A 57,671-nucleotide genomic window follows, 5' to 3' on the forward strand; every position below is an offset into this window, starting at 1 on the left:
ATTGCATCTGCGTGGTTGTTGTAAACCGATGCAATGTAATCCAAGTCGAAGTGATCACGAATCAAACCTTTAGAAGGAGATGCCTTCTTACATTCGGTGATGAAGGCCGTCTTTTCGCCACTCAGAGCATCATAGAAGCTGCGGTCCGATGGCTGCAAATCAGACTGAAATGTGCTTAGCGGTTGAGACACCTTACGGTCTGCTACCCACTGATATTTGTCGCGGACAATTTTCGCCAGTACTTCTGCCATTTCTGCTTCTTTCTTAGAAACGTGTTCAGACAGGTTGTCAGCTTGCTGAGTGTTGAAGTCAGTCATCTTCTTCAATTCCTTAAGCGTGTGCGGCAAGTTGTTGTACCAATTGGTACGCCTTGCCTGAATTCATTGCCTCAATCGCTTGTTGCGTGTTGGCTTTTAAATCTTCGTGGCCGAATAGACGCATTAGCAGAGCAACGTTTACTGCCACTGCACCCAACTGTGCGTCTGTACCTTTACCCGTCAGAATATTGGTAATGATCGCTTTGTTTTCTTCAGGATCGCCACCTTTGATTGCTTCTAGTGGGTGCGCTTCTAGACCGAAGTCTGCAGGCGTTAATTTGTATTCTGTGATCTTACCGTCTTTGATTTCGGCAACGGTTGTTTCACCGTGAATTGCTACTTCGTCCAAACCACTGCCGTGTACTACAGCGGCGCGCTTCATACCCATTTGTAGCATGGTTTCTGCGATAGGACGAACCAGTTCTTCATTGTAAACGCCCATCAATTCGATGTTAGGACGAGCAGGGTTAATCAGTGGGCCAAGAATGTTAAAGATGGTGCGTGTTTTCATGGTTTGACGCACTGGCATCGCATGGCGCACACCACCGTGGTATTGAGGTGCAAATAGGAAAGCAACACCGATATCGTCTACCGCTTTGCGCGTATCTTCTGCGCTCATAGCTAGGTTGATACCAAATGAATCAAGAAGGTCAGAAGAACCCGATTTGCTTGAAACGCTGCGGTTACCGTGTTTCGCTACTTTTAGACCACATGCTGCAGCAACAAACGCCGCAGTGGTTGAAATGTTGATGGTGTTGTGACCGTCGCCGCCAGTACCTACGATATCCGCGAAATCATAATCTGGACGAGGGAATGGGTTTGCGTTTGCCAGCAGTGCTTTTGCAGCGCCTGCAATTTCATCCGGTGTCTCGCCTTTGATTTTTAGTGCAGTCAGTGCTGATGCCATCAAAATTGGGTCTAGTTCCCCACGGATAATGATGTCGAATAGCTGTTGGCTCTCTTCCTGAGTAAGCGATTCTTGCTCGTACAGTTTGGTAATAATAGGGTTGATGATTGCTTCCATATTTCCTCTCCTAAATTTCTTATGTGCCAAGTGCTTTTTACGCAGTGAGTGGGTTCGCTGAAGTTTGTTCTTCTAGTGCCCATTCAATGGCATTGGCCAACAGTGTTGCTCCGTAGGTCGTCATAATAGATTCCGGGTGGAACTGGAACCCGCAAACTTTATCTTCTTCATGTACAACAGACATGACCAAGTCATCCACTTCTGCTGTGATGGTTAGGCTCTCAGGAACCTTGGTCGCAACCAGCGAGTGGTAACGTGCAATTGCAAGTGGTGATGGTAGGTTTTGGTAAATCGCATGGTTTTGGTGCTCCATCATAGAGACCTTACCGTGAATGATTTCGCCCGCGCCAGCAACAGTACCGCCGTACGCTTCAACAATTGCTTGATGACCAAGACAAATGCCGATCATCGGTACTTTGCCTTTCATACGTTGGATAAGCTCTGGCATTGAGCCTGCCTCTGACGGTGCACCAGGACCTGGTGACAGCAGAACCACCGGGTTTTCAAGCTCGTTTATCGCTTGTTCAATGGTTTCTGCTGGAATGTTGTTTCGGTAAATCTTGACTGAGTGACCTAGCGAGCGGAATTGATCCACAAGGTTGTAGGTGAACGAGTCAAAGTTGTCGATAAAAATGATATTAGCCATCTCTGAACCCTATTCCTTATTGTGACTTATGCGCTGCTTGGATAGCAGAGATTACCGCTTGTGCTTTGCCGCGCGTTTCGTCTGCTTCCGCTTGTGGATCAGAGTCGAACACCACGCCAGCACCAGCTTGAACTTGAGCAATGCCGTTCTCAACGTACGCTGAGCGGATCACGATACAGGTGTCGAGTGTGCCTTCACCAGTGAGGTAGCCAACAGCGCCGCCGTAGCTACCGCGTCGTGCGCCTTCTACATCGCGAATCAACTGCATGGCACGAATCTTAGGTGCGCCGGTGAGCGTACCCATGTTCATACATGCTTGATATGCGTGCAGCGCGTCTAGGTCTTCACGCAGTTGACCAACCACACGAGACACCAAGTGCATTACGTGGCTGTAGCGGTCGACTTTTAGAAGGTCTGCTACGTGGCGAGTACCAGCTTGAGCAATACGAGCGACGTCGTTACGTGCCAAGTCAACCAACATCATGTGTTCTGCGTTTTCTTTCATGTCGGTGCGCAGTTCAAGTTCGATGCGGCTGTCTAGGTCGAAATCAATCTCGCCGTTAGGGCGCTTACCGCGGCGACGAGTGCCTGCGATTGGGTAGATTTCAATTTGGTTGGTATCGGTTTCATACTTAAGCGCGCTTTCTGGTGATGCGCCAAACAGAGTGAACAGCTCATCTTGCATGTAGAACATGTAAGGGCTTGGGTTACTTTGTTTCAGTTCTTTATAAGCAGCCAGTGGAGAAGGACAAGGTAGAGTGAATCTACGAGACGGTACAACTTGGAATACATCGCCTTTCACTACGAACTCTTTTAAGTCGCGAACGGTTTGGCAGAAGTCTGCATCAGACACGCTAGGTTCTACCGTTACATCTGTTATTTGCTCTGCACTCGGCAACAGTTTTGGCGCTGCACATTGGGCGCTAATTTCTGCAATACGAGTCTCTAACGCTGTTTTCTCTGAACCATCAACAAACAACGTCGCTTGAAGCTGGCAAGATTCCGTTTGATGGTCGACAACAAGTAGTGTTTCCGCGACGTAGAAAACGTAATCTGGACACTGATTTGTTGCTTCGGCATTACCAAGCGGCTCAAAGTTTGCGACTAAGTCGTAGGCAAACAGACCACCAAGGAAAATTGCGTGTTTGTCTTGCTGTGAAATATCAAAACTATGCTGAACCAAACGCAGCGCATCGAAAGAAGAGGCTTCACGTAGGCGAGAGTCTTCATCTAACGTGTCGCATGGCTGGTTAAACTGCAAAGTTAGCGTTTCGCCATCGAACTTGCTCTCAACATCACCACGGATGTTCTGGTTTAGGTGAGACAGTAGGTTTTTACCGTTATTGGTCAAGGCGTGCATGCTAACGGTATGGCCGAAGCAAACAATGCGAACCGCTGAATCTACGATCAGCAGGGATTTTAAATTTTGCTTTGAATCGATCTCAGCAGATTCCAGCAATAGGCTGTCAGTTTTGTTCTCACATAGTGTGTGGAACAAGCGAGTCGGGTCTTGAGTATAAGGGACGGAAGCCGTTAGCACTTCAAGCTGTCCAAGTTTCTTAATTTCAATGGCCTTGTTCACAAGACCTCCTTGTAGCTGTTTAAATCTTCCTGCCGTACATAGTCGCATAAAGCAAACGTTCTCCCAATCTAGAGTTGGCTATATTCGATTAATGTTTAGGCAGTTGAATGTGAAATGAGCAACAAAACAAAAAAGCCCGCTTAAGTAGCGGGCTTTACAACGTTTGGTTCTATAAACTAGAAGTATACGTTTGCCCACCAAGAACTAGTCCAAGTGCGCCACCAAGCAAGATCTGATGAGTTTGCCTTATTAAGACAAACCGCAACTTTCGCTTTTTGGTTTTGGTTAAATTCTTGTAACATGGTGAACCTTAAATTACGTACTTTGTATTTGTGTACTAGTTAACTAGTGCGAGAGTAAAAAGTCAACCCCAAAACGGCATTAAAACGATAAAAATATGAGAATTGATTTACATAGTCACACCACTGCATCGGACGGTCGGTTAGAGCCTAAAGATTTAGTGGAAAGGGCGCTGAGTTTTGATATCGAGGTTTTGGCGATCACTGATCACGATACGGTTGACGGTTTGGCGTTAGCTAAGCAATACGTTCAAGATAATAATTTGCCGATAAAAATCATCAATGGCATTGAGATATCGACCGTCTGGCAAAACAAAGACATTCATATTGTCGGCCTGAATATCGATCCGGAAAATGAACAATTATCTGCCCTCATAGAACAGCAGAAGCAGCATCGCATAACACGATCTGAGTTAATTGCAGAGCGACTACAAAAAGCAACTCGAGTAGGTGTGCTTGAAGAGGTAAGGCAAATCGCCGGTGATGCTCCAGTGACAAGAGCGCATTTCGCGAAATGGTTGGTAGATAATGGTTACGCAAAAACCATGCAAATGGTGTTTAAAAAATACCTAACGCGTAATAACCCAGGTTATGTACCACCGAATTGGTGTTCGATGAAGGATGCGGTTGATGCTATCCATGCGGCTGGTGGAATGGCGGTATTAGCGCATCCTGGTAGATATAAGTTGACAGCGAAGTGGATTAAGCGTCTTCTAGCAGCGTTTGTCGAAGCGGGTGGTGATGCGATGGAAGTTGCACAGCCACAGCAAGCGCAACAAGAAAGGCGCAACTTGGCTGATTATGCTATACAATACAAACTATTAGCCTCTCAAGGCAGTGATTTTCACTACCCATCACCGTGGATGGAGCTAGGAAGGAACCTATGGTTGCCTGCTGGCGTCGAACCAGTTTGGAAAGATTGGGGAATAGATCCTTCGTTGAATAATACTCAGTAATACGAAGTCGAGAACCCATAAAAATATAGAGCCGAGAGGCTCGATAATGAGGAATTACAATGAGCCAGTTTTTTTACGTTCACCCAGAAAACCCACAGGCTCGCTTGATTAATCAAGCAGTAGCAATCATTCGTAACGGCGGCGTTGTGGTTTACCCTACTGATTCAGGGTACGCACTTGGCTGTCAGTTGGAGAACAAACAGGCACTGGAACGAATCTGTCAGATTCGTCGTCTGGATGATAAGCATAACTTTACTTTACTGTGTCGTGATTTGTCGGAGCTTTCTCTCTATGCGCGAGTGGATAACTCTGCATTCCGACTGCTGAAAAATAACACACCAGGTCCTTACACCTTCATCTTCAAAGGTACTAAAGAAGTACCGCGTCGTTTGATGAATGCAAAACGTAAGACCATCGGTATCCGTGTTCCAGACAATCAAATTGCCTTGGACTTGTTGGAAGCATTAGGTGAGCCGATGATGTCTACATCGTTGATTCTACCTGGCAGTGACGTAACAGAATCTGATCCAGAGGATATTCGCGATAAACTAGAACATGCGGTTGATGTGATTCTTAATGGCGGTTACTTAGGTGAACAACCTACGACTGTAATTGACTTTAGCGAAGGTGAACCTGTTGTGGTTCGTTTGGGATCTGGTGACCCTGCACCATTCGAATAGTAGACGCACACCACCGTCAAACAAAATAGGAGGCATCGCGCCTCCTATTTTAGTTGTCATATCGAATATCTCATTGAACTTAACTGATTGAGGTTAAGCGAAATCGAAAATGTCGATACCATTTTGTTCTGCATAGTTGATGTATGCAGAGCTCACACCGTTTAGTGTCACTTCAACATTGTATTCATCACTTGAGAATACTGCCCAGCCACATTCATTGTAAGATAAAGTCAGATCATCCGCTGAATCCAAGAACGTATCTCGAATGCCATCGTTATCAGTGTCTCGGCCCATATCAAAGACAAGTTTGTCATGGAAAATATTAAAATCGACAATGTCGGCTTTAACATCAATATCGTTGGAAGACACTGGCTGATCAGGTACACCAATAGCCAGGCGGTTTGTAAGCACGAAGGTGTCGTCTCCACAGCCACCGCTCAGTACTGATTCACCATCACCAACAACGAGCGTGTCGTTACCCCAGCCACCACTCAAGTAGTTGTTGCCTGAATAATCAAAAATTGTGTCGTCGCCACAGCCACCAAAGAGTTTGTCGTTTCCTAATCCGCCGGATAGGAAATCGTTTCCAAAACCGCCAGAAACAAAGTCGTTACCTCGGCCACCAAGCAAGGTATCATCTCCCCAGCCACCGAAGACAATATCATTACCTCCGTATCCTACAAACTTATCATCACCACAGAAGCCGAAGAAAATATCGGTTGTTTCAGAGCCTTTTGTGCCTGTCATATCGTCATCTTGAGATGTCCCAAAAATCCAATTTAGGTCGAGATTTAGCATAGACATTGTTCTATTCCTTTTTGTCTGATTTATGCCAATCGCCGAGAGTGCAGAGCGAACCGAGTGAGTCAGAGTACACGATAGCATTAGTGTTATTTTTGATGTGAACTAATGACTTAAAGACAATTTTTGTCTTGTTACCCACGACCTTGCTTTGCTATGAGCGCTCATTGTCTGCGGTGATTGGTATTACTTAGCAGCAAACAGGGACGGCTTATTCTTCGTTGCTTTCTAGCAATACGAACAGTAAACACACCCCAAGTGGTTATTGTTGTAACCCTGACAATTTTATCAGGTACCGCGTGGTTAAAGTGGTTCAGGAAGACCGATATTAGTGGGATTCTCGTTGAGCAATGCCTGCTTTAAGTAGTAAAAAAGTTGCAGAATAGGACAAATATTTCGGTCATTTTTGAAGTGAATTTTGGTGTGGAGAATGGCGCCGATTTAGCTTACATTAACTAAGAAAGTTACGTATAATGTCCGACCGAAAAATCCCACTGAAATGGGTAAATAGCAAAATACAGACCAATCCTGGTCTAGACGTCTGTGAAGACGACACATAGGTAGATAAATGAGCGAAAAGTTACAAAAAGTATTAGCACGTGCTGGTCACGGTTCTCGTCGTGAGATTGAATCGTTAATTAAATCTGGTCGCGTTAGCGTGAACGGTGTAGTCGCTAAGCTTGGTGAAAGACTTGAAGACGAGAGCAGCGTAGTTCGTATCGATGGTCACATTGTCTCTGCAAAGATTCAAGAAGAAGTGATTTGTCGTGTACTTGCGTACTACAAACCTGAGGGTGAACTGTGTACTCGTCACGATCCAGAAGGTCGTCGTACTGTTTTTGATCGTCTGCCAAAAATTCGTGGCTCTCGTTGGATTTCAGTTGGTCGTCTGGATGCGAACACTTCTGGTCTTCTACTTTTCACAACGGATGGTGAACTGGCGAACCGCTTAATGCACCCAAGCCGCCAAGTTGAACGTGAATACCTAGTACGTGTGTTCGGTGAAGTAACTGAACAGAAAGTTCGTAATCTAGTAAAAGGTGTTGAACTGGAAGACGGTTTAGCTCGCTTTGAAGATGTTGTTTACGCGGGTGGTGAAGGCATGAACCACACGTTTTACGTTGTTATCAACGAAGGTCGTAACCGCGAAGTTCGTCGACTATGGGAATCGCAAGAGTGTACCGTTAGTCGTCTGAAACGTGTTCGTTACGGCGACATCTTCTTAGACAAGAAACTGCCTCGTGGCGGTTGGATGGAGCTTGACCTGAAAGAAGTAAACTACTTGCGGGAGCTTGTAGAGCTTCGTCCAGAGAAAGAAACCATGCTTGATCTGAACAAAGACAACACGTCACGCAAACGTGAGCGTGCACGCAGCCAAAAAATTCGTCGCGCAGTTAAGCGCCATGAAGAGCGTGTTAACACGCCAAAAGGTCGCAGCAACAACCCTTCTCGTCGTAAGCCGAAGAAGACTGCTGGTGACCAAGGCGCACGCAACAAGCATCGTTAATCGATAGCAAAACATCAGAAAGGCTTGCCAATTCGGCAAGCCTTTTTCTTATCTGTTACATAACAAAAGGATCTAAAGCCTATATAGAGCAGGGTGCTTTGTATAAACAAATATCTCAGCTAGACGAAAACAACAGATAAAAAAATACCAGCACTAGGCTGGTATCTTTGTTCATGATGAAGAAACGTTAATCGCGTTTCCAAAGCATATGGCAGAACTTATGTTCAGGGTCTCGGCTGATTAGCATACGAGCAAATACGTCATCAAGAACGTCATTTTCCTCATTTACTAGGCCGATACGAACCTCTGCATATACTTCTTTGTCGATCTCGAAGCCAACATGTTCAACCCAGTCATCACCGGTTTCAACAAGTTCTGCGGCACCACGATCTTCAAATTGCGCAGTAAACAGAATCACGTCAGCAGGCTCTAGGTTATCTGGAGCCATCTCAAGGAAAATGTCGTACGCTGCGTCGATGACGTCGTCGTAAGAAATCAAATCAGACATGCTTATGCTCGGCTCATGTATTTACGTTCAGCTGTGTTAATGATAACTCGGTCACCAGTTGCAATGTACTCAGGAACCTGGATGACAAGACCTGAAGCGAAGCGTGCTGGTTTAGTACGAGCAGATGCAGAAGCACCTTTGATTGAAGGGTCAGTTTCTTCAATCACTAGCTCAACAGAAGATGGTAGTTCAATACCCACTGCAGCACCGTTAACAAGGATAATGTGGATACCTTGTGTATCTTCGTTGATGAACAGCATGTCGTCTTCAACTTCATTGTGCTTGAATGTGTATTGTGAGTAGTCTTCGTTATCCATGAAGATGTGCTCATCGCCGTCAGCGTATGAGTACACAACTGCACGTTTGTTCATTTCTACCGTTTCAACAACGTCATCAGACTTGTAACGCTCATCTACACGTGCGCCCGTGTTTAGATCTGTACAACGCATTTTGTAGATTTTAGCGCCGCCACGACCGCCAGGAGTCGTTACTTCGATGTCTTTAACTAGAAGAGTTTTACCATTAGACTCGATTGCGAAGCCTTTTTTGATTTCACTTGCCTTTGGCATTGTATATTCCTATTCATACTTATTAAGCAAAACTCGGTGATTATAGCGCTAAGTTAGCCGCCTAGCATTAAAATTCATTGCAGAAATTTGTTGTTACTCCCATGACTAAACACCTGAATGGACTTGATTCAGTGAGTCGGCTAAGAGAACATATAGTCCAACTTCTTGAACCATCTGAGAACACGTTTTAAGTCATGTCTCTGCCTGTTATCGATCCTAAACAACCATTTCAACCAGAGTTTGCGCCTTTAATTAGGGAAGTCACCGCTTGTCTCAAAGGTGGACTGGGGCAAAACTTACACAGCGTTTATGTATACGGTAGTGTTGCTCGTAAAACAGCGATCGCAGGAAGGTCGAACTTAGACCTGGTTGTCGTTACTCAATCATCCTTTGAGCACAATCGCGCGACTTTGCTCAACACAATTAAGTGGCGTGCGCAGCAGAGTTACTCTCAAGTTAATGGTGTATCGGTCCGTACAGCCTTAGTGAGCGAAGTGGCTAATTTAGATAGTATTTTTACTTGGGGCTTTATGCTTAAGCATTGCTGTGTCTGTGTTTACGGTGATGATCTAGCAGAATGCTTCGGTGATTACGTCCCAAGTTGGGAAATTGCTAAGCACTGGAATATGGATGTGGAAGATTGGATTACGGTGTATCGCAAAAAAATCGTACAAGCGAAGACGATAGAAGAGCAGGTGGCCGCCCAGCGCGTGATTGCAAAAAAGTTACTAAGAGCGTCATACTCTTTGGTGATGTATCGAGATAAACGTTGGTTTGATGACCCTATACAATGTGGCAAGGTATTCTTAACTTATCATCCTGAAAAGCAGCTTGAGATCGAGCGGCTAGAAATTTTACTTTCTGGCCGGGGTATTCCCAAGCGTTCTGTTATCGGGCTAATTGATGCGTTTGGTGATTGGTTAGTCAAACAGTACCAGAAAACAGAGTTTCGTATCGGCTAAAACAACCCCATTTGTGGCGCTGAAAGCCTGTCAAAGTCCGTCCCAATGAAAGGGAGAATCGCATCCGCAACGGGTTTGAGTTGTTTATCAATGTAATGTTGATAATCAATCGGGCTATTGAGGTACTCATAAGGTTCAGGGCCGTTCACGGTAATAATGTATTCAATTCGCCCTTTGTTTTGATACTGTAATGGGCGGCCAAGCTTGGCATTTATCTCATCGGCTAAACGAGCTGCACGCACTTGTGGCGGGACGTTCTTCTGATACTCATGCAGTTTTCTTCGCAGTCGCTTTTGATACACCAACTGTTCATCAAATTCACCGTTGTTAGTTTTCTCAACCATCTCTCGGACATAGTCGCTTGGATCTTCACCATGGAAAATCATGCTATAGAGTGTATTTTGAAATTTCTGTGCTAACGAGGTCCAGTCAGTACGGGCACTTTCTAACCCTTTAAATACAATCCGTTCTTGCTCTCCTTCACCGATTAAACCCGCGTAGCGCTTTTTCGAGCCAGTTTCTGCGCCACGAATCGTTGGCATAAGGAATCTGCGATAATGGGTTTCATACTCGATTTCCAACATAGATGTTAGGTTGTACTCAGAACGCAGGTGTTCTTGCCACCAAGAGTTGATGTAATCAACTAATTGATTTCCAACAGCGTCAGCTTCTACTTGACTGTATGGTCGATTCAACGACACGAATGTGGAATCCGTATCGCCGTAAATCACTTGATATCCTTGCTCCTCAATCAGCACCTTAGTTTGCTTCATGATTTCATGTCCGCGCATGGTAATACTAGAAGCTAACCGAGTATCAAAGAAACGACATCCCGATGAGCCCAGTACGCCATAAAAGGAGTTCATGATGATTTTGATTGCCTGAGAAAAAGCTTTTTCATTGTTCTTCTTTGCCACATCACGTGCTGCCCAAAGCTTTTCAATCATTTCTGGTAAAAAGTGTTTCGTACGATGGAACTGCCCACCGCGAAAGCCAGGTACAGCCTGATTTTCTTCTTTTCCAATATCGAGCAATAACCCCTCAACTAAACCCATAGGATCAATCAAGAAAGAGCGAATAATCGATGGATATAGACTCTTAAAATCCAATACTAAAACAGAATCATATAGGTTAGGGATGGAGTCCATCACGTAACCGCCGGGGCTGGCAATCCAATTTTCAGGGTGTAGGTTCGGAGCAACGTAGCCTGCTCGGTGTATCTGAGGCATGTATAGGTTTGTGAATGCTGCAACCGAACCGCCGACACGATCCAGTTCGACACCAGTGAGACGAGAGCGCTCTATTGCAAAGTCGAGCAGGTGAGTGTGATTGAAAATCTTATTCACTAACACGCAGTCTTGTAAATTATATTTAGCCAGCGATGGTTTGTCGGAGCGGTACATACGATTGATCTCATCCATGCGGTCATGAACGTTGTGGATTTCTTTCCCTTCCCCTAAGAGTTCTTGAGATACAGACTCTAATGACCAAGACCGAAAGTGATAAGTCGCCGTTTTTAACGTATCGATACCGTCCATTACAACTCGCCCTGGAATGGAAATAAACCCTTGTTGGCTTTGAGATGAACTTCTGAAAAAGCTGGCTTGGTCTGCTCTACCAAGCATTAGCTTCATGTTGTGCCATTCTGCTCGTTTGTGTAGCAGACGAAAGTCAAAATCAATGACGTTCCAACCGACAATGACATCGGGGTCGAATTGTTTAAACCAAACGATGAGTGCTTCTAGAAGCGCTTTTTCATCCTTAACCCATTGTATCGGTGTCTCCGAAGGTTCTGGTTCTCCGATCATTATAACGCGGGAATCCATGACGCTGTCTAATCCGATTGAGTAAAGAATGCCTTTCTCAGAGCATTCTAGATCTAACGAGACAACGTTTAACTTCGGCTCATATTGCCCCGCACGGCATTTTGCGCTCTGGACGTGTTGGTAGCCATTGGTGCGAGTCACATTGCCTGTAAACTCGATACTGCCTTTGATAAAACGTTCCATTAGGTAGCGATCGGCGAGGCGAATATCACTTTCATACGTAGTGATATCTTTTTGAGCGAATGTGTCTTTGAGTGCGAGAGCGTCTCTGGTTACATTGGTATAGCAGGCAGCAAGAGGCGTATGTTCAAACGTTTTGAGATCCAAAAGGCGGATGTCGACGAATATGTTTTTTTCTCGTGCGAGTGTCTTTGCTTGCTCTGAGTGTTTCTGAGCGATGAAAAATACTGGCTTCTCACCATTAATAAGTAACTGAGTAGGGCCTGCTTCTGTCGAAAGCCACAGCTCGATTTGAGTTTGACCTTTGATGTCTCGTGCATGTCGAGTTAGCAGGAAGCCTTGTTGAATATTCAAATGTGAGAAACCTTAGAAAACTTGAAGAACGTTAGTTTAACACTAAGAACTGTAAAAATAACCAGTAAAGAAAGCGTCTCAAATTTTTGCTGGAATTAGTGATTACAAGTTAGTCTTTGGTGCAAGAGGGACAGTGTCATTTTAAGTTATAGCGTGTTTCTCTGGGCAATATGAAACCTAGTTACTTGATTTATTGTACTTAATGTTGTTAATTGTCTTTTCTTAGATTTCGGTTCTGCTCATCACGCTCTAAAATAATAGAGTGGTTTATGAATAAGTTCTTGCTAAAGTTTGCGTTTCAGCACATATTCATAGAAAGCAATTTTTTGTCGATTACGTTAGTATATAGGCAGTCATACTGATATCCACATTTAACAAATAATGGTTATGTGGGTGCAGAACCAATACAAAGTGTGGAGATACAAGTTTGATAAATGTTTTCCTTGTAGATGATCACGAGCTGGTTCGCACAGGGATACGACGTATTATTGAAGACGTCCGTGGAATGAACGTAGCAGGAGAAGCTGACAGCGGTGAAGATGCAGTAAAATGGTGTCGCAGTAATCATGCTGACGTCGTTTTAATGGACATGAACATGCCAGGAATTGGCGGCTTGGAAGCCACTAAAAAAATTCTTCGCGTGAATCCTGATGTGAAAATCATCGTACTTACCGTTCATACAGAAAACCCGTTTCCAACCAAGGTGATGCAGGCAGGTGCGTCTGGTTATTTAACCAAAGGTGCTGGCCCTGACGAAATGGTGAATGCGATTCGTGTAGTTAATAGTGGGCAGCGTTACATCTCGCCAGAGATTGCGCAGCAGATGGCATTGAGTCAATTTTCTCCAGCCTCTGAGAACCCTTTTAAAGACTTATCCGAACGTGAATTGCAGATCATGCTTATGATCACCAAAGGCCAAAAGGTAACGGATATTTCTGAGCAACTTAATTTAAGTCCAAAGACAGTCAACAGCTATCGCTACCGACTCTTTAGTAAATTGGACATTAATGGTGACGTTGAGTTAACTCACTTAGCGATTCGCCACGGAATGCTGGACACCGAGACCCTTTAGCGTGAATCCTCCTTTCGATTCGGCTTCCTTTCTCAAGACAGTAACTCATCAGCCCGGCGTTTACAGAATGTACAACGCCGAAGCTGTTGTAATCTACGTAGGTAAAGCCAAAGACCTTAAAAAGCGCCTTTCAAGCTACTTTCGGAAAAAAGTAGACAGTGAGAAAACTCGCGCGCTTGTCAGTAATATCGCCAAAATAGACGTCACGGTGACTCACACTGAGACAGAAGCGCTGATCTTAGAGCATAACTACATCAAGCAGTATTTGCCGAAATACAATGTGTTGCTGCGAGATGATAAGTCTTACCCTTATATCTTTATTAGCGGTCATAAGCACCCACGGCTTTCTATCCACCGTGGCGCCAAGAAGCGCAAAGGTGAATATTTTGGCCCCTACCCAGATTCTGGTGCAGTAAGAGAAACATTGCATTTGCTGCAAAAGATATTTCCTGTGCGCCAGTGTGAAGACACTGTCTATTCCAACCGAACGCGCCCATGTTTGATGTACCAAATTGGTCGTTGTGCAGGACCATGCGTTAATACCATCATTTCTGATGAAGAATATGCAGAGTTGGTTGGCTTTGTGCGCATGTTTTTGCAAGGCAAAGATCAGCAAGTACTCAAACAGTTGATTGAGAAAATGGAAGTTGCCAGTCAGCAATTGCGCTTTGAAGATGCCGCCAAATTTCGCGATCAAATCCAAGCGATTAGGCGTGTTCAAGAGCAGCAGTACGTCTCAGAAGACAGCATGGATGATATGGATGTACTCGGGTTTGCTCAGGAGAATGGTATCGCGTGTATCCATATCCTGATGATACGCCAAGGCAAAGTGCTTGGTAGCCGTAGCCATTTTCCGAAAATCCCACAAAATACAAGCCAGCAGGAAGTGTTCGATAGTTTTCTGACTCAATACTATTTGAGCCATAACGAAGCACGTACAATTCCTTCTCGTATTATTTTGAATCAAGAGTTGGCAGAAGATATTGCGCCAATACAGAAAGCGTTAAGTGAAGTGGCAGGCCGTAAGGTTCATTTTCATACGTCGCCAACTGGCTCTCGAGCAAGGTATCTCAAGCTTTCGAACACGAATGCACTAACGGCGATTACCACCAAAATCAATCACAAGATGACGATTAATCAGCGTTTTCATGCGCTTCGCGAAACATTGAAGTTGGAGTCTATAGCTCGAATGGAATGTTTTGATATCTCCCATACGATGGGGGAAAGCACGATTGCGTCATGTGTTGTGTTCAACAACGAAGGCCCCGTAAAGCAAGAGTATCGTCGCTACAACATTACTGGGATTACCGGTGGTGATGATTACGCAGCAATGGGACAAGCGTTGGAGCGCCGTTATTCGAAGCAATTGGACGTAGAGAAAATTCCCGATATCATCTTTATCGATGGCGGTAAAGGTCAGTTAAATCGTGCGCATGACATCATTTCGCAGTACTGGGGGGATTGGCCAAAGCGTCCTATCATGATTGGTATTGCAAAAGGCGTTACTCGCAAACCAGGTTTAGAAACGCTGATTACAGTCGATGGGGACGAGTTTCATTTACCAAGCGATGCTCCTGCGCTGCATCTTATTCAACATATTCGTGATGAAAGCCATAACCATGCTATAGCGGGGCACCGTGCTAAGCGAGGTAAAACCAGACGTACGAGTGCACTCGAAGGGATTGAGGGAATCGGCCCTAAACGACGTCAGGCGTTACTCAAGTACATGGGTGGGTTACAAGAACTTAAACGTGCAAGTGTCGAAGAAATCGCCAAAGTACCGGGAATAAGTCACTCTTTAGCAGAAATTATTTTCCAAGCATTGAAACAATAAGGAAAATCGCGCAACATTAAGCCGCAATGTGTAAGAGAATAATAAAATGCGTTTGAATATCCCGAACATTCTGTCTCTTCTTAGACTGTTCCTAATCCCTGTTTTTGTGGTTGTCTTTTATCTACCTTATTCATGGGCACCGTTTGCAGCAGCAATGGTGTTTTGGGTAGCGGGTTTTACTGACTGGCTTGACGGCATGTTGGCCCGTAAACTTGGTCAAACTTCTCGTTTTGGCGCGTTTATTGATCCTGTCGCTGATAAAGTGCTAGTGGCAACGGCATTGATTCTAATCACGGAACATTATCATTCAATTTGGGTGACCATTCCTGCGGTAACGATGATTGCGCGAGAAATCATTATCTCAGCATTGCGAGAATGGATGGCTGAAATCGGTAAGCGAGCAAGTGTTGCGGTATCTTGGGTTGGCAAAGTAAAAACTGTTTCGCAAATGTTCGCCTTATGGGTGTTGATATGGCGTTACGATGAATGGATGGTTTGGCTAGGCTTTGCGGCCTTGTATGTGGCAACTTTCTTGACATATTGGTCAATGATTCAATATTTGGCTGCTGCGAAAGACGATCTGTTGAATGAAGAGCACCATTAAATTCTGATGTTAGAAAGCAGGCTTAATAGCCTGCTTTTTTGTATCTAAGGCAATCTACAGCATTTTTTGGCTTCTCTCGCTTTTCAATGCTTGCTAACGGCCATGTTTGCAATTTTTATCTGGGGCTTTTGCTTCGATAGGGTTCTATTTGTGATCTAAGTCTTGTTTTTGTCCTTAGAGAGTCTTAGAGAGGCGAGTCTTCTGATTATTAATGCTTCAATGCACGCAACGCACGGCCAGCAGTGTAAGGCGTAGCCAAAGTTTTATGATAAACAAGTGTATTTAAGCGATTTTTAGTATTAAAACTAAGCAATCCATCGTCTTTCGCACAAATTCTAGTCAAACGATTTAAAAAAATAAAAATAGTGTTGACTCGATCGCTCGAATCCGTAGAATGCATCCCGTACCCAAGAGAGCACGGCTCGAAAGGGTGGTGAAAAAGCTTAGCTTTATTCACAAATGAGGCGCCTTGGCAGAGTGGCTATGCAGCGGATTGCAAATCCGTGGACCTCGGTTCGACTCCGGGAGGCGCCTCCATTATTCTTTTGATAGCAAATGGCTTTCGAGAAAAATGCGACACTAGCTCAGTTGGTAGAGCGCAACCTTGCCAAGGTTGAGGTCACGAGTTCGAACCTCGTGTGTCGCTCCAAATTTTATTGATATGGCATTGGCGATATCAGATGGTGTTTTACTTTTCTGTAAAGGCATCACAAAGAATATTTGTGTGCCCTGGTGGTGGAATTGGTAGACACAAGGGATTTAAAATCCCTCGACGTTCGCGTTGTGCCGGTTCAAGTCCGGCCCGGGGCACCATCTCATATTAAATGCGACACTAGCTCAGTTGGTAGAGCGCAACCTTGCCAAGGTTGAGGTCACGAGTTCGAACCTCGTGTGTCGCTCCAGATTTAAGGCCTAACATGAAAATGTTAGGCCTTTTTCGTATTTTTTTGAAAATCTCAAACTTCTTTTCTGTCACAGACTTCGTTAAGTAGCGAACCCTTTGTCTCATTGACTCAAGTGATTGTTAATTCTGCCATTGCAAAACATCTTAGCTATTCCTACTAGTCTATGTTTAAACCATCACTTGTGGTGAATAACCACTCTTACTCCAGGCAAAGCTGTGACGAGAATGCTATCTTTTTAAATGTTCCGGATATAGAAAGGAATGTTTTACGATTAAGCAGCACAACCTTAAACCTCTGTTTAGATGAGGTGATGATATCTCAAGAATATTTGTTTAAATAACAGCTGTTTGAGAGAAGCAGAAAAGCATAGCTCATGAATATGAACATGTGAGTTGCAATGGGGTATGTTTTGTTGTGATTTACATCACTGTTACTAATATGAAAAATCGTTGCCAGAAGATTTTATTTTGTGATAAATTCGCGCGCAATCTCGGAGCGTAATTAACAACGTTTGATCTCTGGGGGATACGCGTAGTGACCATTCAAGCTGATTGTGACACTGCGTAGGGTAGGTATCGGCAAAGCCTTTTGTCGATAGACGGGATACTAATGCTGTAAACGCGGCATATTAATGGGAAACCCAACATTGAAACCTTTGAATAAACACACACTAATCAGCTTCATACTGCCGAAATGTCCTGTTTTACAAAACGGGTGCATTACAGAACCTTGATTAATCCCTTTTACATGTAAAGTCGCGAGTATCGTGGCGGATGATCTGTATTTGTCATTTATGCACTGACAAATGCGGAGGGGTATTCACACCTCCTGTAATTTCATTCTAATGATTATTAATACAGGATATAGAATTATTATAATTCAAGGGATTATGTAGTATGAGCACTGCCTTTGAAGTCGATAGCAATATCGCAAACATTTTTTCGTCTCAGGTTCCTATCGTTGAGGGAACGTATGACTTAACGCCAGATCAAGTATTGATTGATCAGGCTGAGCATGAATCTGAAGTACGTTCTTATCCACGTCGTTTGCCGATCGCAATTAAACAAGCCTTTGGGTGCTTGGTTGAAGATACGCGTGGACAGATCTTTCTAGACTGCCTTGCGGGGGCAGGCACTCTAGCTTTGGGGTATAACCATCCTGAAATAAACCAAGCTCTGAAAGAGCAATTAGATTCAGGACTGCCATATCAGACGCTAGATATTGCAACATCAGCAAAAACGACGTTTATTCAATCTGTTAAGTCTTTTCTTCCTCAAGAGTTAAGCGAGAACAGCGTTATCCAATTTTGTGGCCCGTCTGGAGCTGATGCGGTTGAAGCTGCTATCAAGCTCGCGAAACAGACTACCGGTCGCAACACTATGTTTGCCTTCCGTGGCGCATACCATGGTATGACTAATGGTACGATGGGGATGATGGGTAACTTAGGCACGAAAGCTCGTCGAACTGGTTTGATGTCGGATGTGCACTTTATGCCTTTCCCATACAACCTGCGTTGTCCTTTTGGGCTTGGCGGTGACGAAGGTGCGAAAGCAAGCATTCGCTATATCGATCGTCTTTTAAACGATGATGAGTCAGGCATTATGAAGCCTGCAGCGATTATCGTGGAGCCAGTGCAAGGTGAGGGTGGTGTTGTTCCTGCGCCAGCATTCTGGCTACGAGAGTTACGTCGTATTTGTGATGAACACGGTATCTTACTGATCTTCGATGAGATCCAGTGTGGTGTTGGTAAAACTGGCTACAATTTCGCGTTCGAAGAGTCGGGCATTGTTCCAGATATTCTGTGTTTATCAAAAGCAATTGGTGGTGGCTTACCAATGTCGCTATTGGTTATCAACAAGCAACATGATACATGGAAGCCGGGCGAGCACACAGGTACATTTCGTGGTAACCAGCTAGCTATGGTCTCTGGTGCGAAAGCATTAGAAATTATCCAGCGTGATAATCTTGTTGAGCATGCCAATATTGCGGGTCAGTACTTGCGCTACGGCCTTGAAAGTATTCAAAAGCGTGTGAACTGTATCGCAGAGGTTCGTGGCAAAGGTTTGATGCTAGGCGTGGAGATTAAAAATCCAGACGGTGAGCTCAATAAATTTGGTGAACCTCAAGCGGATAGTGAACTCACACTTTCTATTCAACGTGCAGCACTTGAGCGTGGCTTGATCGTTGAGAAAGGTGGACGCGAAGGTGCAGTAATTCGTTTCCTTCCTCCTCTTATCATCTCGTTTGAACAAATCGACTTTGCTTTACGTGTATTTGAAGACGCGATTTTAGCCGCAGGCGGTAGTCACATCGAAACTCAGCCACAAGATGAATGGAAGAAGCATTTCATCCACACTGGAGAGATGGGCAGCAATGAATTTGCTTCGGTGATGAATCACACTACTACGGTAATGAAGTCAGTGTTTGAACAAGTGACTGCACCGTATTCAGGTATGGATCCAAAAGCATTGGAAGCAGCGATTCACGACGTTGATCTTGATAATGGAAATGCGCCTCTTAAAACCGTTATCGACGATGCTGCTGAGCTGGTCGCGAAAAACGCAATTTTTACTCAACATCCAGATTGTATTGCTCACCTACATACTCCACCGTTGATGCCAGCGATTGCGGCAGAGGCAATGATTGCGGCTTTGAACCAGTCGATGGACTCATGGGATCAAGCTTCATCAGCGACTTATGTTGAACAGAAAGTTGTGAACTGGCTATGCGATAAATATGAGTTAGGTGAAAAAGCGGACGGTATCTTCACGAGCGGCGGTACGCAAAGTAACCAAATGGGTTTGATGCTTGCGCGAGATTGGATTGCTGACAAACTCAGTGCACACTCAATTCAAAAGCTTGGCCTTCCTGAATACGCAGACAAGCTACGTATTGTATGTTCGAAAAAATCCCACTTCACGGTTCAAAAATCAGCCTCTTGGATGGGATTGGGTGAAAAAGCGGTCATGACCGTCGATGCTAATGCCGATGGAACGATGGATGTCACTAAATTAGACGAAGTTCTCAATCAGGCCAAAGCAGAAGGTTTGATCCCATTTGCCATTGTTGGTACAGCGGGTACAACGGACCACGGTGCTATTGATGACTTAGACTTTATCGCCGATATCGCAGCGAAACATGACATGTGGATGCACGTCGACGGTGCATACGGTGGAGCTCTGATTCTAAGTAGCCAAAAAGCGCGTCTGAAAGGTTGTGAGCGTGCACATTCCATCAGCGTAGACTTCCATAAGCTGTTTTACCAAACCATCAGTTGTGGTGCGCTATTGGTAAATGACAAGTCTAACTTTAAATTCCTGCTTCACCATGCAGACTATTTGAACCGCGAACACGACGAACTACCGAACTTGGTGGATAAGTCTATTGCGACAACTAAGCGTTTTGATGCGCTCAAAGTGTTTATGACGATGCAAAGCGTAGGGCCAAAAGCCCTAGGCGATATGTATGATCATTTGCTTGAACAGACGCTTGAAGTGGCGGACATGATTCGAGATAACAAACACTTTGAGTTGTTGGCTGAACCATCACTATCTACGGTTCTGTTCCGCGCGACACATGAATCAGCGGATCTTGATGAACTGAACAAAACGTTGCGCTTAGAAGCGTTAACACGCGGTATCGCGGTATTGGGTGAAACCATTGTCGACGATAAAACTGCATTGAAATTTACGATTTTGAACCCGTGTCTGACGACGGCGGACTTTGAATCTTTGCTCTCAAAAATCAATACGCTAGCGGCAGAGCTAGTTTAATAAAGGTAACGGAAAACTATGGCAATTCTACAGATTGGTGCAGGCGGCGTTGGCTGGGTAGTTGCACATAAAGCAGCACAAAACAACGACGTTCTGGGTGATATCACAATCGCATCACGTACCGTAGGTAAGTGTGAGAAAATCATCGAATCGATTCAGAAGAAAAACAATCTGAAAGATTCAACTAAGAAATTAGAAGCGCGAGCGGTAAACGCGGACGACGTAGATTCTTTAGTTGCTTTAATTAAAGAAGTACAACCTGACTTAGTGATCAACGCAGGTCCTCCTTGGGTGAACATGTCTATTATGGAAGCATGTTACCAAGCTAAAGTGTCATACCTTGATACATCTGTTGCGGTTGATTTGTGCTCTGAAGGCCAACAAGTACCTCAAGCTTACGATTGGCAGTGGGGTTACCGTGAGAAGTTTGAAGAAGCGGGCATTACAGGTATTCTTGGTGCTGGCTTCGATCCGGGCGTAGTATCGGTGTTTGCCGCATACGCAGTGAAGCATCTGTTCGATGAAATCGATACTATCGACGTAATGGATGTAAACGCAGGCGACCACGGTAAGAAGTTCGCAACTAACTTTGATCCAGAAACGAACATGCTTGAGATTCAAGGCGATTCGTTCTACTGGGAAAACGGCGAGTGGAAACAAGTACCTTGTCACTCACGTATGCTTGAGTTTGAATTCCCGAATTGTGGTTCACACAAAGTGTACTCAATGGCGCACGACGAAGTTCGATCTATGCAAGAGTTCATCCCGGCGAAACGCATCGAATTCTGGATGGGCTTTGGTGACCGTTACCTAAACTACTTCAATGTGATGCGCGACATCGGTCTACTCAGCCCAGATCCACTAACGCTTCACGACGGTACGGTTGTTCAACCTTTGCACGTGCTAAAAGCACTACTACCAGATCCAACATCTCTCGCACCAGGCTACACTGGCCTAACGTGTATCGGTACTTGGGTTCAAGGTAAGAAAGATGGCAAAGAGCGCAGTGTATTTATTTACAACAACGCTGATCACGAAGTCGCATACGAAGATGTTGAACACCAAGCTATCTCATACACCACTGGCGTACCTGCGATCACTGCTGCTTTGCAGTTCTTCCGTGGCAAATGGGCAGACAAAGGCGTGTTCAACATGGAGCAGCTAGATCCTGACCCATTCCTAGAAACCATGCCATCTATTGGTCTAGATTGGCATGTTCAAGAACTGGAGCCAGGACAACCTGTTATCCATAAATTGAAGTAAGAATTTAGCGACTCTTATTTGTACGTTTAAGCCGATGCACTTGCGTCGGCTTTGTTCGATTTTATAGTGCCTTTGCTAAGGCGAAGGGACGTAAGGTATCAAAATGCAACAAAACGAACTAAAAACGCCATACTTCATGATCAATGAAGACAAGCTGATTGAGAACCTAGAGAAAGCAAAACAGCTAAAAGACATCTCTGGTGTGAAGCTTGTATTAGCACTGAAGTGCTTCTCAACATGGGGTGTATTCGACATCATCAAGCCTTACCTAGACGGAACAACAAGTTCTGGCCCGTTTGAAGTGAAGCTTGGCTACGAAACGTTTGGTGGTGAGACACACGCATACAGCGTGGGTTACAGCGAAGATGACGTTCGCGATGTGGCGGACATCTCTGACAAGATGATCTTTAACTCTCAGTCACAGCTAGCGGCTTATCGTCATATTGTCGAAGGTAAAGCATCGATTGGCTTGCGCCTGAACCCTGGTGTGAGCTATGCAGGGCAAGACTTAGCAAACCCAGCGCGTCAATTCTCTCGTCTTGGTGTTCAGGCTGATCACATCAAACCGGAAATTTTTGATGGTATTGATGGCGTAATGTTCCACATGAACTGTGAGAACAAAGACGTGGATGCGTTTATCGGTTTACTCGATGCTATTTCAGCTCAGTTTGGCGAGTACCTAGATAAGCTGGACTGGGTAAGCATGGGTGGCGGCGTGTTCTTCACATGGCCGGGTTATGACATCGAAAAGCTTGGCCTAGCGCTGAAAGCGTTTGCTGAAAAACACGGCGTGCAAATGTACCTAGAACCGGGCGAAGCGATCATTACCAAGACGACTGACCTAGTGGTCACTGTGGTTGATATCGTTGAGAACGTAAAGAAGACGGCGATTGTCGATTCAGCCACAGAAGCTCACCGCTTAGATACGTTGATCTACAATGAGCCAGCGTCAATTCTTGAAGCATCTGAAAATGGTGAACACGAGTATGTGATCGGCTCGTGCTCTTGTTTGGCTGGAGACCAGTTCTGCGTGGCGAACTTCGAACAGCCTCTAGAGATAGGACAGCGTCTGCATATTCTAGATAGTGCCGGTTACACCATGGTGAAACTGAACTGGTTTAACGGTCTACGTATGCCGTCGGTCTACTGTGAACGCTCGAATGGTGACATTCAAAAACTGAATGAATTTGACTACTCTGATTTCAAACGTTCACTGTCTCAGTGGTCAGTGAAATAAAACGTATTGAGTATTAGAACGACAAAGAGCAGCTGAATTGCTGCTCTTTTTATTGGGGAAGCGTTAAAGGTATGCAGTTAGCTTTCTACAATTACACGAGTGTCTTCACTCAGAGATTCTAACTCATTGGCTATGTCTTCAATTTCTAGCTCGCTAGGTAGTTTTATCGCCATTTTAGCGCTGAATAAGCTAGAGCTTACCCCTCCGCCTCCTGCAATGAATACACGCTGACAATCCATATCTAAAATTGAGATACCTTGATTATCGAGAACGTGAGTAATTTCATTCACAATACCCGCTCTATCGTTGGCATCTAAACGAAGTTGGAAGATAGTGTCTTCACGATATGAGTGAGGCTCAGAGTCGACGAACCTAACAACAAGAGTCTGACAAGAAGAGAACGCTTGTTTAACGATGTCGGCATTTTCTCTTGGAAGCTCTACTTTGATGACACCTGCAACTTGGTCTTCGATAAAGTTTACTTTGCTGATCAGCCATTTCCCGCCGTTTTCGTGTGTGATTGCAGCGAGCTCTTTAATCGTGGCGGGTGACGCTTGTCCGACAAAATTAACAATAAATACGGTGTTCATAATGTCCCCTCCTGGAATCAAGGTTTGGACGCAGTACGAATAAACGTGCTACTTAAGTTATTGGAATAAATCCTTTTATTTAGTGTAGGTGCTAAGGGCGGGTAATGTTTGATGAAAGTCAATTTTTAACACTAATTCGTGATGCAAATAATTAAAACAATGTTCAGAGCACAAAAAAGCAGCCATCGTAAGGCTGCTTTTTACCGAGTATCAACTTAGGATTAGAAGGTTACTTTTAACTCGACACCATAAAATTGACTGTCGTAGTTTGCGCCTGCGTCCATGGCGAATTTTGCAACATCTTGGTTTCCAAACCAAGGTGATGAATTGAATTGTAGTTCTGCACTACCGCCCCATGCATCAGTTACCCAATAATGAATATGTCCAACAGGGTTTAAGAAGAAGAGCGAAACATCACCTGCGGTTTCAGAGCCCATAACTTCGCCGCCGTTTGCAATAATGTCTTGCTCAGCCGTTAACATCATTTCACCAACAACAGCACCAAAGAATGGTGTGATAAAAATATCCTGCCAAGATGGTACTTCTGCGAACGCCTCCACGCCATACTCCCAAAAGAACGTCGACATAGTTGCGGAGTACAAAAACGACTGAAATTCATTATAGCCAGCGTGACGTGCTGCCGTGTAGTAAACGCCGCCAAAATATGGGTGCATGATGTAGTTGAGGACATGTTCATCGCGATCCCAAACGGGGCCGTCAGAGACATTATCTTTCCACTTTTGCCCCAACTTACTCATGTCTCGGTCTTCTTCGTCCCATTTGGTGATACTTTCTGGAAGAAAAGTCATCATGCCTACGGTCGCGATACTGAGACCTAGAATGGTGTAGGTTTGACCCATCAGATAATCCCAGTCTTTATCTTGAGGGATGATGAGATGTTTAGGCTGAAGCCCTGCGTCAAGGTTTAGCGAATCATCATTATTCTGTTCATACATAACACCGCGATTTTGAGCCTCGAAGGTGTACAGAGTCGTCGTTTCGCAGTAACCTGACAAACAATCAGGTGTGTAAGAAAACTCTGTATGACGGCTTAGGTCATAGTGACTTGCGTGCGCAAGCGCTGACGAAGCCAAGCAAAGGCCTGTTAGAGTCGTCTTGAACATGGATGATTTTGACACAAAGGTCTCCGAGTTAATGGTGTATGTTCGGGCTCGTAATTATCCCTCAAAACATCAATCATTTAAACACTTGACCCTTATTTAGTCCCAACAAACCTCGGCGAGATTTGTCCAAATAAAAAGAAAAATAAGCGCTATAACGAAAATAGGATTGTGCTTACGTTCAGGAGTCAGTTGTGAAAATAGCAATGCTTAGTACTGGTGAGGAAGTCCTCCACGGTGATATTGTTGATACTAATGCGGCATGGTTGTCTAGCCTGTTTTATCAACATGGATTTGGCTTAACAAAGCGCTCAACGGTTGGTGATAGCCTATCGAGTTTGGTTGAAGAGTTTTTAATGCTCAGCTTTAACAACGATGTGGTTATTGTTAATGGTGGTTTAGGCCCTACAACGGATGACATGAGTGCCGCCGCCGCCGCGAGAGCCGCCGATTGTAAACTGGTGCTATTCAAAGAGTGGTTGCAGCATCTAGAAAGTTTGTATGCTCGACGTGGCATCCCTATGCCGGACAGTAATTTAAAGCAAGCGATGCTGCCAGAAACAGCAGAGATATTGGACAACCCGATAGGCACTGCTTGCGGTTTCAAAATGCTGATTAATGATGCCATTTTTTATTTCACACCGGGGGTACCAAGTGAATTTAAGCTCATGGCAGAGACGCAAATTCTTCCCGATCTGAGAAGAGTGTTTCCAGATGTGCAAGGTTCATGTTGTAGCCGAATCTACACGTTTGGTCTGTCTGAATCCGGTATTTCAGATAAGCTAGATCAGCTAAAACTTCCTCAAGGCTATGAGCTAGGGTATCGCTCTTACTTGCCTTTTATTGAAGTGAAACTTTTTGGTCCTTCAGATCAGCTTGAACAGCGTTTGAAACTCGTACAGATAATTAATAAACACCTTGAGAGTAATACCGTTAGTATTGATTTACCTATGGTTGAAAATGTCGGCCAGTTGTTGGTCGATAAAGGACTAACAGTGTCGACCTCCGAAAAAAGTAGCGGAGGATACTTAACGTACTGGCTAAACGGTGATGAAAACGCTGAAAAGCAACTAGGGCATGGTTGGATACTACCGAGCCTGACTCAAGCGATGGCCAACAGCGGAGATCCATTAGCAGAGACGTTTGCTCTGGCTGGCGCTACGCGAGAGAAGTGTGGGACGGATTTATCACTCGTTACTGGCCATATTGAAGAGGGTGTTTTTTCCGTCGCTTTATCGACACCGTCAGGCGAGTGGGGAGCATTATATAAACTCTCGAAAAAGTATCAGCGCAATGATCAAGTTAAAGTGATCAGCACGGCAGCACTAGACTTGTTGCGTCGCTACCTAGAACGTAAACCGATGTTTGCGCATTATGCATTTTTAGAGAAAGTTAAAGAGATGCACCTCCCGAGCAGTGCTTTATAACCAAAGCTCTATACAGTAGTCTGAGAGACAAAACACAGAGACAAAAAAGCCAAGGTGATTACCTTGGCTTTTGCATTTTATACCGTCGAGTCAACGTTATGCGCGCTGCTTTTCTTTCATCGCGTAGTTAACGCCGCTAAGTGACAAATCTGATTTTGCTTTACAGATACAAGGTAATATTTCATCACTTTGTGTGTAAGCCATGGCAAAACCAACATACTCCACTTCACCAGACTCCAATTTGCAGCGACAGGCGCCGCAGTGCCCATCACGGCAGTTGTATTCTGGTAATAGGCCAGCTTGCTCCATTGTTTCCAAAATCGTATTGGAAGGGTTGGATTCAATGCTGATCAGTTTGTTGATTTTGAGTGTTGCCATTACAGCTCGAATCCTTCGAAGTCATCTGCGCGAACTTCATTGTCAATTTGACCCACAAGGTAAGAAGAGATTTCTGCTTCTTGAGGCGCAACTTGAACGTTATCTGAAGACAACCAAGCGTTAATCCATGGAATTGGGTTAGTTGTTGCTTCTGGATACGCTGCTGGTAGACCTACCGCTTGCATACGAATATTTGTGATGTATTCAACGTATTGGCTTAGGATATCTTTGTTTAGACCGATCATAGAGCCATCTTTGAATAGATACTCTGCCCACTCTTTTTCTTGCTCAGCCGCTTCTTTGAATAGGTCAAAACAGTCCTGTTTTGCCTCTTCTGCGATTTGCATGAAAGTGAAGTCATCTTGACCGTTACGTAGCAGGTTGATCATGTGCTGCGTGCCGTTTAAGTGAAGTGCTTCGTCACGAGCGATCAGCTTGATGATTTTCGCGTTACCTTCCATTAGTTCGCGTTCTGCGAAAGCGAAAGAGCATGCGAAACTTACGTAAAAACGAATAGCTTCTAATGCGTTAACAGACATCAGACAGATGTACAGCTTCTTCTTAAGATCGTACAGACTAACCTTAACCGTTTCACCGTTAAGGACATGCTCACCTTCACCGTAGCGATGGTAATCATTCGTCGCTTGAATCAAATCGTCGTAGTAGTGCGCGATGTCTTTTGCACGCTTCAGAATGTGCTCGTTCTCAACGATATCATCAAACACCACCGCAGGGTCGTTCACGATGTTACGAATAATGTGTGTGTAAGAACGAGAGTGAATCGTTTCAGAGAAAGACCAAGTCTCAATCCAAGTCTCTAGTTCTGGCAGAGACACAAGCGGCAGCAGTGCCACGTTAGGGCTGCGGCCTTGGATAGAGTCAAGAAGCGTTTGGTACTTCAAGTTAGAGATGAAGATGTGCTTCTCGTGATCTGGCAGTTTGTTGTAATCGATACGGTCGCTAGATACGTCTACTTCTTCTGGACGCCAGAAGAAAGAAAGTTGTTTCTCGATAAGTTTTTCGAAAATCTCAAACTTTTGTTGGTCGTAACGTGCAACGTTTACTGATTGACCTAGGAACATTGGTTCCTTCAATTGGTCATTCTTTTTTTGGTTAAAAGTACTGTAAGCCATAATGCCTCAATTCCTTTTAAACCTCCCCGTAAGGGGGAGGTTATCGATAGTCTGTCTTTACGGGTTCGCTAGGTACGGGAAGATTAAATCTTACAACCGCCGCCAGCACAATCGTCATCTTGTGGTTGAACAGCGTCTTTCTGTTCATCTTTCGCGCCATCACGAGTGTTGTGGTAGTAAAGCGTTTTCACACCAAACTTATACGCTGTTAGCAGGTCTTGAAGTAGTTTCTTCATTGGAACCTTGCCAGTCTCGTAACGTGACGGGTCGTAGTTAGTATTAGCAGAGATAGCTTGGTCAACAAACTTCTGCATAATACCCACAAGGTGTAGATAACCGTCGTTCGAACCGATATTCCAAAGCAGTTCATAGCTGTCTTTAAGTTCTGTGAACTCTGGTACAACTTGCTTCAGGATACCGTCTTTCGAAGCTTTTACTGAAACGTAACCACGTGGTGGCTCAATACCGTTAGTTGCGTTTGAAATCTGAGAAGAAGTCTCAGAAGGCATTAGCGCAGTCAGTGTTGAGTTACGTAGGCCGTGCTCCATAATTTCTTTACGTAGGCTGTCCCAGTCGTAGTGCAGCGCTTCGTCACAAATTAGGTCGATATCTTTCTTATACGTATCAATCGGCAGTAAGCCTTTCGCGTAGTTCGTCTCGTCGAATGAAGGACACTTACCTTGTTCTTTCGCCAGTGCTACAGATGCTTTCAATAGGTAGTACTGCATTGCTTCGAACGTACGGTGAGTTAGGCCGTTCGCGCTACCGTCAGAGTATTTCACGCCATTCTTCGCTAAGTAGTAAGCAAAGTTAATCACACCAACACCTAGCGTACGACGGTTCATAGTCGATTTGTATGCCGCTGGTAGAGGGTAATCTTGGTAATCAAGCAGTGCATCTAACGCACGAACAACAAGATCGGATAGCTCTTCGAAATCATCTAGAGACTTGATAGCACCTAAGTTGAATGCAGAAAGCGTACACAGTGCGATCTCGCCTGAGTCGTCTTCAACGTTAGTTAATGGTTTCGTTGGCAGTGCGATTTCTAAACATAGGTTCGACTGACGAACTGGAGCGACTTCAGAATCAAATGGGCTGTGAGTATTACAGTGGTCCACGTTCTGGATGTAGATACGACCCGTTGATGCACGCTCTTGCATTAGCAGAGTGAACATTTCAATCGCTTTAACCGTTTCTTTCTTGATTGAAGGATCGTTCTCGTACTTCACGTATAGACGCTCAAACTCTTCTTGGTTTTCGAAGAATGCGTCGTACAGACCAGGTACATCAGATGGTGAGAATAGCGTAATATTGCCGCCTTCAACTAAACGTTGGTACATCAGTTTGTTTAACTGAACACCGTAGTCCATGTGACGAACACGGTTTTCTTCAACACCACGGTTGTTCTTAAGTACCATTAGTGAGCGTGCTTCACCGTGCCACATTGGGTAGAACACAGTAGCTGCGCCACCACGTACACCACCTTGTGAACAACATTTTACTGCTGTTTGGAAGTACTTGTAGAACGGAATACAACCAGTGTGGAATGCTTCACCACCGCGAATCTCTGAGCCTAATGCACGGATACGACCTGCGTTGATACCAATACCAGCGCGCTGAGATACGTAACGAACAATTGAGCTTGCTGTTGCGTTAATAGAATCAAGACTGTCGCCACACTCGATCAGAACACATGAGCTGAACTGGCGAGTAGGGGTACGCACGCCAGACATAATTGGCGTAGGTAGAGAAATCTTAAATGTCGATGTCGCATCGTAGAAACGTTTGATGTAATCAAGACGCGTCGCTTTTGGATATTTCGCAAATAAGCACGCTGCTACAAGGATGTATAAGAACTGAGCACTTTCGTAAATTTGGCCCGTAACACGGTTCTGTACGAAGTACTTACCCTCTAGCTGCTTAACTGCCGCGTATGAGAAGTTTAGGTCGCGTTTATGGTCGAGGTACGCATCAAGTTCGTCGAGTTCTGCTTTTGTGTAGTCTTCTAGAATATGTTGATCGTACTTACCCATATCGACGAGGCGAGACACGTGATCATAAAGCGTTGGTGGCTCGTATTGGCCATACGCTTTTTTACGCAGATGGAATACCGCTAGGCGAGCAGCTAGGTATTGGTAATCCGGAGTCTCTTCAGAGATCAGGTCTGCCGCAGACTTGATGATTGTCTCGTGAATATCTGTCGTTGTGATGCCGTCGTAAAACTGGATGTGAGCGCGAAGTTCTACTTGAGAAACCGAAACATTATCTAGACCTTCTGCAGCCCAAGTGATAACGCGGTGGATTTTATCCAGATCGATACTTTCTTTACGGCCATCACGCTTGGTGACGGTAAGTTGTTGGTTCATTCTGCTTTATTTCCCTAAGAAAACTGATAAAAGCCGTATTTTTGTTTGTTTCTGTGCAATATGAGTAAAGCTTGCGGCGGCTTTGTGATCAAAGTCTATCTATATATTGTCGCTTAAACACAACATATAGGGGTTCATTTGTTTGCGGGTTACAAGATAGTGCTATTACACTGATTTATCAAGGTACAGTTCGGGGATGACTTGTGGATAACTGACAAAATGAAAAAAATCAGTAAGTGAACACTAACCGATGAGAAAAGGGCAGACTTGAATGGTTAAAAGTACGGTTTCGAGATCGGTTTAGAAATAACCGCATGCAAAAATATTTTCCTTGATCTTTGGCCGTTTTTATCTACGAAAAATGGCTTGGTCAAAATGGAATCTAGAGCACGAATTTTAGCCATAAAAAGACAAAAAAAGCGGCAACTTTGTGCTACCGCTTCCGATTCATTTTCTTTAAAAAATGTCAATCACAAAACACATTTTTTAACGCAACAGCGTTCAGTATTTTTTAGTATGAACGATGTAGTTTACATCTACATTACGACCGAGTTTGTAGCTGTCATTTAGAGGGTTGTAATGAAGCCCAGTAATGCCCATTTCCGTCAGGTCAGTTTGGTCTATCATCTTCATCATTTCGGCTGGCTTGATAAACTTATCGTGCTCATGAGTGCCTTCAGGAACAATCTTAAGAAGCTTCTCAGCACCGACAATAGCAAATAAGTACGACTTAATGTTTCGGTTCAAAGTTGAGAAAAACACGTGACCACCGGGTTTGACTAGCGCAGCACAAGAGCGGATAACGGAGAGAGGATCTGGAACGTGTTCAAGCATCTCCATACAAGTCACGACATCGTAAGTTCCTGCGTTTTCTATAGCGTGGTCTTCTATTGTGCTCTGAATGTAGGTCAGTTGAGTGCCTGTTTCTAATGCATGTAGTCGCGCGACTTCTAATGGTTCTTTACCCATATCAAGCCCCGTCACAATAGCGCCTTCTTTTGCCATGCTTTCAGCAAGAATGCCACCACCACAGCCGACATCAAGTGCTCGCTTGCCAAACAAGCCATTTGCTTTTTCAAGTACATAGTTCAAACGAAGTGGGTTAATTTGATGAAGCGGCTTAAACTCGCCTTCTAAATCCCACCATCGAGAAGCCATGTCCTCGAATTTCTTAATTTCACTTGGGTCGACGTTTTGTGCTTTAGTCATAATTGGTTTTATTGCATTCAATCTGAGTCCTTTAGAGGGCGCCAGTATACTCCAACGTTTTACACCCAAACAACCTCGATGTGCTTAGTTAAGGGACAATGACAGAGTTCACTGGCGCGGCAATCGAGACAGGTGCCATGTAATTTGTAAAGCGCTCGCTATTGTTTTTGGTTCATCCTTGAACTGGTGCCAGTGACAATAACTCTAAAACCTGCATTTTCGCGTTGTGTAGTTAAAGGAATTTACCTCGCTTTTCCGCGTAAAGAGTCCGATTTTGCTCAATATTGACCGAAATATAACCACTAATCAGAAAGATATGGGATTAGTGTGCAAATTCTCGACATTTGATTCATAACCAAGCTCACAACCTGATAAAAGGAGAGGGAAAGTGATGCCGAAGTGATGAATTGTGTGTTATATTTTTGCACCTTACACGTATCGTAATTACGATCAGATAATAGAGGGATAATGGCTCTATGAGCGATTTAGCTAAAGAGATCACGCCCGTAAACATTGAAGATGAGCTTAGAGGTTCATACCTAGACTATGCGATGTCAGTCATCGTGGGTCGTGCTCTTCCAGATGTGCGTGATGGCCTAAAACCAGTACACCGCCGCGTTTTATTCGCGATGAACGTACTAGGCAACGATTGGAACAAACCATATAAAAAATCAGCCCGTGTTGTCGGCGACGTAATCGGTAAATATCACCCACATGGTGATATTGCTGTGTACGACACAATCGTACGTATGGCTCAGCCGTTCTCGCTTCGTTACATGCTGGTCGATGGTCAAGGTAACTTTGGCTCGATCGATGGCGACTCTGCTGCGGCAATGCGTTACACCGAAGTTCGAATGGCAAAAATTGCCCATGAACTATTGGCTGACCTAGATAAAGAAACCGTAGACTACGTACCAAACTACGACGGTACTGAGCAGATCCCAGCGGTTCTTCCAACTAAAATTCCAAACCTATTGGTTAACGGTGCTTCTGGTATCGCAGTAGGTATGGCAACCAACATCCCGCCTCATAACCTTGGCGAAGTGATTGATGGCTGTCTTGCATACATCAATAATGAAGAAATCACTATTGATGAACTAATGGATTACATTCCTGGTCCTGATTTCCCAACGGCGGCGCTTATCAGCGGTCGTAAAGGCATTGTAGACGCGTACAAAACAGGTCGTGGCAAAATCTACATGCGTTCGAAAGCGGACATCGAAGTGGAGAAGAATGGTAAAGAGACCATTATCGTCACTGAAATTCCTTACCAGGTGAACAAAGCTCGCTTGATCGAAAAGATCGCTGAGCTAGTTAAAGATAAGAAAGTAGAAGGTATCAGTGCACTGCGCGACGAGTCAGATAAAGACGGTATGCGCATTGTTATTGAGTGTAAGCGCGATGCTGTGGGCGAAGTAGTTCTAAACAATCTTTACGCTCAGACTCAGCTGCAAACCACTTTCGGTATCAATATGGTGGCTCTAAACAATGGCCAGCCACAGCTATTCAACCTAAAAGATATGTTGAAGTGCTTCGTTGATCACCGTCGTGAAGTTGTGACACGTCGTACTATCTTCGAACTGCGTAAAGCTCGTGAACGTGCTCATATCCTTGAAGGTTTAGCTCTAGCGCTTGCTAACATTGATGAAATCATTGAGCTTATCCGTAAGGCACCTACACCGGCTGAAGCAAAAGCGGGTCTTATCGCTCGTGGTTGGGATTTAGGCAACGTTTCAGCAATGCTAGAGCGTGCTGGTACAGATGCTGCGCGCCCTGAATGGCTAGAGCCTGAATACGGTATTCGTGATGGTCAGTACTTCCTGACTGAGCAACAAGCACAAGCTATCCTAGATCTACGTTTACATAAACTAACAGGTCTAGAACACGAGAAGATTCTTGGCGAATACAAAACACTTCTAGAAGAAATCGCTGAACTCATGCATATCCTTGCGAGCACTGAGCGTTTGATGGAAGTTATCCGTGAGGAACTTGAAGCGGTTCGTGACGGCTTTGGTGACGCTCGTCGTACAGAAATCACAGCTGCGAGCCATGATATTGACATGGAAGAGCTGATCGCACGTGAAGACGTTGTAGTTACTCTATCTCACGGTGGTTACGTTAAGTACCAAGTACTGAGCGACTACGAGTCACAGCGCCGTGGTGGTAAAGGTAAGAGTGCGACTAAGATGAAAGATGAAGACCATATCGAGCGTCTTCTAGTGGCGAATACCCACGATAACATCTTGTGTTTCTCTACTCGTGGTAAGACATACCGCCTGAAAGTTTACCAATTGCCTCTAGCGAGCCGTACTGCGCGTGGTAAGCCAATCGTAAACATCCTTCCACTCGAAGAAGGTGAGCGCATTACCGCGATTCTACGTGTTGATGAATTCTCTGAAGACAAATTCATCTTCATGGCAACAGGTGACGGTACGGTTAAGAAAACGCCGTTGAACCAGTTTGCAAACGTACGTTCAAACGGCCTAATCGCTGTGAACCTACGTGAAGACGATTCGTTAATCGGTGTAGATATCACTAACGGCGAAAACGAAATCATGCTGTTCTCTAAAGCGGGTAAAGTGGTTCGCTTTAAAGAAGCAGAAGAAATTCCAGTACTTGATGAAAATGGTAAACCAGTTCTTGATGAGAATGGTCAGCCAGAGATCAAGTTTAAAGGTGTTCGTCCTATGGGGCGTACCGCCTCTGGTGTTCGTGGTATGAAACTGGCTGAAAATGACCAAGTTGTATCACTTATTGTTCCTTCGCACGAAGGCGACATCCTAACGGTTACAGAAAACGGTTATGGTAAACGCACAGCACTTAGCGAGTACCCGACAAAAGGTCGTGGCACTCAAGGTGTAGTTTCTATCAAAGTTTCTGAGCGAAATGGCCCGGTAGTTGGTGCTATCCAGGTTGTTGAAGGTGATGAAATGATGATGATCACCGACGCTGGCACGTTAGTACGTACTCGTGTGGGTGAAGTTAGCCAGGTTGGTCGTAACACACAAGGTGTAACGCTTATCCGTACTGCGGAAGATGAATCAGTTGTTGGTTTGCAACGTATTGAAGAAGTTGATGATGAAGAGCTGCCTGCTGATGAAGATGCAGAAGCGTTAGAGTCAACAGACGAAAATACGCAGCAAGACGCTTCAGAAGCTCCAGCTGCTGATGATGCAGAGGAAGGTAACGAAGAGTAATCTTACATCGTTATCCTGATATGAAAAGCCGAGCCTTAGTTGCTCGGCTTTTTTGTATCTGTATCAACGCATTTAAAGTAAGAAATGCGTACACTGACGTTATCTTTGTTTACAGGACGTGTTATGTCTGTTTGGTTTTTCGCTGCCATCACTCTGATGGGGCTGTTTATCGTACTCTTATCACTGAGTGCATCAAAAGTTAAACCTGCTCAATGGTTTGGCTTTTGCCTGTTAGTACTTGTCGTGACGAGTGCCAGTTTCTTATTGCTGCATCAAACTCCGCCTAAACCAATACAAGCGGAAATGTCACGAATGATGACTGCTCGTGACATCATGAAAGAGATTCAAGACCAGTTGCGTGAAGATCCGAACAACGCTGAATTGTGGTTCCAACTCGGGCAGGGCTACCTGCTAGAGGGGGAATTTGATGGCGCGCTGATTTGTTTTGATTACGCGATCCAGCTGACTGAGCCAGTCAGTGCCACGCAACTTGCCGCAAAAGCGACGACCTTGTACTACATTCACCAGCAATCAATGACGCAAGAAGTTAGCTTGCTTTTGGAGCAAGCTTTGCAGATAGAACCGCACAATGAAGCCGCTTTGTCTTTGATCGCAAATGATCATTTTCTGTCATTCCGATTTCAGGAAGCGATTGATGCCTGGGTACTATTATTAGATTCTGATGATCCAAATTTAGATAGGGTGCAAATCATTAACTCTATTAACAAAGCAAAAGAGCTGTTGTAAGCGTACAATTTAACAAGCAATAGAGGGAAAGGTGGGCAACGAATGAAAAATAAAGCACTAAGCATATTGGTTTTGCTGTGCGGCTCTGTGCTGGCGGGTTGTAGCTCTTCCGATCATTCTGGCTCTTCCTCTACGGTTTATTATTCATCGGGTTACTACGACCCGTGGTGGTACGATCATGACGACTACTGGATTTATTACTATCCGGGCTGTTGCGATAACGACGATGAATACAAAGAGAAACTGGAAGAGTGGTGGAATGGTTTAGATGAAGACCAACAGCAATCCATCAAAGACAAAGTCGAAGATTGGAAAGACGATGATATGTCCGCCAATATCGATAACATGAAACGCCAACTCGACGATCATTGGCAATCACTGCCAGACGAGCAAAAGCAAGAGATTCAAACCAAGTGGGAGAATCGTCCGGAGCGTATTGAGCCAGCGGCTTTACAAGACAAAGCGGTAAAAGAAAAGGTTCAACAAAGAAAAGCACTGCCGGAAACGAAGATCCAGCGCCCAGTTGCTCGCCCAAATGTGCAGATGCCTAAAGCACGTCCAAATATTCAACCTAGACCTAGACTTCCTCGTCGCTAGTACATTCGATTTTTACTCTCGATAAAATCGAGGATGAAGAAATAAAGAAAAGGGGCGTTCAGTACGCCCCTTGTTGTATATATAGATTAACCTCTGCCAGTTAGACTAATACGTGGCTTCACGCTCAGCCGCTGCTTTATCCCATTCTGGTGCCACCGTTTCTAGGAAGTGTTTCTTATCTGCGTTCATCTTTTCCATATCCATGCCCAGTGCTTGTTGTGCTTTCGCTTTGGTCGAGATATCTGGAATTTGAACAGGATCAGTAATGCCTTTGGTTGCCAGTAAACGAACCAATTTGGTACGGGCGTCAGCAGCGCGATCAACTGCAGTACCTAGTACTTCAAGTGCTATCTCAGGAGCATGCATGTGGACACCGTGAGAAGCAATCGCGTAGTCCCAACGCCATTGTGCATGGCGAATATCTTGTAGGATAGGTTCCATCTCTGCTTCTGTTGCACCTGCTTTCCACGCTGCGCCTGCTTCAAAGTGTGCCGCTACGATTTGCTTCTCGGCGGTTAGCTTCATGTTCAGTACTTGCGCTTTGCGAGTCGAGACGATGCCTTGTAGCTGCTCTTTAGTTTGGGTATGGCATTGCGCACAGGTGTCTTCAAAACGATCAAATGGGTTACCCACTTTGTGGTCTGTGTACACCGTACCGTCTTCTTTGGTCACTTTAGGCATGTGGCAGTCCACACACACCACTTTGTTTTTACCATGAATACCCGCTCTCCAAGTTTCGAAACCCGGGTGTTGTGCTTTTAGCATCGGCGCTTTAGATACGGCATGCGTCCAATCTTTGAAATTCAACGCGTCGTAGTATTTCTCCATGTCATTAACGGTGGTGCCCATATCCCATGGGAATTTAACCGCTTTAGTTGGGCCGGTGAAGTAGTATTCAACGTGACATTGAGCGCAGACCGATGCTTGCTTATCTAGGCGAGACTGTTCATCAAAGTTTTTACCAATAGTATCAAAAGCACGCTCGACGTATGGGCGAGTCAGTGCTAGCGCAGGTTCGCCTTTCTTGAAGGCTTCAGAGCCTGTGTTGTGGCAATCGGAACAACCGATAGGGTTGACGATTTCTGAGCCTAAGCGTGCCCATTTACCTTCGAAATAACCATCTTCACCACGTTCATCAATCACGCGAGCAACGTCTGGGCTTTTACAGCTCCAGCACGCCATCGGCATAGGCCCGGACTTCTCGTCGGTTGGTGCGCCGGTACGTAAGGTTTGGCGAACATCATCAAGTGCGTAAAAGTGACCGCGCGCTTTGTTGTAGTCTTTCGCGAAGCCATAACCTGCCCACAGGATAACCATGTTTGGGTCTTCACTTAGAGCATCTTCAATGTGCTCACTTTCGGATGTTGCTTTCCAAGAATGGTATTGATCAGGGTGGTTCTGTTCAAAGACATCGTTACGAGGATCGATAAAATCCTTCTCTTCTGCCGCTAACGGAGCGTCAACCAAAAATAATTGGCTGGCGAATAAGGTCGCAACCGCAATAGGTGCGCTCATCCAGTGTTTTATGCTCACAGTGTTATCTCCATATTCGTTTTTATTAGCAGCGTTGTGAGGAGCTATTCCAAATAAGAACTGGAGATCTACGATTAATAATATTGCTTAATTGGATAGATGAAATAGTGAGTGAATCTTGTCTTGTTTTAGATCAATTTACACCAGTGATCTCAGTCATGTTTGAATTCATATACCTCCAAAGTGGTAGTTGTTAAGTCATTGTTCTGCAATGCTTTGGGTTTTTAACCTTTTTAAAATAGGGTGATTTAGTTCGCTTTTTGAGCAGGCGTTTCTACCCCTTATGAATAATAGAGGTATTATAAATATAGGTTTAGCGTTGTGGCTTTCCGAGATAAGAATTGATGTCATTTGAAGATCTAAAAAATATCTTCAGAGGAAATTAATTGTCGCTCAAATAAATAATTGAGAATAGTTATCAATTATTATCGAGCTAAGGAAAGAACAATATGGGCAATATAAAATTGACCATAGAGACAATGCTGAAACTTCTCTTCGTCTTTGCCATCTATGGTTTCTCCATCGCCGCCCATGCGACTTCTTCAGAGCCGATTGAAGGTGCTCAAGCTGAGCGTCATCAAGTCGAGTTGATCCGTGACCGTGACTACAAGTGTCTGCAATGTCATAAGGATGCAAAAGAGACTCTGAACCTTTCGCATGACCCGCAAGCTCTACTCAGCCAAGGGAAGCAACTTAATTGCACCAATTGCCATAGCAACATTGGTCCCGACCATCGTGAGAGCGCGCCTGATGTGATTAAGTTTTCTGCCGCGCAATCGAAAGAGGTACACGACAAAGTGTTCCTTGATCCAAGCATGATTCTTAAAGCCAACAGCCAATGTGTGGATTGCCACGCACCGACACAGCTGAGAGAAAGCCACTGGACGCACGATGTGCACGCCAAAAACCTCACTTGTTCAAATTGCCACGATGTACACGCAGCGAAAACCAAAGCGTTGTCGTACGACAGAAAACAACTGATCAAGCAGTGTGTGGATTGTCACTCTGAATTTGCCGTCGAACCTGAACTTGCCAAAGAAGAGGAGAGATAGCATGAAATGTTCGAGAAGAAACTTTTTAGCCGGCAGCGGCGCGTTGATTTTAACTACAGGCGTTGCAGGCACTTCCGTTGTTAGCTCCTCTCTCTATGCCAGCAACAGTGAACAAGCGAAACGCATGGGTATGGTTCATGATGAAAATGCCTGTATTGGCTGTACCGCTTGTACCGATGCTTGTCGCGAAGTAAATAAAGTCCCTGAAGGCGTAACGCGACTTAAAATTCATCGCAGTGAACCGATTGGCGAATTTCCAGATGTGGAATACCAGTTTACTCGCGAATCCTGTCAGCACTGTGATAACCCACCATGTGTGTACGTTTGTCCAACAGGCGCTGCATACAAAGATGAAGCGACCGGCATCGTGGATGTGCACAAAGAGAAATGTGTCGGATGTGGTTATTGCCTTGCCGCTTGCCCTTACCAAGTGCGCTTCTTTAATCCAGTCGATCACTCTGCGGATAAATGTAACTTCTGCCGTGATACCAACCTAGCGCAAGGTAAGCAGCCAGCTTGCGTGGAATCTTGCCCAACAAAAGCACTCATCTTTGGTGATTTGAATGACCCAACTAGCGAGGTGAGCAAAGCTATCGAAAGCCATGTTGTCTATCGCGATAAATCGCATTTAGGTACGCAACCTAAACTGTACAAAATTCCGCATAGCAAAGGGGAGGTGTCATCATGAACGGCTTCGAAAGTGCATTCCACTTTGACTCGTTAGTCTGGGATTGGATCATCGCGATTTACTTATTCCTTGCTGGGATGTCAGCGGGTGCGGTGATGATTTCAATCTATTTAAAACGCAAAGTGATTGAAGGTGATCCCGCAAAAAACGGCATCATGAAAGCGATGGCTTGGCTCGCACCATTTGGCATCATTGCTGGGTTGGCAATTTTGATTTTCCATTTAACCAAGCCTTTAGAGTTTTGGAAGATCATGATCTACTACAACCCAACGTCTGTGATGTCGATGGGCGTGATCTTGTTCCAAGTGTACATGATCGTGTTGTTTGTTTGGATTGGCGTTATCTTCCGCCATCAAATCATCAGCTTCTGTGAAGGGAAGTTACCAAGCAAACTGCTGGATTTTGCCGATGGCATTTTGATTAAGGCGGGGAAAGCCAACAACGCCATTGAATTGTTCTTGGGCTTCTTAGCCATCGTACTTGCAGCGTACACTGGCTTTCTATTGTCTGCGTTGAAGACTTATCCAATGCTAAACAATCCAGTACTGCCAATCTTGTTCCTGTTCTCTAGTTTGTCCTCGGGCGCAGCGGCATGCTTGATGTTCGGCATCTTGGTGTTTAAAGAGTCGACCAGCAGCCCAAGTGTATCTTGGGTGCACGGATTTGAACGCCCAGTAGTGTTGTTTGAGTTGTTTGTCTTAGTGACCTTCTTTACTGGATTGATCTTCAGCGGTGGTCAGAACGAAGTCGCGGCTTGGAATGCAATTTCGAGTGGATTCTGGGCTCAATGGTTCTGGGTTGGGGTAGTGTTCATCGGCATGATTACGCCTTTGACTCTCAATTGGTTGACGCCTTCTGAAGTGCGCCACAAAGGCAGTTACGTTTTTGTGGTCACGACGTTGAGCTTGGTTGGCGTACTTATGCTGCGTACTTTCATTCTCTATGCCGGTCAAATGACCGTAGTGTAAGGGGGATAAATGGAAGCTGAGCTAGGGTTCTTCTTACTGATATTGGTGGCTGTAACATCGACTTGTGCATCGTTGCTGCATTGGCTACGTCGTGCTATGAGTAAGAAGGCGACATTGCCGCATCAAGTCGCGATGTCCCACATCATTAGCTTAGCTTCCTTCATTTGTTTAGCACTTCTGATCGTCTGCTTCGTGCAAGACAACTTCGCGTTGGAATATGTTGTTACGCATTCCAACAGTCAACTTCCCGTAGCATTCAAGATTGCTGCCGCTTGGGGCGGGCACCAAGGCTCCATGTTGTTTTGGGTCGTCACCTTGAGTTTATGGGCGTCGTTTATTGCATTTAAGTCACCGCTCAACGCCCAATATACTTGTGACTGTTTAGGAATCATGAACGTTCTTATTGCGACATTTGCTTGGTTCACGTTAATGACCTCTAACCCGTTCGAGTATGCCCAAGTATTGGCGTCGGAAGGACGAGATCTAAACCCAATGTTGCAAGATGTTGGGCTTATCATTCATCCACCATTGCTTTATCTCGGTTATGTCGGTTACGCAGCAATATTAGCTTTTTCATTAGCGGCGCTATTGGGTAAACAACCGATGAGCGATTGGTATGTGGTCGCTCGAAGCGCAGCGTTTTTTGCATGGGGAACGCTCACGTTGGGTATCTTGGTGGGATCATGGTGGGCGTACAATGAGCTAGGGTGGGGCGGCTGGTGGTTTTGGGACCCTGTGGAGAACGCTTCTCTACTCCCTTGGCTTACTGGTACTGCTTTGTTGCACAGCGGTGTTGTCGCAACACGTAACAGAGGCGCAATTTGGAGCACCTACGCACTGGCGTTTATTACGTTCAGCCTCAGCATTTTAGGGACATTCGTGGTGCGATCTGGCGTGCTGACTTCAGTGCATGCTTTTGCGGTGGACCCAACTAAAGGTTTGGTGCTGCTTGGTGTATTGAGCTTGCTTGTCATCATCACTTTTGGCGTATTGATTTTGCGAGGAGAACAACTCCCTCGCTTCAAACTTCAATCTCTAACGAGCCGAGCTTACACTGCTTATATCGCCAAAGGGCTGCTGGTTATTGCGACTGCCATCGTTTTTCTTGGCACTTTCTATCCGATGGTTTATCAACTGCTCGGTTTAGGAAACATTTCAGTTGGCGCACCTTATTTCAATAGTCTGATCTTCCCATTAAGCATACTGGCTCTGATTGCCTTAGCTTTCATGCCGCTGCTGAAATGGACAAAAGGCACAGTGCCGAGTGTAAGCGCTGATATTGCGATCAGTATTGCGTTATCTCTTGTCTCTGTGATCGGGTTTATCTTCTTAGTGCACGCACTGCATTTCGGAGTATTGCTAACCATAACGTTGGCTACTTGGGTGATTGTGGCGCATCTCGTTATGCTGTTTCGTTGTTCCAATAAGCGCAAACTCATGCCAATCGTGATGGCACATATCGGTTTTGCGCTGGCGGTGAGTGGAGCTGTATTCAACAGTCACTACTCATATGAACACAATTTACGTGTCGAACCCGGCAGTTCTCAACAAAGGGCGGGGATCACTATCGATTATCATGGTATCGAATGGCTGGTGGGGCCAAACTACACCGCGGAACAAGGACAGATCACCTTGCACTTGGAAGATGGCCGCATGCTCAATTTCAACCCGCAAAAGCGTCATTACCCTGTGCGAGTGATGAATATGACCGAGCCTGCGATTCGTTCACTATGGCATGGCGATTATTACGTGACATTGGGTGACAAAGTCGATACTCATGCTTATGCGATTAAAGTTCAGTACCGCGCAGGTATTTGGTGGATATGGTCTGGCGGGCTACTAGCTGTGTTTGGTGCGCTATTAACCGGCCTAAAGAAAAGGAGAGAGGCTATCAATGCGATCGAGAAATACGCTTAAACTCGCAGGTCTCGTTTTGGCTGTTGCCGTGTTTACTGTAGTAACTGCGATGGCCTTGTCTGAGCGAGCACATGTTGAATTGTCCCCACAACGAAATTTAGATACACCTAATTTTCGCTCTACTTCTCTGATCTCTGATGACATGGTTTCTGAGCAGTTGTTCAAAAGCGACGGATATAAATTATTGAATGTTTGGGCATCTTGGTGCGGGGTATGCAAGCGAGAGCATGAAGAGTTATTGCAGTTAGCAGAACTTGGTGTGCCTATTATTGGGCTGAATTATAGAGATCAAAAACAAGCCGCTCGTGAATATTTGAGCTCTAAACGAAATCCATATATTGAAGTAATTAGTGACCCTAATGGAAAGCTCGATGTGGAGCTAGGTGTTATCGGAACGCCGGAAACTTACTTGATTGATCCAAATGGTCGTATATTGATCAAATATCGTGGAGAGCTAACGGCAGATAAATGGAACGATATATTTTCAGGATACTTGAATGTTTCGATTTAATAATCTTCTCCTCACTTTAATCCTATTTATACTATTTTCTCCTTTCACGAGAAGTGCGGATTTAGAACAGAATGTTGATCTGTTTGATTTTCATTCTGTTGAAGTGCAACAGCGTGCAACTTCGCTAGCCAAGACATTACGCTGCCCGCAGTGTCAAAACCAAAACCTTGTCGAGTCTAATGCACAGGCGGCCAAAGACCTTAGGTTGAAAGTGTATACGATGGCCAATGAAGGCAGCTCAGATCAAGAAATAAAGGACTATCTAGTTGCTCGTTATGGGAATATTGTTCTGTATCAACCACCATTAAATTATTCCACGGCGCTGTTGTGGATCTTTCCTGTGCTATTTTTGATCTTTTTTGTCTTATATTCGATCCGAATGGTGAAGCGTAATTAATGTGACCGTTATTCCACTATTAAAAATAAATTGTGCACTTAACAAGCAGAATGTTATCATTTTTCCGAATTTATGAAGTTTCCAGTATAAAGAAAATAAAAATTTTGAGCTGGATAAGTAATAAAAGAACGAAATAGGTGCACGCAGTGGATTCAGTTATATTACAACTTAAAAAAGACTTCTATTCGCAGATTCGTGCATTGCAATCACCGAACCTGCCTCAAGTTACTTCAACGCTCGCCGTGTTGACCGACGAGGAAATCCAAGAACTCGAAGCAGTTTGGATTGAACTCGCCGTTTGGAAGCGCAGTCAGACCCATTAAAAGATAGACCAAACGACCTTCTTGAAACCCCAGACAAAATTTGTCTGGGGTTTTTTATTGTAGTTTTTTTAAATTGTTATAATATAACAATTGTTCAGTTGGAGAGTGTTTCTCTTTTGCTGTCTTGAGTGGATAACTGCCCTCAATTGTGATCTCTATATTGCAAAATGCGGTATCAGTCCCCATAGTTGAAGAGCAACGAGTAAATCCCATGAATGCAATAACGAAAACGCATCAAGCGCATCAAGCAATAAATCGAGTGAGTATAGATATGGCGGAAGTACGTGCCAGAGTAGATTTTAAAGTCGGGGCAAAAAGTAACATTGATGCCGAAATTCTGTCTTTCCATGGTCTGAAGACAGACAAAGAGCATGTTGCTATTATCTTTAAACAAGCGGACCAAACTCAGGACATGCCTTTAGTTCGTATGCACTCTGAGTGTTTGACAGGCGATGTGTTCCACTCTTCACGCTGTGACTGTGGTGAGCAACTAGAAGAGACGATCAATCGCATGGGCGAGTCCGGTGGTATCATCCTGTATCTCCGTCAGGAAGGTCGTGGTATTGGTTTGTACAATAAGATCGATGCATACCGCTTACAAAGCCAGGGCATGAACACGTACGAAGCTAACAACCATTTGGGCTTTGATGATGACCTGCGTGATTTCACAGAAGCAGCACAAATGCTAGAAGCTTTAGGCGTGAATAAGATCCGCCTTGTGACGAACAACCCTAAGAAAATCCGTGAGTTATCTGAGTACGGAATTGAAATTGGCGAGGTTGTCAACACCTCTGCACATATCAAAGATGGCAACGAAAATTATCTGAAGGCAAAAGTCTCTCACGGAAAACATGACCTAAAGGTTTAATCCTAAAGATAAAACTGACAATAAAGCCTGTGAAAAACCTCATTTTTATGAGGTTTTTTTGTATCTGGAGTTGCAAATAAATTGTAAATTTGTATTATCTCGAGACTAAAGTGCAAATAAGAATAATTAGCACTACCAATACGATAATTGAAAAGCTCAACAAGGATGCTTCAGATGAATGCAAAAAAAGTTTTAGTCCAATCTATTGCTGCATCACTCCTCATTGCCAGTGGTTCTACCGTTGCTGCCACAGTAACTAAACAACAAGTAGTCGAACATTACGCGGACGTTGCCCATGCTGTGTTTGCTGATTCAGTAACAACAGCGAAAGCGCTTGACGTAAAAATCGACGAATTTCTAAAATCACCATCAGCGAAAAAGCTTGAAGAAGTAAAACAAGCTTGGCTAGATTCTCGCGTGCCTTACCAACAGTCTGAAGTTTTCCGTTTTGGTAACGCGATTGTTGACGATTGGGAAGGTCAGTTAAACGCGTGGCCACTTGATGAAGGTCTGATCGACTACGTAGCGGCTGATTACCAATACGAATTGGGTAACGAGGGCGCTGCTGCCAACATCATCGCGAACACTAGCCTACAGATCGGTGCTTCTAAACTGGACGTTTCAAAAATCACTCCAGAATTGCTAGCGGATCTAAACGAAGTAGGTGGTTCTGAGGCAAACGTTGCATCAGGTTACCACGCGATTGAATTCTTACTTTGGGGTCAAGACCTAAACGGTACTAACGCGGGTGCAGGTCAACGCGCTTACACTGATTTCGTTGTGGGTTCTGAGTGTACGAATGGCCATTGTGATCGTCGTGGAGAGTACCTAAAAGCAGCCGCTGATCTACTGGTTCAAGACCTTGAGTGGATGGAAAAGCAGTGGTCTGCTGAAGTGAAAGGTAACTACCGTGAAGAGCTACTGAACGACTCAGCAGACAATGGTCTACGTAAGATGCTATTCGGCATGGGTTCTCTTTCTCTAGGTGAGCTAGCGGGTGAGCGCATGAAGGTAGCACTGGAAGCGAACTCAACAGAAGACGAGCACGATTGTTTCTCAGACAACACGCACAACTCTCACTACTACAATGAGCAAGGCATCTACAACGTTTACACAGGTACATACAAAGGTGTAAACGGCAAAGAGCTATCTGGTCCAAGTATCGCTGACCTTGTTGCTCAAAAAGACAAGAAAGCAGCGACCGAAATTCAAAAGCAGTTTGATACAACACGTAGCCAAGTTGGTGAGCTAGTGACTTCTGCAGAGAAGAACAACCAGCACTTTGACCAACTTATTGCAGCGGGTAACGCACAAGGCAACGCGCTAGTAAACGACGCCATCATGTCGTTGGTAGCACAAACCGGTGCGATTGAGCGCGCGGCAAGCATTGTCGGCATCGACAGCCTAAGCCCTGATACTGCTGACCACGAGTTTTAATAAGAAAACCATAATAAATAAGGGCTCTTTGTGAGCCCTTTTGACGTTTGAGCTCGTTGTTATCACCCTTGTTGTCTATGTAGAGCAATGATATGAAGCCATACCTAATTTCTGCGCTAGCCGCGATCCTTTCTTCTTCTGCCATGGCTTACGATGTTAAGTCTGGAGGCAAAACCAGTGTTAAAAAAGACGGCGCGAATGCCTATTCTCTTCCTGCTGCTAACTTGCCAATGAGCAAACGCCTCGATTTTAGCGTCGGTAACAGCTTTTTCCGCAACCCTTGGGTACAAGCGCCAGCGTCAACAGACGCTCGTGATGGCTTAGGCCCGCTTTTTAACACCAATGGTTGTCAGAATTGTCACATAAAAGACGGTCGTGGTCATCCGCCAGAGAAAGATGATTTACATGCCGTGTCTATGTTAGTGCGCTTAAGCATTCCTGCGATGACGCCAGAACAAAAGAAAGCTTACATCAAAGATGGCGGCATACCTGAGCCGACTTATGGTGGCCAGCTTCAAGATTTCGCCCTGCAAGATCAAACGCCAGAAGGCAAAATCGAAATCACTTACACCGATGTCCCAGTGAAATTTAAAGACGGTACGACGGTGACGCTAAGAAAACCTCATTTGAACATTACCGATCTGGGTTACGGCGATATGCACCCAGATACCGAGTTCTCAGCACGCGTGGCACCGCCAATGATCGGCCTTGGTTTGTTAGAGAGTATTCCCGACGAAACGCTACTTGCTTGGGCTGATGAACAAGATGCCGACAAAGACGGTATCTCAGGCAAAGTCAATAAGGTGTGGGATATTGAGAAGGACAATTTCTCGATTGGTCGTTTTGGCTGGAAAGCAGGACAACCGACGTTAATGCAGCAAAATGCAGCAGCATTCAATGGTGATGTCGGTCTGACGAGCCATTTATTCCCAAATGAAAACTGTACCTCGAAACAAAGCATTTGTGACGACATGCCAAATGGCGGCAAACCTGAAGTGAGTGAAAATATTCTCGACTTCGTAGAGTTTTACAGCCAACACTTAGCCGTACCTATTCGCCGTAATGTCAATGACCCTAACGTGAAACTTGGTCAGCAAATCTTTGCTGCGTCTGGCTGTGAAAGCTGCCACAAGACCAGTGTTAAAACGGCGAAACGACCAGAGTTACCAGCGCTTTCTGAGCAGCTTATCCACCCATACACAGACATGCTTTTGCATGACATGGGTAAAGGCTTAGCCGATAACCGTCCGGAATACTTAGCAAACGGCCGCGAGTGGCGAACAGCACCGCTATGGGGCATTGGTTATACCGAAGAAGTAAACGGACACACTTACTTTCTACATGATGGCCGCGCTCGTAACCTGATGGAAGCAGTGTTGTGGCACGGCGGCGAAGCTGAAACGGCGAAACAAAACGTCTTAGCACTGAACAAAAAAGAACGTGACGCATTGATTGCGTTTCTGAATTCTCTATAAGGAAGCAACCATGAAAAAAACACTATTAGTGAGTGCGATTGCCGCAACGTTAAGTTTGGTTGGTTGCCAATCGACCATCGTTTCGAGCTCTGCCAAGCCTGAGAGTACAAGTCATATTTCTCAAAGCGTGTACGAGGTCGAGTTTCAATCAGCTCAGACGTTTTTAGCGCAAACCACAGAACTTGAACAACGCTTCGCAGATTACTGCGCATCAGAGTCGAAAGATGATGCACAAGTAAAACAGCAGTGGCATCAAACGATGCTGGCGTGGATGGCATTACAAGGTCAAGAACGTGGCCCTGCTACGGCGTTGGAGCAAAGCTGGAATGTTCAGTTTTGGCCAGATAAAAAGAACACCACTGGTCGTAAAATGTCTGTACTGACGAAATCTGATCAAGCTTGGAGTGCAGAAGATATCTCCACCCAAAGTGTCACCGTGCAAGGTTTAGGTGCATTGGAATGGCTGCTTTACGATAAAGCGTCGACCTTATCTAGCAATAGCAATACCTGTGCGACAGGTGTTTCGATTGCAGAAAACCTCGATAACAAAGCGCAGATCATCGCGGATTCTTGGGCAGAAAACCCTTGGAAATCGCTAGAGATGACAGAATGGGAATCTGAGTACATTTCACTGCTCTCGAATCAGCTTGAATACAGCATGAAGAAGTTGAGCCGACCGCTAGCGAAGATTGGTAAGCCTCGCCCGTATTTCTCAGAATCGTGGCGTTCAGAGACCTCGCTTTCAAACTTAAAAGCCAACCTTCAAGGGATGGAAGCGTTGTACTTTGCTAACGGGAATGGTCTAGATGCGCTACTTAGAGAGCAAGGCCATGCAGATCTCGCAGACCGTGTCATTCATCAGTTTGAAATGGCGTTAGAAACTTGGCCAGAAGATAAGAGCTTGTTTGCTGCACTACAAACAAAAGAAGGCTATCGCATGGTGCTCTCTCAATACAATAAGCTAGAGCAATTGAAGTACCTGATTCACGAAGAGGTGGCGATCGAGCTTGGCGTGGTTATAGGATTTAATGCAACCGATGGTGACTGATCAAACCCGCCGAAACTTACTGAAAGCTGCTCTATTCGGGGCAGCTACACCTATGATGCCATTTGGTTGTGCCTCAACAAGCTCACGTGAGCCTGCGTTGATCGGCTGCTCTATCATTGGCAGAGATAAATATGCAGCGGTGGTAGCGGATGAGCATGGTATGTCGCTATCTTCATTGCCGATTCCTGAACGTGGTCACGGTGTGGCAACAAACCAACAAGGCCACGCCGTAGTCTTTGGTCGTCGACCAGGTACTTTCTTCATGGTGTTTGATTATCGCTCAGAGCAGATGATCAAACTGCAGCTGGCAAAACCAAATCGCCATTTCTATGGGCATGGCGTTTACTCCCATGATGGCACGTTGCTATTTGCCACAGAAGGGGAGAGGGGGACAAGTCGTGGGATCATTGGTGTTTATGATGTGCAGAAGCAATATCAAAAAATCGATGAGTTAACAGGCTTTGGCCTTGGCCCTCATGAAGTGATCATGATGCCTGATGGCGCATTGGCGATTGGCGTCGGTGGCGTACACACTAATGGCCGTGAACCTCTCAATCTTGATAGCATGAGACCGAGCCTGAGTTACCTTTCACAGGAAGGGGAGCTACTGGATCAAGTGTCTTTACCGGATCATAAGTTGAGTATTCGCCACTTAGCCCATGATGGTGCGGAAACCGTGCTTTGTGGTCAGCAATATCGTGGTGAGCCGGACGAGTATCCAGCCTTGATCGCCATGCACAAGCGTGGTGGTGAAATGCAAGATCTTCAAGCTGAACCTGAAGAGTGGGCGCGTTTCAATCACTACGTTGCGAGTATTGCAGCAACCGATGAATGGATCTTAGCCACTTCGCCTCCAGGCAGTTGTTATGGTATATGGTCTAAGTCTACTGGCAAATTGGTAGAGCTAAGTGCGTTACCAGACGCTTCTGGTGTTGTGATCTACGGTGATGAATTCCGAGTCAGTTCTGGAGCGGGAAAAGTGGTAGAGCAAAGGCCTGAAGAGTCAAAAAATACCTTCGCAAGCGGTGTGCAATGGGATAACCATTGGTCGAGAATTATCTAGAAAGATCATTGAGTAATTACTTATAGAGAGTTTTGTTGTCGTTTTCGGCATCAGATTCTTAATTTTAAACCTGCAAGCTGTGAGATATTTGCCATACTTTTTATTATGGCAAGTAGCGCAAGGATCATTTCAGTGTTTGCTAGGGTTTTAATCATGACGGCACTTCTGGTGCCGTTTTGCAGCTTTTCCACCGTCGTTTCTCTCGAAGCTTCAGCGCAAGTCGAGCAAGAGGGAGCGGTACAAAAGCTGTCTGTAGAAAAAATGATCCATTATCCAGAGGTGATTGATCAACTGTATCAAAGCACCAATTACCGTTTGAACTGGGAAAATGAAAGTGATATTGAGCAGTTTCTTTTTCAAGTAAACCTGGTTGCACTTGCGGATGTCACCGATGAATTCGAAAATCAACTTCACCGGATAAACCAAGTAAGGTGGCAGGGAGATAATCTCGACTTCGATTTAGTGATGACAGACTCACTCTTGATGTACCTTAGTTATCTTGAGCAACTCCCCGAAGAAGGGATTAATTGGCTATTTACAGACAAAGCCCATGTTACGTTACCCGCTCCTAGCATCGATACTTTATCGGTTCTGAGTAATGAGATTACGGTTGGCAAACTTGGTCAGTTTTTGGCAAGTCTCCGGTCTCCATTACAAACAGATGATGCTTTCTACTCCGCCTATTCTTCGCTATCGGAACATTCTCAGTACCAATATCCTGCCTATCAACAAACTGGGCTAGCACGTGTTGGCGATATATTAGAAAACAGACCCCTATTGATTGAGCGAATGGAGATCGTAGGCGTAGATGTTTCTTACTTGGATTTAGTCACTGAAGAATATGACGAACAATTAGAGCTTGCGATAAAAGAGTTCCAGCGTATTCATGGTTTGAAAGAAGATGGCGTTATCGGCCCGAATACCATTCGATGGATCAACTTTTCTCCTCAAGAGAGATTGCATCTGCTGGCGTTGAATTCTGAGCGTTCAAGAATTTGGTCGAAAGAAAGGGATAATGTTGTCTTTGTTAACGTGCCTGGATACGAAGTCACGTATTGGCATGACGGTCAACCCTTGTTTGAGTCTAAAGTCGTGGTCGGGAGAGCATCAAGAAAAACGCCCATCATGTCGGTAGCACTGGATTCAGTTATTCTCAACCCAACTTGGAACGTGCCTTGGACTATCATGGTTAAAGACATTATTCCTAAAGTAAAACGTAATCCGATGTATTTGATTAACCATAACATTCAAATCATTCGGTCTTGGACTTCGAACGAAATTATTGACCCTACAACCATCAATTGGGCAACGGTGAATCCGAGAACATTTCCTTATCGTATGCGACAGGCGTCGGGCTTACAAAATGCACTGGGATTGTACAAGTTCAATATGCCTAACCCACAAGCTATTTATTTGCATGACACGCCAAGTAAGAACTTGTTTGAACAGGACAGACGCGCATTCAGCTCAGGATGTGTTCGTGTAGAACATGCAGACCAGTTAGCAGAACTTCTGTTCAAAACTCAGGGGCTGGAAGAACGTTTAGCGAAAAAGCGAGAAAGTTCTCGTCGGTCTAACACGTCAGTTCCTTTGGGAGAGCGCATTCAAGTACACATCATTTATCAAACAGCATGGTTGGAAGAGGGAACGCTTTACTACCGTGATGATATCTATAAGTACGATCACCGCAGTTGAAATTTTTAAGGAAAATTTACAAAACGAAGAATTCTCTTTTCGTTCAATAATTAATCAATAATTACTGCATCTGAAAATCAAGATGGAGCATTTTATGCATTTGACGTGACAAATGTGTTTGGTTAATGTCCACGACTTGTCTAGTTGTTGAGCACTGTATTTTGAAATGGTAAGTCGTAACTTTTCCCGCCGAGATTTCCTTAAAATGACCGCTGGTGGTGTGGTGTTGGCGTCTGCCCTGCCATCATTTTCTTGGGCTTCACTCCCTGACGAGCCACGTGCGCTGGCGATGAACAATCTTAATACTGGAGAGATCCTCGAAACATGCTATTTCGATGGAAAACGATACATTAATGATGAACTGCAAAGGCTGAATGAGTTTTGTCGAGACCATCGACTGAACGAGGTTCATCCGATGGATCGACGCTTGTTCGATCAAATAAGCCAAATTCAAAAGTTAATTGGTACAGAAGCAGAGGTGATCGTCATTTCAGGTTACCGTTCTCCTGCCACTAACGCCTCGCTGCGCAACGGGTCTTCTCGTGTAGCGAAAAAGAGCATGCACATGGAAGGAAAGGCCATTGATTTCCGTTTAGACGGCGTGAAGCTTTCAACGGTTCGTGATGCTGCATTAAGCCTAAAAGCCGGTGGCGTGGGTTATTATCCAGGTAGTAACTTTATTCATATCGATACGGGTGCTGTTCGTTCCTGGTAGTGCCAGTTGAGACAAGGTTTCTAGTCTCAGAACGTCGTCGATTACCCACAGTTCAAAGCTTGAAGTCGCTAGGCCTTAGTGTCATAGTTGCGGCAGTTTTCACGCAAATTTATTCGGTATAGGTTATCTATGGCTCTGAAATACCAAGTTGTTCCAGTAACAGCTTTCTCTCAAAACTGTTCTATTGTCTGGTGTGACGAAACCATGAAAGGTATTGTGGTTGACCCAGGCGGCGATGAAAAGCAGCTCGCTATGCTTATCAAAGAGTTGGGTGTTGACGTGGTAAACCTAGTGCTAACACACGGTCACTTGGACCACGTAGGTGGCACGGAGCCGCTGTCTGCACTGCTTGGCGGTACAGAGATTGTTGGTCCTCACAAGGCAGATAACTTCTGGTTGCAAGGTTTGGAAGGTCAGAGCCAAATGTTTGGTTTCCCGCTGACAGAAGCGTTTGAACCGCACCAATGGCTAAATGAGGGTGACACTGTCACGTTCGGTAATCAAGTGCTGAACGTATTCCATACACCTGGTCATACACCTGGTCACGTTGTGCTTTACAGTGAAGAAGCGCGTTTAGCGTTTGTGGGTGACGTTTTATTTAACGGTAGCATTGGTCGAACTGACTTCCCACAAGGTGATTTCAATACGTTGATTAGTTCTATCAAAGAGAAATTGTGGCCTTTAGGCAATGATGTCACGTTTGTCCCTGGTCACGGCCCTCAATCGACTTTCGGTCACGAGCGTAAAACTAACCCGTTCGTTGCTGACGAGATGCCGCTTTACTAAAAGTGCGTGTACTAAGCATTATTCTGGCTCGGCGGCAGCTAAGTATCGCCGAGTCAGTCCCACAAAATCCTCAGCCTCACGATCTAGATCACTTGCTGATATAAATAGATCGTAGCCATAAAAGCCTCTCTGATACTTCATCCGGTTGGCGAGCATCGCTAACAAACCTTTGTACTCAATCCCATCTCTGTTTATATACGGTTTAGGGTCAAGCACCATATCCTCAAACTTATCTTCACACTGATTTTGTTTCGCGCCTAAGTAAAGCAGTGCTCGCTGGCTGAGGAGAATTTCTGTCGCTATACGAGGGCAGATTGAATTTAAGTAGGGTGAGTAGTGTTTTAGACGAATACCGATCCAAGGTAGCGGTTGGTGCCACCCTTCCTGTTGGTAGCTACAAATACCGATTGACTCAATATTTCGCCATCGGACGACCCAACCTCCTTTAAAAAGGTGTTGCTGAAAGTGAGAAGCTGTCAGCGTAAAAGTGACTTGGCTTTTCTTAATCATCAAGATGGCGAAACCAACGATTGCAGACATCAAAATGACCGACAACATGGCTTGCTTCCATCCCGGAGAAATGGCAACCAAAAACAAAGTGATGAGTGCAACGAGCAACAAAAGTATTCTGTTGATAGGGGAGTTGGGTTTGAAATGTGAATTTGTTAGGTGCAGCGTTTCCATGCTTATAACCTCATCGAATACTTGTTCAAAAATGAGTGGGCAGCTTTATGTGCATTGACTTGCATTTAAAATAAAACAAACCTCTGTTTTTATACCCAGTATTCAATAAATCCGTTCATAAAATATCTGATTAAATAGTAGACGTTCTATGCTTTGAGCGCATTTTTCATCGCGTTTCGCCGCTAAAACCTACAAATTGCTTGTGAATTTTGGTATAAAACGCGCTTCAAATTTTCATCCCTGCTGAGATGCAGTGAACTGGAGAAATATTCAATGAGACTTGCTCATAAGCGTAAAGTGCAGATGAAACTGCAAAAACGCATTAAAGCGACAGTAGCAAACTTAGCTGCAGCACCTAAAGCAGTGAAGCCTGTTGCGGAAAAGGCAGTAGCACCTTCTGTTGCTGAAAAAGCTGTTGCGGAGAAAGTAGTAGCTGATAAAAAAGTAGCTGCAGTGAAAACAGTTGATGTTGCCCTTACTCCTAAGCAACAACAAGTATTAGACATCGTTATGGCGAATGCTGAAGGTATTAATCCTAAAGGCATCGGTCTAGCTGCAGGTCAAGAAGATACTAAAGCGGCATCATGGGCTACTGGCGCACTAAAGAAGCTTCTTGAAGAAAACCTAGTTCAAAAAGAGCAGTTAGCAGGTAACAAAGTTATCTACAAAGCAGTTTAATTACCGCTACCGTTCTAGATTGAATACCTCGGCCGATGCCGAGGTATTTTTTCATCTTGGTATTGGAAATAATGCATTAAGTACTGACTTTAACACTACCAATAAGTGGTTTGTCACATTTTCTTAAATACTATGTAAATTTTTTGGCAGAAAAATACGTACGTATTGTCTTTTATTTTTATTCATAGATAAAAATATAATTTGTTGATTTTGCTATTAACAGTCTTTTGTCATGACGATTGTCCTACGTACTTGTACGTAATACCTTAGGCTAATGCCTTATTGATGAATTACTCGCTTCCGTGTTCATGCCCATTTCGCATTAGACAACATTGTTACATCTTTTATACCGAATACAGCCAATCCTAATGAAATGGATGACAACAATAACCTTGGTGATAAAGGACGTGAACGATGAGTCTAATCCAAAAATCTTTAAAACGAGTGCTCAAAACAACCGCTGTCGCTGCCGCGATGGCACTCGCAGCGACTTCTGTAAACGCTGCTGAAAAAGTCTATCGTTTAAAGCTTGCTGAAACTTGGGGGCCTAATTTCCCAATTTTTGGTGATACCACAAAAAACATGGCCAAAATGGCGGAAGAGATGTCCAACGGACGTTTGCAAATCCGCATTGATTCCGCAAACAAGCATAAAGCGCCTTTTGGGGTGTTTGATATGGTCAAGTCGGGTCAGTATGACATGGGGCACTCAGCGTCTTATTACTGGAAGGGTAAGGTTCCAAACACACTTTACTTCACTTCTATGCCCTTCGGTATGTTGCCAACTGAGCAGTATGCATGGTTTTACTACGGCGGTGGTATGGAGCTGATGGAAAAAGTGTACTCTCCACATAACTTGATGTCTTTCCCTGGCGGTAATACCGATACTCAGATGGGCGGGTGGTTCCAAAAAGAGATCAAGTCCGTCGAGGACTTACAGGGTTTGAAAATGCGTATTCCAGGGTTTGCTGGTGAGATTTTGGCTGAGTTAGGTGCCAAGCCAACGAATATCGCCCCTGGTGAGCTATATACTTCTCTAGAGCGTCGCACAATTGATGCCTTGGAATGGGTTGGTCCATCGCTGGATCTACGTATGGGCTTCCACAAAATCGCGCCTTACTACTACACAGGTTGGCATGAGCCAGCGACTGAGCTTCAGTTCCTCGTTAACAAGCGTACCTGGAATCGTCTACCTGATGATCTAAAAGCTATTTTGCAAGTAGCCATGAAAACGGCCGCTTACGATATGTACACGCAATCGAAACACGAAAGCGGCAAAAACTGGGCATCTATTAAGTCTGAATACCCAAATGTTGAAGTAAAAGATTTCCCACCTGAAGTCGTAGCTGCGTTGCGAGAAGCAAACGATCGTTTGTTGAAAGAACATGCAGAAAAAGATGCTTTGGCGAAAGAGATTCAAGAGTCGCAAGCGAACTATATGAATCAAGTTCGACCATGGTCAGATATTTCGCACCGAGCGTACTTAAACAGTCAAGCTCAACAATAACGTTATGAAGCAGGCGATGCCAAGAGGTTTAGCCTGCTATCGAAGCCCAAGAAAACTTCATAATGAATGCTCCGCACCATAGCGGAGCGCATCTAAACGTTCCACGGAGTTCGGAATGAGAAGTCTTATTTATATTGAGCGATTATTTAACCGCTTTAGCGATTTTCTCGGATGGTTATCCAGCATCCTGTTTATTTTGTTGTTAGCAAACGTTGTGTACGACGTTGTCATGCGTTACGTGTTTAATGATGTGTCTATCGCATTCCAAGAAATGGAATGGCATCTATTCTCTGCCGTGTTCTTGCTTGGTGTGCCTTACGCAATTAAGTCCGGTGGCCATGTTCGCGTCGACATTTTTTATGAACGCTTATCTTACAAAGCACAATCCATCATCGACATCATAGGCACACTATTTTTCTTATTCCCTTTTTGCCTACTGGTAGCTTGGTTTGGTGTTGATTTCGCTAAGGAAAGTTACGCGTTAGGCGAGACGTCTGGTGACCCAGGTGGCTTACCATATCGTTGGATTATCAAAGCGATGATTCCGCTGTCATTTTTCTTTATGGCGGTGAGTGGTATTGGATTGTTACTTCATTCAATCAACAAAATTGTCAACCCTCATCTCATCTATGCCGGTAATAACGGTAAGTCGTAAAAGGAAGTCATTATGATCGGTATAGTGATGTTTTTTGTTGCGCTCTTTGCGCTTCTATTGGGATTTCCCGTTGCCTTTACTTTTGGTGGTATCGCGCTGATTTTTGGTGTTTGGGCTGAAGGCATCGAGATGTTTGCTTTTATGCCATATAGAATTCAGTCCATTATGGAAAATACGGTGCTAATGGCCGTACCGCTGTTCGTTTTTATGGGGCTAGTGCTACAGAAAACGAAGCTTGCTGAACAGCTACTAGAATCAATGGGGCGTTTGTTCGGTGGCGTTCGCGGTGGTATCGCTATTTCTACCGTGTTAGTTGGCGCATTGCTTGCAGCTTCAACGGGTGTGGTAGGCGCATCAGTTGTTGCGATGGGCTTAATATCTCTTCCTGTGATGCTCAAGTACAATTACGACAAAGGTTTAGCGTGTGGGACTATTTGTGCGTCTGGCACGTTGGGCCAAATTATCCCACCTTCTATCGTGTTGATCTTGTTGGGTGATGTACTTGGCGTACCGGTAGGGGACCTATTTCAAGCTGCGATCTGGCCCGGTATTACACTTGTTGGCGCCTATGTGATCTATATTCTCATCTACGCGAAGTTGAACCCTCAAGCCGCACAGGCGATAGAGCGCGATGAGTCGATCAGTCGTAAACAAGAAGTGCTCACCGCACTGAAAGCTGTATTGCCACCTTTAGCATTGATCATCGTGGTATTGGGCTCCATCTTTGCAGGGATTGCAACACCAACAGAGTCAGCGGCACTGGGCGGTGCAGGTGCGATAATTTTATCACTATTGTATAAACAGTTTAGTTGGTCGATGATTTATGATGCATCAAAAGAGACAGTTAAAGTAACCGCAATGGTCTTTGCGATCTTACTTGGTGCGACCGCCTTTTCAATGGCATTTACCTACACTGGTGGTGATTATTTAGTTGAAGAGTGGATGTTAGAACTGCCGGGTGAAAAGTGGGGATTCCTTATTATTACCATGGTGGTGATTCTGATTTTAGGTTTCTTTATCGACTTCGTTGAAATCTGTTTTATCATCGTGCCAATTATTGCGCCAGTCGCTGAATTGATGGGCATTAATATGACGTGGTTTGCGATTCTTATTGCGATGAACTTGCAGACGTCGTTCCTCACCCCGCCATTTGGCTTTAGTTTGTTCTATCTAAAAGGTGTCGCTCCAGCAGGGGTTACTACGCGTGATATCTACAAAGGTGTGATGCCGTTCATCGCGATTCAGATTGTTGTGTTGGCGTCTTTGCTGTTTTTCCCAGGTTTTTACGGTATGAGTTAATCACTCGATAATAAAGAGATTTTGTGAACTGAGAGTTTTTACCTTTTGAGACAAGTTGTTAAGCTGTTAATTATGTCTATGCAGACACAATCGATTCGTTTGTACTGCTAAGATAGTAAGCTGTAAAGGCAGCGTTTCATGGAGGGAAGGGATGCCTCTCAAAGCAAAGTTAATTCTGCTGACACTGATACCCGTGGTATTGGTGTCAGCGAGTATCAGCTGGATCTCTATCTATCAAACCAAGACCCTTGGCAAAAGGGAGGTAGAGATCTTTCATCAAAACCTGATCCAATCAAAAGAAGCGGCGCTGAAAGATACGGTCGACGTCGCTTTTGACTCCATTTCTTACATCTACAACGATCCGACTTTAGAAGAGAGTGTTGCCAAAACGCGTGTGAAAGCGATTTTAAATCGTTTGAGTTATGGGTCGGACGGCTATTTTTTTGCTTATGATAAATATGGTACCAACCTTGTACACCCAGTTCTTCCGGAGCTTGTCGGGGAAAACTTACTCTATCTTGAAGACGAAAATGGCGATCGCTTAATCGAAGCTTTATTGTATCAAGCGCAATCAGGTGGTGGATTTCATCAGTACCTGTGGCAAAAGCCATCTACAGGTGAAGTTGTCCCTAAGCTTAGTTACGCTGCATGGCTCGATAAGTGGGAATGGATGATAGGGACTGGGCTGTATATTGAGGATGTCAGCCGA

51 protein-coding genes, 4 tRNA genes and 1 other annotated feature (2 of these 56 cut by a window edge) are annotated in these 57,671 nt (G+C 44.7%); of the genes, 38 read left to right on the forward strand and 17 right to left on the reverse strand.

Features of this window, described 5'->3' with window-relative positions:
* The 5 genes from trpCF to R7D93_RS05670 all read right to left on the reverse strand — a co-directional run.
* Positions 1-317, reverse strand: partial view of a bifunctional indole-3-glycerol-phosphate synthase TrpC/phosphoribosylanthranilate isomerase TrpF gene (gene trpCF, locus R7D93_RS05650; protein WP_225495389.1) — the 5' end (the start) only. It extends 1,123 nt beyond the left edge of the window; only the first 317 of its 1,440 coding nucleotides appear in the window; its start codon is at positions 315-317; its stop codon lies off the left edge, out of view.
* Positions 318-330: 13 nt separating this feature from the next.
* Positions 331-1,341 carry an anthranilate phosphoribosyltransferase gene (trpD, locus tag R7D93_RS05655; RefSeq protein WP_225495388.1) on the reverse strand — a complete coding sequence of 337 codons (1,011 nt, stop codon included), beginning with the start codon at positions 1,339-1,341 and terminating at the stop codon, positions 331-333.
* Positions 1,342-1,378: 37 nt separating this feature from the next.
* Positions 1,379-1,987: an aminodeoxychorismate/anthranilate synthase component II gene (locus tag R7D93_RS05660; RefSeq protein ID WP_054577683.1), complete on the reverse strand. Its 609-nt coding sequence runs from the start codon at positions 1,985-1,987 to the stop codon at positions 1,379-1,381.
* A 16-nt stretch (positions 1,988-2,003) separates the two neighbouring features.
* Positions 2,004-3,569 carry an anthranilate synthase component 1 gene (locus R7D93_RS05665; RefSeq protein WP_033905669.1) on the reverse strand — a complete coding sequence of 522 codons (1,566 nt, stop codon included), beginning with the start codon at positions 3,567-3,569 and terminating at the stop codon, positions 2,004-2,006.
* A gap of 126 nt (positions 3,570-3,695) precedes the next feature.
* Positions 3,696-3,799: a sequence feature (Trp leader region), on the reverse strand.
* Positions 3,746-3,871, reverse strand: coding sequence for a trp operon leader peptide (locus R7D93_RS05670; protein ID WP_005376787.1), 126 nt, complete (start codon positions 3,869-3,871; stop codon positions 3,746-3,748). (Overlaps the previous feature by 54 nt.)
* Positions 3,872-3,966: 95 nt before the next feature.
* On the opposite strand from R7D93_RS05670, the gene rnm reads away from it, so the two are divergent.
* Positions 3,967-4,824 carry an RNase RNM gene (gene rnm / locus R7D93_RS05675; protein ID WP_005386777.1) on the forward strand — a complete coding sequence of 286 codons (858 nt, stop codon included), beginning with the start codon at positions 3,967-3,969 and terminating at the stop codon, positions 4,822-4,824.
* 59 nt (positions 4,825-4,883) lie between these two features.
* Positions 4,884-5,504, forward strand: a complete 621-nt coding sequence (locus tag R7D93_RS05680) for an L-threonylcarbamoyladenylate synthase (RefSeq protein ID WP_005376791.1) — start codon at positions 4,884-4,886, stop codon at positions 5,502-5,504.
* Between the two features lie 93 nt (positions 5,505-5,597).
* Here the strand turns inward: R7D93_RS05680 and R7D93_RS05685 are convergent, their stop codons facing one another.
* Positions 5,598-6,308: a calcium-binding protein gene (locus tag R7D93_RS05685; RefSeq protein ID WP_005376796.1), complete on the reverse strand. Its 711-nt coding sequence runs from the start codon at positions 6,306-6,308 to the stop codon at positions 5,598-5,600.
* Between the two features lie 565 nt (positions 6,309-6,873).
* Here R7D93_RS05685 and rluB point away from each other — a divergent pair.
* Positions 6,874-7,812 carry a 23S rRNA pseudouridine(2605) synthase RluB gene (rluB, locus tag R7D93_RS05690; RefSeq protein WP_005376798.1) on the forward strand — a complete coding sequence of 313 codons (939 nt, stop codon included), beginning with the start codon at positions 6,874-6,876 and terminating at the stop codon, positions 7,810-7,812.
* Positions 7,813-7,999: 187 nt separating this feature from the next.
* Here the strand turns inward: rluB and R7D93_RS05695 are convergent, their stop codons facing one another.
* Both R7D93_RS05695 and yeiP read right to left on the reverse strand, forming a co-directional pair.
* On the reverse strand, positions 8,000-8,320 hold the full coding sequence (locus R7D93_RS05695; RefSeq protein WP_005376800.1) for an HI1450 family dsDNA-mimic protein: 321 nt from the start codon (positions 8,318-8,320) through the stop codon (positions 8,000-8,002).
* A 2-nt stretch (positions 8,321-8,322) separates the two neighbouring features.
* Positions 8,323-8,889, reverse strand: coding sequence for an elongation factor P-like protein YeiP (gene yeiP / locus R7D93_RS05700; protein WP_005376801.1), 567 nt, complete (start codon positions 8,887-8,889; stop codon positions 8,323-8,325).
* 194 nt (positions 8,890-9,083) lie between these two features.
* On the opposite strand from yeiP, the gene R7D93_RS05705 reads away from it, so the two are divergent.
* A complete protein-coding gene (locus R7D93_RS05705; protein WP_170890390.1) occupies positions 9,084-9,851 on the forward strand; it encodes a nucleotidyltransferase domain-containing protein in 768 nt (255 codons plus the stop codon).
* Here the strand turns inward: R7D93_RS05705 and R7D93_RS05710 are convergent.
* The gene (locus R7D93_RS05710) at positions 9,848-12,211 is read right to left on the reverse strand and encodes a DNA polymerase II (RefSeq protein ID WP_225495387.1); all 2,364 of its coding nucleotides are present in this window, start codon (positions 12,209-12,211) and stop codon (positions 9,848-9,850) included. The two genes, R7D93_RS05705 and R7D93_RS05710, sit on opposite strands and share 4 nt — an antisense overlap.
* Before the next feature lie 427 nt (positions 12,212-12,638).
* Here R7D93_RS05710 and uvrY point away from each other — a divergent pair, with 427 nt between their 5' ends.
* The 10 genes from uvrY to nspC all read left to right on the forward strand — a co-directional run bounded on the left by uvrY (position 12,639) and on the right by nspC (position 22,899).
* Positions 12,639-13,283 carry a UvrY/SirA/GacA family response regulator transcription factor gene (uvrY, locus tag R7D93_RS05715; protein WP_005386783.1) on the forward strand — a complete coding sequence of 215 codons (645 nt, stop codon included), beginning with the start codon at positions 12,639-12,641 and terminating at the stop codon, positions 13,281-13,283.
* A 1-nt stretch (position 13,284) separates the two neighbouring features.
* On the forward strand, positions 13,285-15,117 hold the full coding sequence (gene uvrC / locus R7D93_RS05720) for an excinuclease ABC subunit UvrC (RefSeq protein WP_080773718.1): 1,833 nt from the start codon (positions 13,285-13,287) through the stop codon (positions 15,115-15,117).
* A 46-nt stretch (positions 15,118-15,163) separates the two neighbouring features.
* Positions 15,164-15,721 carry a CDP-diacylglycerol--glycerol-3-phosphate 3-phosphatidyltransferase gene (pgsA, locus tag R7D93_RS05725; protein ID WP_005394805.1) on the forward strand — a complete coding sequence of 186 codons (558 nt, stop codon included), beginning with the start codon at positions 15,164-15,166 and terminating at the stop codon, positions 15,719-15,721.
* A gap of 463 nt (positions 15,722-16,184) precedes the next feature.
* Positions 16,185-16,258: transfer RNA gene (locus tag R7D93_RS05730), tRNA-Cys, on the forward strand.
* 36 nt (positions 16,259-16,294) lie between these two features.
* Positions 16,295-16,370 (forward strand) — tRNA-Gly (locus R7D93_RS05735).
* Between the two features lie 77 nt (positions 16,371-16,447).
* Positions 16,448-16,534, forward strand: a tRNA-Leu gene (locus R7D93_RS05740).
* 13 nt (positions 16,535-16,547) lie between these two features.
* Positions 16,548-16,623 (forward strand) — tRNA-Gly (locus tag R7D93_RS05745).
* An 899-nt stretch (positions 16,624-17,522) separates the two neighbouring features.
* Positions 17,523-20,399: a pyridoxal phosphate-dependent class III aminotransferase gene (locus R7D93_RS05750; protein ID WP_154204453.1), complete on the forward strand. Its 2,877-nt coding sequence runs from the start codon at positions 17,523-17,525 to the stop codon at positions 20,397-20,399.
* A gap of 18 nt (positions 20,400-20,417) precedes the next feature.
* A complete protein-coding gene (locus tag R7D93_RS05755) occupies positions 20,418-21,662 on the forward strand; it encodes a carboxynorspermidine synthase (RefSeq protein ID WP_012841628.1) in 1,245 nt (414 codons plus the stop codon).
* A gap of 103 nt (positions 21,663-21,765) precedes the next feature.
* A complete protein-coding gene (gene nspC / locus R7D93_RS05760; protein ID WP_053306579.1) occupies positions 21,766-22,899 on the forward strand; it encodes a carboxynorspermidine decarboxylase in 1,134 nt (377 codons plus the stop codon).
* Positions 22,900-22,976: 77 nt separating this feature from the next.
* Here the strand turns inward: nspC and R7D93_RS05765 are convergent, their stop codons facing one another.
* Both R7D93_RS05765 and R7D93_RS05770 read right to left on the reverse strand, forming a co-directional pair.
* Positions 22,977-23,489 (reverse strand): glycine cleavage system protein R, encoded by a 513-nt coding sequence (locus tag R7D93_RS05765; RefSeq protein ID WP_005376814.1) that lies wholly within the window; start codon positions 23,487-23,489, stop codon positions 22,977-22,979.
* Between the two features lie 221 nt (positions 23,490-23,710).
* Positions 23,711-24,613 carry a DUF3943 domain-containing protein gene (locus R7D93_RS05770; RefSeq protein WP_005376815.1) on the reverse strand — a complete coding sequence of 301 codons (903 nt, stop codon included), beginning with the start codon at positions 24,611-24,613 and terminating at the stop codon, positions 23,711-23,713.
* Positions 24,614-24,804: 191 nt separating this feature from the next.
* Between R7D93_RS05770 and R7D93_RS05775 the strand changes: the two genes are divergently transcribed.
* Positions 24,805-26,037: a CinA family nicotinamide mononucleotide deamidase-related protein gene (locus tag R7D93_RS05775; protein ID WP_054577688.1), complete on the forward strand. Its 1,233-nt coding sequence runs from the start codon at positions 24,805-24,807 to the stop codon at positions 26,035-26,037.
* Between the two features lie 96 nt (positions 26,038-26,133).
* Here R7D93_RS05775 and yfaE read toward each other — a convergent pair whose 3' ends face one another.
* The 4 genes from yfaE to ubiG all read right to left on the reverse strand — a co-directional run bounded on the left by yfaE (position 26,134) and on the right by ubiG (position 31,123).
* Positions 26,134-26,415, reverse strand: a complete 282-nt coding sequence (gene yfaE / locus R7D93_RS05780; RefSeq protein WP_005376817.1) for a class I ribonucleotide reductase maintenance protein YfaE — start codon at positions 26,413-26,415, stop codon at positions 26,134-26,136.
* Positions 26,415-27,548, reverse strand: coding sequence for a class Ia ribonucleoside-diphosphate reductase subunit beta (nrdB, locus tag R7D93_RS05785; RefSeq protein WP_005376818.1), 1,134 nt, complete (start codon positions 27,546-27,548; stop codon positions 26,415-26,417). The genes yfaE and nrdB overlap by 1 nt, the downstream gene beginning before the upstream one ends.
* An 83-nt stretch (positions 27,549-27,631) precedes the next feature.
* Positions 27,632-29,914: a class 1a ribonucleoside-diphosphate reductase subunit alpha gene (nrdA, locus tag R7D93_RS05790; RefSeq protein ID WP_005376819.1), complete on the reverse strand. Its 2,283-nt coding sequence runs from the start codon at positions 29,912-29,914 to the stop codon at positions 27,632-27,634.
* 501 nt (positions 29,915-30,415) lie between these two features.
* Positions 30,416-31,123: a bifunctional 2-polyprenyl-6-hydroxyphenol methylase/3-demethylubiquinol 3-O-methyltransferase UbiG gene (ubiG, locus tag R7D93_RS05795; RefSeq protein WP_005376820.1), complete on the reverse strand. Its 708-nt coding sequence runs from the start codon at positions 31,121-31,123 to the stop codon at positions 30,416-30,418.
* A 476-nt stretch (positions 31,124-31,599) separates the two neighbouring features.
* Between ubiG and gyrA the strand changes: the two genes are divergently transcribed.
* The 3 genes from gyrA to R7D93_RS05810 all read left to right on the forward strand — a co-directional run bounded on the left by gyrA (position 31,600) and on the right by R7D93_RS05810 (position 35,664).
* Positions 31,600-34,320 carry a DNA topoisomerase (ATP-hydrolyzing) subunit A gene (gene gyrA / locus R7D93_RS05800; RefSeq protein WP_225495385.1) on the forward strand — a complete coding sequence of 907 codons (2,721 nt, stop codon included), beginning with the start codon at positions 31,600-31,602 and terminating at the stop codon, positions 34,318-34,320.
* Between the two features lie 123 nt (positions 34,321-34,443).
* Positions 34,444-35,067 (forward strand): tetratricopeptide repeat protein, encoded by a 624-nt coding sequence (locus R7D93_RS05805; protein WP_165401636.1) that lies wholly within the window; start codon positions 34,444-34,446, stop codon positions 35,065-35,067.
* Positions 35,068-35,109: 42 nt separating this feature from the next.
* Entirely contained in the window at positions 35,110-35,664 is a 555-nt protein-coding gene (locus tag R7D93_RS05810; protein WP_213868127.1) for a hypothetical protein, read from the forward strand.
* 105 nt (positions 35,665-35,769) lie between these two features.
* On the opposite strand, the gene nrfA is transcribed toward R7D93_RS05810, so the two are convergent.
* Complete coding sequence (gene nrfA / locus R7D93_RS05815) at positions 35,770-37,197, reverse strand: ammonia-forming nitrite reductase cytochrome c552 subunit (RefSeq protein WP_158156655.1); 1,428 nt, start codon at positions 37,195-37,197, stop codon at positions 35,770-35,772.
* A 449-nt stretch (positions 37,198-37,646) separates the two neighbouring features.
* Between nrfA and nrfB the strand changes: the two genes are divergently transcribed.
* The 15 genes from nrfB to R7D93_RS05890 all read left to right on the forward strand — a co-directional run bounded on the left by nrfB (position 37,647) and on the right by R7D93_RS05890 (position 52,140).
* Complete coding sequence (nrfB, locus tag R7D93_RS05820) at positions 37,647-38,249, forward strand: cytochrome c nitrite reductase pentaheme subunit (RefSeq protein ID WP_225495384.1); 603 nt, start codon at positions 37,647-37,649, stop codon at positions 38,247-38,249.
* Between the two features lies 1 nt (position 38,250).
* Positions 38,251-38,937, forward strand: coding sequence for a cytochrome c nitrite reductase Fe-S protein (gene nrfC, locus R7D93_RS05825; protein ID WP_017636123.1), 687 nt, complete (start codon positions 38,251-38,253; stop codon positions 38,935-38,937).
* Positions 38,934-39,905 carry a cytochrome c nitrite reductase subunit NrfD gene (gene nrfD, locus R7D93_RS05830; protein ID WP_213963904.1) on the forward strand — a complete coding sequence of 324 codons (972 nt, stop codon included), beginning with the start codon at positions 38,934-38,936 and terminating at the stop codon, positions 39,903-39,905. Before nrfC ends, nrfD begins: the two co-directional genes overlap by 4 nt.
* Before the next feature lie 9 nt (positions 39,906-39,914).
* Positions 39,915-41,822, forward strand: a complete 1,908-nt coding sequence (locus R7D93_RS05835; protein ID WP_130545098.1) for a heme lyase CcmF/NrfE family subunit — start codon at positions 39,915-39,917, stop codon at positions 41,820-41,822.
* Entirely contained in the window at positions 41,800-42,333 is a 534-nt protein-coding gene (locus R7D93_RS05840; RefSeq protein WP_213868130.1) for a DsbE family thiol:disulfide interchange protein, read from the forward strand. The genes R7D93_RS05835 and R7D93_RS05840 overlap by 23 nt, the downstream gene beginning before the upstream one ends.
* Positions 42,320-42,730: a heme lyase NrfEFG subunit NrfF gene (gene nrfF, locus R7D93_RS05845; protein WP_085569796.1), complete on the forward strand. Its 411-nt coding sequence runs from the start codon at positions 42,320-42,322 to the stop codon at positions 42,728-42,730. Before R7D93_RS05840 ends, nrfF begins: the two co-directional genes overlap by 14 nt.
* 146 nt (positions 42,731-42,876) lie before the next feature.
* Complete coding sequence (locus R7D93_RS05850) at positions 42,877-43,053, forward strand: hypothetical protein (RefSeq protein ID WP_020480909.1); 177 nt, start codon at positions 42,877-42,879, stop codon at positions 43,051-43,053.
* A 271-nt stretch (positions 43,054-43,324) separates the two neighbouring features.
* Positions 43,325-43,921, forward strand: coding sequence for a GTP cyclohydrolase II (locus R7D93_RS05855; protein ID WP_025767283.1), 597 nt, complete (start codon positions 43,325-43,327; stop codon positions 43,919-43,921).
* Positions 43,922-44,095: 174 nt separating this feature from the next.
* Entirely contained in the window at positions 44,096-45,358 is a 1,263-nt protein-coding gene (locus R7D93_RS05860; RefSeq protein WP_213868131.1) for an imelysin family protein, read from the forward strand.
* A gap of 92 nt (positions 45,359-45,450) precedes the next feature.
* A complete protein-coding gene (locus R7D93_RS05865) occupies positions 45,451-46,833 on the forward strand; it encodes a di-heme oxidoredictase family protein (RefSeq protein WP_225495382.1) in 1,383 nt (460 codons plus the stop codon).
* Positions 46,834-46,843: 10 nt separating this feature from the next.
* Entirely contained in the window at positions 46,844-47,881 is a 1,038-nt protein-coding gene (locus tag R7D93_RS05870) for an imelysin family protein (RefSeq protein ID WP_225495381.1), read from the forward strand.
* Positions 47,862-48,944 (forward strand): DUF1513 domain-containing protein, encoded by a 1,083-nt coding sequence (locus tag R7D93_RS05875; RefSeq protein ID WP_225495380.1) that lies wholly within the window; start codon positions 47,862-47,864, stop codon positions 48,942-48,944. Before R7D93_RS05870 ends, R7D93_RS05875 begins: the two co-directional genes overlap by 20 nt.
* 153 nt (positions 48,945-49,097) lie before the next feature.
* Positions 49,098-50,639: a L,D-transpeptidase family protein gene (locus R7D93_RS05880; RefSeq protein WP_005376852.1), complete on the forward strand. Its 1,542-nt coding sequence runs from the start codon at positions 49,098-49,100 to the stop codon at positions 50,637-50,639.
* Between the two features lie 166 nt (positions 50,640-50,805).
* Positions 50,806-51,354, forward strand: a complete 549-nt coding sequence (locus tag R7D93_RS05885) for a DUF882 domain-containing protein (protein ID WP_225495379.1) — start codon at positions 50,806-50,808, stop codon at positions 51,352-51,354.
* Positions 51,355-51,483: 129 nt separating this feature from the next.
* On the forward strand, positions 51,484-52,140 hold the full coding sequence (locus R7D93_RS05890) for an MBL fold metallo-hydrolase (RefSeq protein ID WP_225495378.1): 657 nt from the start codon (positions 51,484-51,486) through the stop codon (positions 52,138-52,140).
* An 18-nt stretch (positions 52,141-52,158) separates the two neighbouring features.
* On the opposite strand, the gene R7D93_RS05895 is transcribed toward R7D93_RS05890, so the two are convergent.
* Entirely contained in the window at positions 52,159-52,824 is a 666-nt protein-coding gene (locus R7D93_RS05895) for a DUF2982 domain-containing protein (RefSeq protein ID WP_132936784.1), read from the reverse strand.
* 273 nt (positions 52,825-53,097) lie between these two features.
* On the opposite strand from R7D93_RS05895, the gene R7D93_RS05900 reads away from it, so the two are divergent.
* The 5 genes from R7D93_RS05900 to R7D93_RS05920 all read left to right on the forward strand — a co-directional run.
* Positions 53,098-53,502: a hypothetical protein gene (locus R7D93_RS05900; protein ID WP_005376863.1), complete on the forward strand. Its 405-nt coding sequence runs from the start codon at positions 53,098-53,100 to the stop codon at positions 53,500-53,502.
* A 414-nt stretch (positions 53,503-53,916) separates the two neighbouring features.
* A complete protein-coding gene (locus tag R7D93_RS05905; RefSeq protein WP_017636112.1) occupies positions 53,917-55,008 on the forward strand; it encodes a TRAP transporter substrate-binding protein in 1,092 nt (363 codons plus the stop codon).
* 115 nt (positions 55,009-55,123) lie between these two features.
* Positions 55,124-55,663, forward strand: coding sequence for a TRAP transporter small permease subunit (locus R7D93_RS05910; RefSeq protein ID WP_053306570.1), 540 nt, complete (start codon positions 55,124-55,126; stop codon positions 55,661-55,663).
* 12 nt (positions 55,664-55,675) lie between these two features.
* Entirely contained in the window at positions 55,676-56,962 is a 1,287-nt protein-coding gene (locus R7D93_RS05915; protein WP_005376871.1) for a TRAP transporter large permease, read from the forward strand.
* A gap of 151 nt (positions 56,963-57,113) precedes the next feature.
* Positions 57,114-57,671 carry the beginning of a cache domain-containing protein gene (locus R7D93_RS05920; protein ID WP_005386831.1) on the forward strand. Its footprint extends 798 nt past the window's final position, so the window shows 558 of its 1,356 coding nt (coding positions 1-558); it begins with the start codon at positions 57,114-57,116; the stop codon falls past the right edge of the window.

Source organism: Vibrio sp. YT-15, from assembly GCF_033337445.1.
Taxonomy (GTDB): Bacteria; Pseudomonadota; Gammaproteobacteria; order Enterobacterales; family Vibrionaceae; genus Vibrio; species Vibrio alginolyticus.

Coding starts and splice junctions, on each gene's coding strand:
- trpD (WP_225495388.1), bottom strand. CDS start 1,341: ATGGAAGCAATCATCAACCCTATTATTACCAAACTGTACGAGCAAGAA.
- R7D93_RS05660 (WP_054577683.1), bottom strand. CDS start 1,987: ATGGCTAATATCATTTTTATCGACAACTTTGACTCGTTCACCTACAAC.
- R7D93_RS05670 (WP_005376787.1), bottom strand. CDS start 3,871: ATGTTACAAGAATTTAACCAAAACCAAAAAGCGAAAGTTGCGGTTTGT.
- rnm (WP_005386777.1), top strand. CDS start 3,967: ATGAGAATTGATTTACATAGTCACACCACTGCATCGGACGGTCGGTTA.
- R7D93_RS05680 (WP_005376791.1), top strand. CDS start 4,884: ATGAGCCAGTTTTTTTACGTTCACCCAGAAAACCCACAGGCTCGCTTG.
- R7D93_RS05685 (WP_005376796.1), bottom strand. CDS start 6,308: ATGTCTATGCTAAATCTCGACCTAAATTGGATTTTTGGGACATCTCAA.
- rluB (WP_005376798.1), top strand. CDS start 6,874: ATGAGCGAAAAGTTACAAAAAGTATTAGCACGTGCTGGTCACGGTTCT.
- R7D93_RS05695 (WP_005376800.1), bottom strand. CDS start 8,320: ATGTCTGATTTGATTTCTTACGACGACGTCATCGACGCAGCGTACGAC.
- yeiP (WP_005376801.1), bottom strand. CDS start 8,889: ATGCCAAAGGCAAGTGAAATCAAAAAAGGCTTCGCAATCGAGTCTAAT.
- R7D93_RS05705 (WP_170890390.1), top strand. CDS start 9,084: ATGTCTCTGCCTGTTATCGATCCTAAACAACCATTTCAACCAGAGTTT.
- pgsA (WP_005394805.1), top strand. CDS start 15,164: ATGCGTTTGAATATCCCGAACATTCTGTCTCTTCTTAGACTGTTCCTA.
- R7D93_RS05750 (WP_154204453.1), top strand. CDS start 17,523: ATGAGCACTGCCTTTGAAGTCGATAGCAATATCGCAAACATTTTTTCG.
- R7D93_RS05755 (WP_012841628.1), top strand. CDS start 20,418: ATGGCAATTCTACAGATTGGTGCAGGCGGCGTTGGCTGGGTAGTTGCA.
- nspC (WP_053306579.1), top strand. CDS start 21,766: ATGCAACAAAACGAACTAAAAACGCCATACTTCATGATCAATGAAGAC.
- R7D93_RS05765 (WP_005376814.1), bottom strand. CDS start 23,489: ATGAACACCGTATTTATTGTTAATTTTGTCGGACAAGCGTCACCCGCC.
- R7D93_RS05770 (WP_005376815.1), bottom strand. CDS start 24,613: ATGTTCAAGACGACTCTAACAGGCCTTTGCTTGGCTTCGTCAGCGCTT.
- yfaE (WP_005376817.1), bottom strand. CDS start 26,415: ATGGCAACACTCAAAATCAACAAACTGATCAGCATTGAATCCAACCCT.
- nrdB (WP_005376818.1), bottom strand. CDS start 27,548: ATGGCTTACAGTACTTTTAACCAAAAAAAGAATGACCAATTGAAGGAA.
- nrdA (WP_005376819.1), bottom strand. CDS start 29,914: ATGAACCAACAACTTACCGTCACCAAGCGTGATGGCCGTAAAGAAAGT.
- ubiG (WP_005376820.1), bottom strand. CDS start 31,123: ATGACTAAAGCACAAAACGTCGACCCAAGTGAAATTAAGAAATTCGAG.
- gyrA (WP_225495385.1), top strand. CDS start 31,600: ATGAGCGATTTAGCTAAAGAGATCACGCCCGTAAACATTGAAGATGAG.
- R7D93_RS05805 (WP_165401636.1), top strand. CDS start 34,444: ATGTCTGTTTGGTTTTTCGCTGCCATCACTCTGATGGGGCTGTTTATC.
- R7D93_RS05810 (WP_213868127.1), top strand. CDS start 35,110: ATGAAAAATAAAGCACTAAGCATATTGGTTTTGCTGTGCGGCTCTGTG.
- nrfB (WP_225495384.1), top strand. CDS start 37,647: ATGGGCAATATAAAATTGACCATAGAGACAATGCTGAAACTTCTCTTC.
- nrfC (WP_017636123.1), top strand. CDS start 38,251: ATGAAATGTTCGAGAAGAAACTTTTTAGCCGGCAGCGGCGCGTTGATT.
- nrfD (WP_213963904.1), top strand. CDS start 38,934: ATGAACGGCTTCGAAAGTGCATTCCACTTTGACTCGTTAGTCTGGGAT.
- R7D93_RS05835 (WP_130545098.1), top strand. CDS start 39,915: ATGGAAGCTGAGCTAGGGTTCTTCTTACTGATATTGGTGGCTGTAACA.
- R7D93_RS05840 (WP_213868130.1), top strand. CDS start 41,800: ATGCGATCGAGAAATACGCTTAAACTCGCAGGTCTCGTTTTGGCTGTT.
- nrfF (WP_085569796.1), top strand. CDS start 42,320: ATGTTTCGATTTAATAATCTTCTCCTCACTTTAATCCTATTTATACTA.
- R7D93_RS05855 (WP_025767283.1), top strand. CDS start 43,325: ATGGCGGAAGTACGTGCCAGAGTAGATTTTAAAGTCGGGGCAAAAAGT.
- R7D93_RS05860 (WP_213868131.1), top strand. CDS start 44,096: ATGAATGCAAAAAAAGTTTTAGTCCAATCTATTGCTGCATCACTCCTC.
- R7D93_RS05865 (WP_225495382.1), top strand. CDS start 45,451: ATGAAGCCATACCTAATTTCTGCGCTAGCCGCGATCCTTTCTTCTTCT.
- R7D93_RS05870 (WP_225495381.1), top strand. CDS start 46,844: ATGAAAAAAACACTATTAGTGAGTGCGATTGCCGCAACGTTAAGTTTG.
- R7D93_RS05875 (WP_225495380.1), top strand. CDS start 47,862: ATGCAACCGATGGTGACTGATCAAACCCGCCGAAACTTACTGAAAGCT.
- R7D93_RS05880 (WP_005376852.1), top strand. CDS start 49,098: ATGACGGCACTTCTGGTGCCGTTTTGCAGCTTTTCCACCGTCGTTTCT.
- R7D93_RS05885 (WP_225495379.1), top strand. CDS start 50,806: ATGGTAAGTCGTAACTTTTCCCGCCGAGATTTCCTTAAAATGACCGCT.
- R7D93_RS05890 (WP_225495378.1), top strand. CDS start 51,484: ATGGCTCTGAAATACCAAGTTGTTCCAGTAACAGCTTTCTCTCAAAAC.
- R7D93_RS05895 (WP_132936784.1), bottom strand. CDS start 52,824: ATGGAAACGCTGCACCTAACAAATTCACATTTCAAACCCAACTCCCCT.
- R7D93_RS05900 (WP_005376863.1), top strand. CDS start 53,098: ATGAGACTTGCTCATAAGCGTAAAGTGCAGATGAAACTGCAAAAACGC.
- R7D93_RS05905 (WP_017636112.1), top strand. CDS start 53,917: ATGAGTCTAATCCAAAAATCTTTAAAACGAGTGCTCAAAACAACCGCT.
- R7D93_RS05910 (WP_053306570.1), top strand. CDS start 55,124: ATGAGAAGTCTTATTTATATTGAGCGATTATTTAACCGCTTTAGCGAT.
- R7D93_RS05915 (WP_005376871.1), top strand. CDS start 55,676: ATGATCGGTATAGTGATGTTTTTTGTTGCGCTCTTTGCGCTTCTATTG.